Here is a 55107-nt window from a genome sequence, read left to right as displayed (position 1 = left end):
GATTTCACGATGCCCAGATCGCCGGCTTTGGTGGCGGCATAGTTCACCTGCGCGAACTGCCCCTTCTGGCCGTTGATCGAGGAGATCACGATAACGCGGCCGAACTTTCGCTCGCGCATGCCAGGCCAGAGCGGGTGAACGGTGTTGAACACGCCGGTCAGGTTGGTGTCGATCACCTCCTGCCACTGCTGCGGCGTCATCTTGTGGAACGGCGCGTCGCGGGTGATGCCGGCATTTGCGACCACGATGTCGATCGGGCCCAGATCCTCTTCGACCTTGGCGATGCCGGCGGCGCTGTCTTCGTAGCTGCCTACATTCCACTTATAGGTCTTGATGCCGGTTTCGTCGGTGAATTTTGCCGCGGCTTCGTCATTGCCGGCGTAAGTGGCGGCGACATTGCAGCCCTGCGCCTTCAGCGCTTGGGAAATTGCTGCGCCGATGCCGCGGGAACCGCCGGTGACGAGTGCAGTACGTGCCATTCAAGAATCCTCCAGTATTAGTCTCTTGGTAATCTTGCTACAGTTTTCATTTTGCGGGCGCAACAATATTGCGTGACGATCTTGCTGCGATGCCGCGAAAAAATTGTCGCACCCATAGTATATACTTGTTTTGTAAAAGAAAAAGGACGCCGCAGGGGCGCCCTTCACTTTTTGCGGTTTTGTGCCGGTTACGGACGTTCAACGCACAAGGCAACGCCCATGCCGCCGCCGATGCACAGGGTCGCCAGGCCTTTTTTGGCACCGCGGCGTTTCATTTCGAACAGCAGCGTGTTCAGCACCCGGCAGCCCGAGGCGCCGATCGGGTGGCCGATGGCAATTGCGCCGCCGTTCACGTTCACAATCGACGGGTCCCAGCCCATGTCTTTGTTCACGGCACAGGCTTGGGCAGCAAAGGCTTCGTTGGCTTCAACCAGGTCCAGGTCATTCACCGACCAGCCGGCCTTTTCCAGTGCCTTGCGCGAGGCATAGATCGGGCCGACGCCCATGATCGACGGATCCAGGCCTGCAGTGGCATAAGACGCGATGCGGGCCAGTGGCTCGATGCCGCGCTTTTCGGCTTCATCCGCGCTCATCAGCAGGGTGGCGGCGGCGCCGTCGTTCAAGCCTGAGGCATTGGCAGCCGTGACAGACCCGTCCTTGGTAAAGGCCGGGCGCAGTTTTTGCATCGCTTCCATGGTGGCGCCGTGACGGATGTATTCGTCCTGGTCAACCACGATGTCGCCCTTGCGGTGCTTGACAGTGAAGGCGGCGATTTCATCTGCGAACTTGCCGGCTTTCTGTGCCGCTTCCGCCTTGTTCTGCGAAGCAACAGCGAACTCGTCCTGCATCTCGCGGGAAATCTGCCACTGCTCGGCCACATTCTCGGCGGTCTGGCCCATGTGGTAGCCGTTGAAGGCGTCCCACAGACCATCGCGGATCATGGTGTCGATGTACTTCATGTCACCCATCTTCTGGCCCGCCCGCAGATGCGCAGCATGGGGGGAGAGGGTCATGTTTTCTTGGCCGCCGGCGGCCACAATAGAGGCGTCGCCCAGCATGATGTGCTGCGCACCCAGTGCAACCGCGCGCAGACCCGAGCCGCAAACCTGGTTGAGGCCCCAGGCGGCGCTCTCCTGCGGCAGGCCTGCATTGATATGGGCCTGACGGGCCGGGTTCTGGCCCTGGGCGGCGGTCAGGACCTGGCCGAGAATAGTTTCCGACACTTCGGATTTGTCCACACCGGCCCGCTCCACCACGGCCTCCAGAACGGCTGCGCCCAGATCGTGGGCAGGGGTGCTGGCGAACGAGCCGCCAAAGGAGCCGACGGCGGTGCGCGCGGCGGATGCGATTACAACATTGGTCATTGATTTGGGTCCTCTGCCATCAATTCAGGTCTTCCGGGGGACCTCTGCGTGCCAGATGCGAAATCGAGCGCGCAAGAATCTTTCCCGTATCCTTCGGGTGCCGACATAATCTATTGCTGCACGTGCAGCAATTGACAGGGTGTCTCAGGGGGGGCAGCAGAGTCAACCGTCAGAAACGCCTTGCAGCAGAGGATTCCCGTCAGGCGGCGGAGATCCTTCCGCAAAGCAGCGAAACGTCACCCAAATGGCATCACCATCCTGATTTTGAGAATGCAGAAATTGCAGGGCTGTCAGGACAGGGACAATCAGGCCTGGGGCAATCAAGCCAGAGGCAATGATGTGAATGCGATCGGGACAGCGCGCTAAGACGCTGCCAACCAAGGCTGCGGGTTCGCGGCGCCGCCGCCTGGCTGGGCAGACAGGCGTCCTGTCCCTGACTGCACCCTAATAGATCCGTGCCCTGCAAAGGGGGCGTCCTGTGATCCTTTTGGCCAGTCTGATTTCCGCGATCATCTGCGGCATCGGTTCCGCTGGCGCGCTCAACTTGCCTCCCGGCGCTGCTTCATGTCCTCAATCCAGGGCGGCGAGACGGAAGGGGCGCCAAACAGGTAGCCTTGCAGGCAATCAACGCCATTTTCGACCAGGAATTCCGCATCCTCCTGGCTTTCCACCGATTCCGCGACAGTGAACATGTCGAATTGCTTGGCGATGCCGACCAGCGCGCGTACAACGGACTGGTTGTCATGACTGGCGTGAATACCGCGCACGAATTGACCGTCGACCTTGACCGCGTCGAAGAAGAACTGGCGGAAATGTCCGATCGCGGTGGTGCTGGCGCCGAAATTGTCGAGCGCAAAGGCGATCCCGTGCTGCTGCATCCGCCCCATGAAGTCTGTGACCAGTTCCGGCGCCGCCATGGCTGAGGCTTCGCTGATTTCCAGAACCAGCCGTTCCCCCAGCGTCGCGTCGCGTTTCAGGAACCGGTCCAGCACTTTGGACCAGCGCTGATAGCCGATGGAGCGGGCCGACATGTTCACAGACAAGCGGATCTGCGGGTATTTATCCAGCGCCCGCAATCCATGCTGCAGGGCCAGGCAGTCCATCTCGCGGCCGATTTCCTTGTCCTCGACCACATGCATGAATTCGCGGGCGGGAATCACCCGGCCGGCCGGATCCAGCACCCGGATGTAACCCTCGTAGAACGCCACCCCATGCGGCGCCATAGCCTGCATTATGGGCTGATAGGCCAGCACGGTCTGATTGTGGCGCACCGCATCTGCAACCATGTCCAGCGTAGAGCGGTCGCGGCCGGTTACCGCCGCGTTCAGCGGGTTTTCAGAGCCTTCAGGTAAATCTGCATTGTCGAGGGGTATGTTCATGTGCTGCTGGGACCCTGTTCCGGCAAAGTTGTGACACAGTATGATGCTCCCGGCAGTTTCACGCAAAAGGGTTGAAGCGGAATTAAAGTTCGAATTTGAATGATGTGCTGGTTGAGGGTGATTGTGCCTTAGTTGCCGAAGCCGGGAGTGCCCGCGTCCTCGGGGTGGCGTGCGAGGTGGTCTGCCTTGATCCCGGCTGAGGTGCTGCGGCTGCCATCGTGGCTGTAGCCCGGCGGTGCAAGAGCATAAAGCAACCGCTGTTTCCAGGTCAGGCCGGGCTGGGCCATGTCCTTGAAAATGCCCGCCCATTCATGAAAGGCCACCCGCAGCGGATTGAAGCTGGCGATGTTGTGCACCAGGCCGAAATCGGGGCGGTCGTGATCCTGCTCGGGAACAAATGTGCCGAACATCCTGTCCCAGATGATGAACACACCGGCATAGTTGCAATCCAGATAGCGCGCATTGCGGCCGTGATGCGCGCGGTGGTGGCTGGGGGTGTTCATCACCGCCTCGAACCAGCGTGGCAGCCGGTTGATGGCCTCGGTGTGGATCCAGAACTGATAGATCAGGTTCAGCCCGCCGCAAAACAGCACCAGCGCCGGGTGGAACCCCAGCAGCACCATCGGCGCCTTCACCACCATCATAAAGGTAAAGGTGCCGGTCCAGGTCTGCCGCAGCGCGGTGGTCAGGTTGTAATGCTGGCTGGAATGGTGGTTCACATGGCTGGCCCAGACCCAGCGCACCCGGTGGCCCAAGCGGTGCACCCAGTAATAGCGCAGATCGTCCAGCACAAAACACACCAGCACGGCCCAGAGAGAAGTGCCCATGTCCAGCGGCGTGATCTGCCACAGCAGCATCAGGAACCCCCAGGCGACAAAGCCCAGCAGCAGCCCTTCGGCAACGCTGCCCGCCCCCATGATCAGCGAGGTGACGGTATCGCGCGTCTCATACCGCCCGCCGCGTTTCTTCAGGGCGATCCACAGCAGTTCGGCCAGAATGGCGGCGATGAAGAACGGCACCGCCAGCTGGGTCACGTCAGGGTAGGATATCTGTCCGCTCATACGGCCTCCGCTGCGGTTGCGATCTGCGCCAGCCATTCCCGGCGCTCATCTTCTGACAGGGAAAGGGAAAGGCCGGGGGCCGCGAAGTCGTTGAACTCAAAGCGCAGCCCGGTCCCGGTCCCGCGGACTTGAGCTGCGGTCAGGTGGCGGCCAACGGTGTCAGCGCCAAAGGCCCAAAGGAGCCCGGTGCCAGCCTTGGTTATTACCAGCGCGGCTTGCCCGCTGGAGGCAGGCGTCACCTGTGTGATGGTATCCGCGGGAAACTGGCGGAGCCAAGCGGCGCGGCTGTTTTCGACCGTCAACACGGCCTGCTGGGACCGTCCGGTCAGGTGCAGCAGCACCGCAATGGCGGATATCCCGCCCGCAACCAGGGCCAGCAGCAGTTCAAGCGGCATTGTCTCCTCCCGCAGGGCAGACTGGCGGGCGGGCAGGCACCTGTCAAAGGTGGCGTGGGGTCAAGCGGATCCTGTTCCGCCGGCAGGAAAGGGCGGGCAATCCGCGCACCGGCGCTTCTGGATTATACAGTGGCAGCCGCGCGCTGCGGCTTTGCCAGAACCTGCATCTGCACCACTTGTTCAACAAAAGGCACCAGCCCTTCGGAGCCGGAAGACCGGTCCTTCAGATGGATGCAAACATCCGGGCGCAGCGCCGCAATGATGCCGATGAGGTCGCCGCGGATCTGGTCGTCCAGGCCCGCGCCCATGATTACGCATTCGATACGCGGCTCGGTTTCCAGCTGGCGCACCACCTCGGGCTGGTCATGCGCGCCCAGCCAGTGGATCGGCAGATGGTCCAGCTCCTCTGCGACATTGCCGATCACATGCGGCAGCTTGCCAATCAGTAACACAACAGGTTTCATTTCACTCTCCACCCAATCGTCGGGCGTCTCAGCGGGACGTCCATCGCATTACAAGTAGTACGAAATCTGCAGGGATCACGCGGAGAGGCATTGCGGCACTGGAGCGAGGGCTGCAGGGCATTGGAAACAGCAGCAAGAGCTTTGTGGTGGACTTCCCATGCAGCCGGATATTTGGTGTCCGAAATTCAAATCAGAGGTGAAGGATGGATTGTTGAAAGTATCTTTTTCCGGTTCCACGCGGGCGCCAAAAGTTGCCTGCGCATTATCTCTTGCAGCCTCGGCTGCTTGCGCTCCATTGCCGGAACCCGCCCCGCTGGAGCCTGCACCGTTTGTAAATGCTGACAGGCCTGCACCTAGAGGAACGCCAACGCAGCATATGATCTTTCGGGCTTCAGAGATGACCGACGGCCCGCATAAGCCTGTTGCGGCAATGTGCACCATTAAGGGAGAGGGGTTCCGGGCCCGTTTTCAGACGCCTGCAACCTTGGCAATTCCCACTGACAGAGAAGGCCTCACCAGCTGCAAATTCGGCGAAGAAGTCGCTGAGTGGATCGGCTTTCCAACCAAAGAAGCAAGCTGGGCTTTAATTTTGTTTCGGGGCGCTGCAGAAGCTGAAGGGAAGAAAGATAAGAGAAAGACCCAAGTTGTTTTCGGAGACCAATCCGCAAACTTCGTGATATTTCCGGAGTCCAACTAGGTTCCCTCAATAGAGCAAAACCTCGTCAGGGCCACGTGAAGCGGAACTACAATCTCGAAGACAGGTATCTGGGCCTGCGCCCCCGCAAGTGCAGTGACGTGCCTGCCCCCCCACTGCACTTGCGGGGGCGCAGGCAATGGTTTCGTTAGCCCTGAGGCTCCGCACCGATCATCGCCTTGACGATCTCCTTGGCGCTTTCTGAATTCCACTCGGCGTCGCCCAAGAGCCGGGCCACCTCCTTGCCGTCACGGTCCAAGAGCACCGTGATCGGCAGGCCGATCACCGCCATTTCACGCGCTAGCGCCTGTTTTGGGTCCTGGTGGCGGGGCAGGTTGCTGATGCCGTTCTCATCAAAGAACTTCTGGATGCCGGCAGGCGAATTGCGCCCGGTGGCAATGGTCAGCACCTCGAAATCTTCGCCGCCGAACTCCTCCTGCAGCTCAGAAAGCTGCGGCATTTCCTTGCGGCAAGGGGCACACCATGTGGCCCAGAAGTTCAAGAGAACAACTTTGCCCTTATAGTCTTCCAGGCTGGCGGCGCCCGCGCCGTCGGCCAGCTCAAACGCGGTTGCGGACACATCCCGCGGCTCGGAATGCACCACCAGCCGTTTCAGCGAGCCGTCGCGCAGACCCTCCAACTGCGCCTGATCCGCCGCAACAGCGGCATTTGCACCCAAGGTCAGGGCCATATAAAGGGAAAGCTGACGAAACAGACGCATATTATCTCCGGGGTTCCACACCATGACAGATCAATCCTCGAACCAGATGTGGGGCGGCCGCTTTGCCGCAGGTCCCGACGCGATCATGGAGGCGATCAATGCCTCGATCGGGTTCGACAAGCGGATGGCAGCACAAGACATCGCAGGCTCAAGAGCCCATGCGGCAATGTTGGCCGCAGCAGGCGTTATTACGGATAATGATGCTGAGGCCATTCGGGAAGGGCTGCTCACCGTTTTGTCAGAGATCGAGGGCGGAACATTCCAGTTTTCCACCGCACTGGAAGACATCCACATGAATGTGGAGGCGCGCCTGAAAGAGATTATCGGCGAGCCGGCAGGCCGTCTGCATACGGGCCGCAGCCGTAATGACCAGGTGGCGACCGATTTTAAACTCTGGGTGCGGGATCAGCTGGATGCGGCTGAATCGGGTCTCTTGGCGCTGATCCGCGCGCTTCTGTCACAGGCTGAGGCGGGGGCGGATTGGGTGATGCCGGGCTTTACCCACCTGCAGACCGCGCAACCAGTGACCTGGGGCCATCACATGATGGCCTATGTGGAGATGTTCGGCCGTGATCTGTCCCGGGTCCGCGATGCGCGGGCGCGGATGAACGAATCGCCGCTGGGCGCGGCGGCGCTAGCGGGCACCTCCTTCCCGATCGACCGCGAAATGACGGCAAGCGCGCTGGGCTTTGACCGCCCGGCGGCAAACTCGCTGGATGCGGTCAGCGATAGAGACTTCGCGCTGGAATTCCTGTCCGTGGCGTCGATCAGCGCCGTGCACCTGTCCCGTTTTGCCGAAGAGCTGGTGATTTGGTCTTCCGCCCAGTTCCGCTTTGTGACCCTCAGCGACCGCTTCTCCACCGGCTCGTCGATCATGCCGCAGAAGAAGAACCCGGATGCGGCAGAGCTGATCCGCGCCAAGGTGGGCCGGATCTTTGGCGCCAACACTGCGCTGATGATGGTGATGAAGGGTCTGCCGCTGGCCTATTCCAAGGACATGCAGGAAGACAAGGAACAGGTCTTTGACGCCGCCGACAACTGGATGCTGGCGCTGGCGGCGATGGAAGGCATGGTCAAGGACATGACAGGCAACCGCGAGAGCCTGGCCGCCGCGGCCGGTTCCGGCTTCTCCACCGCCACCGACCTGGCCGACTGGATGGTGCGGGTGCTGAAGGTGCCGTTCCGCGATGCGCATCATGTGACCGGCACGCTTGTGGCCATGGCCGAAAGCCGCGGCTGCGATCTGCCGGACCTCACGCTTGCAGACATGCAGGGCGTTCATGCGGAGATCACCGAGGATATCTTCACTGTGCTTGGCGTTGAGAATTCGGTAAACTCGCGCATGTCTTATGGCGGCACCGCGCCCGCGCAAGTGCGCGCGCAGGTCGCCCGCTGGACGGAGATCCTGGCGGGCTGAGACCGCAGGGGCTGGGCAGCAGCAAGGAGGCTGAACATGCGTAATTTGGTTTTTGCTTTGTTCGGGCTGGCGGTTCTCACCGCCTGCGGCGTGGACGGCGAGCCGGTGCAGCCGACGCTGAACGCCGGTGTCGGCGTCGGTGACAGCGGCGTCCATGTGGGCGGCGCTGTCGGGCTGCACAAGGGACCGGTCAGCGTCTTTCTGGGGTTCTAGAACCCTGCGCCCTTGACGCGCCACTGTTGAAACACCACCTCGGAACCGCCTCCGCAGATTGCCGGGGCGGTTTTTCTTTGAGGATATCGCAATGAAAGCTGCCGTTGTTTTTCTGGCTCTCTTTGGCCTTGCGGCCTGCGAAACCGGCGCGCCGGCGGCCAATCCGCCGCAAAAACACGAACCTGCCGAAACCGGTGTTTCGGTGTCTGGCTATGGCCGGGTCGGGGTGTCCCATACTTTTTAGAAATGCAGTATCTGCCGTCCGGGCTTGCGCCCCGTCCGGTTGCTGTCTGCTGCTGTCGGTTCCGTTATCTGATGCGCTGAACTTCAGCGGTTAGGAGTGGCGGCGGCGCCAAGAGGCGGGACGGGAGGTTCCTCCCGCACGCTGTACGTTGTCTCTGCGTGCCCTAGCCAAAGGGCCTTGTTCCATAATGCCGGGGATGTCAGGCCCGGCGGTGATCGCGATCAAGCAGGATCATGGCAGAGCGGGTTTATATGCGGTGAGGCAAGCGCGCGCCGGATGCGCAACACCTTGGCGTTGCATCCCGGTGGTGCGGTTGTGCAGTGAGTATTTTGAAAAAGATGAAGAGGCGGGCCTGCGCTTCATCTTTTTCAAAATACTCAAATCCTCCGCCGGCTTGTCCTGTGACGCTGGCCGGGTCACGGCGCGACTGGCAGGGAAGTGCTTCTGGTACCTCAGCTTTGCGGCTCTTGACCGGCCAATGGCGCAAGACGGCCCCGCCGCGCGCCAGCGCGGCGCCACGCCCAATCGGAAGCGGCGCATCTTTGATGCGTCTGCGGCGGGCGGGAGGGCTGCTTTGTTTCTGGCAATGGGCATGGGGGGAATCATTTGATCCATCTGCCCCTTTTGCCCTAAACGCGCAGGCATGGATCATTTTCTCTACCGCGACGGCGCGCTTTTCGCCGAAAACATTCCCATCTCCGAGATCGCCGCGGCGGTGGGCACCCCGTTCTATGTCTATTCCACTGCCACTCTGCTGCGCCATTTCAAGCTGTTCGACGAAGCGCTTGAGGGCACTGAGCATCTTGTCTGTTTTGCGATGAAGGCGGCCTCCAACCAGGCCATTCTCAAGACATTGGCACTGGCCGGGGCTGGCATGGATGTGGTCAGCCAGGGCGAATACCTGCGGGCCAAGGCAGCGGGCGTGCCGGGGGACCGGATCGTGTTTTCCGGGGTCGGCAAGACGGCAGAGGAAATCCGCACCGCGCTCACCGGCGGCATCCGCCAGTTCAATGTGGAATCCGAGCCGGAAATGGCAGTGATCAGCGCCGTGGCGCAGGAGCTGGGCTCTGTGGCCCCCATCACCATCCGGGTCAATCCGGATGTGGACGCCAAGACCCACGCCAAGATCGCCACCGGCAAATCCGAGAACAAATTCGGTATCCCGATTGCCCGCGCGCGTGAGGTCTATGCCCGCGCCGCGGCCCTGCCGGGGCTGGACGTGGTGGGGATCGACGTCCATATCGGCTCGCAGTTGACCGACCTGGAACCGTTCCGGCTGGCCTACCAAAAGGTGGCGGAGCTGACCGAGGCCCTGCGCGGCGAAGGCCACGATATCCGCCGTCTGGATCTTGGAGGCGGTCTGGGCATTCCTTACGAGCGTTCCAACACCGCGCCGCCCTTGCCGGTGGAATACGGCAAGATGGTCAAGGAGACGCTGGGTCATCTGGGCTGCGAAATCGAGATTGAGCCGGGGCGGCTGATTGCCGGCAATGCAGGCCAGCTGGTCTCCAAGGTGATCTATGTGAAATCGGGCGAGGGCCGTGATTTCCTCATCCTGGATGCGGCGATGAATGATTTGATCCGCCCGGCGATGTATGAGGCGCATCACGATATCGTGCCAGTGCAGGAGCCTGCGCCAGGTGTTGAGAGCCAGCCCTATGACATCGTCGGCCCGGTCTGCGAAACCGGCGACACCTTTGCCAAGCAGCGCGATCTGGCGCCGCTGGCGGCGGGGGATCTGGTCTCCTTCCGCAGCGCCGGTGCCTATGGCGCGGTTATGGCCAGCGAGTATAACTCGCGGCCTTTGATCCCCGAAGTGCTTGTGCATGGGGATCAATTTGCGGTTATTCGCCGGCGGCCGGACTATGAAGAGATGATAAACCGAGATACCATTCCGGAGTGGCTCTGACGCGATCCGGCGCGGGCCATCAGATCGTGAGGCCCGTATGTCCTTGTTCCGCCGAGATGACCGGCAGGCCGATCCGGTCCTGAAGCGCCTGCGCTGGCCTGTGCTGCTGACGCAGGCCGGACTCGTGGCCGAACGCGCGATGCGGGCCTTCTGGCCGCTGGCCTCGGTGCTGATGACGGCGCTGGCGGCGCTGATGCTGGGCCTGCATCTGCTGGTGCCGGAAACTGCGGTTTGGGCCGGTGCAATCGTTATCGTTTTGACTGCCGCAGCTGCCGCAGGCTGGGGTGCCTGGGGGTTCCGCTGGCCCTCTCAGGACGAGGCTTTGGCGCGTCTGGACGAAACCCTGCCGGGGCGGCCGGTTTCAGCGATGCTGGACACACAGGCCGTCGGGGCAGAGGACGCCGCCTCGATCGCCCTTTGGAACGCGCATCAGCGCCGGATGGCTGAGGCCGCGGCACAGGCGCGGGCGCCTGCACCGGATCTGAACGTTGCCGCAGCGGATCCTTACGCGCTGCGATACGCAGCGGGACTGTTTCTGGTGGTGGCGCTGCTGTTCGGGTCGATCTGGCAAGCAGTTTCGATCAAGGAGCTGGGAGCGGATGGCACAGCCGCCCTCAACGGTCCGGCCTGGGAAGGCTGGGCTGAGCCGCCCGCCTATACCCGCCTGCCGGTTCTGTATCTGAACGATCAGGCCGGGGGCATCTTGAAACTGCCGGAAGGCAGCCGCGTCACCCTGCGGTTCTACGGCGAGGCGGGGGCGCTCAACCTGTCGCAGAGCGTCACAGGACAAAGCGCAGAACAGCCGCCGGACTTGGACGGTGCGATCGAATTCGACGTTACCCGCAGCGGTTCCGTCTCAATCGATGGCTCCGGCGGACGCAGCTGGCAGGTGAAGGTGATCCCGGACCATGCACCCAAAGTGGCGGTTGCCGGCCAGCCGGAGCTGGAGAACGACGGCTATACGACGCTGGCCTTTGCGGCCCGCGATGACTATGGCGTCGCCGCGGGTCAGGTCCGGATTGCACTGGACCTGGCTGCAGTAGAGCGCCGTCACGGGCTGGCCGCAGACCCCGACCCGCGTGAGGCGCTGGTGCTGGACCTGCCGCTGCCGCTGTCCGGTTCGCGCAAGGAGTTCACCGAGAAACTGATTGAGGATTTTGCCCGGCACCCTTGGGCCAATCTGCCGGTGGTGTTCACGTTCTCGGCGGTGGATGAGGCCGGGCAGTCTGCGGCGGCTGCCGGCTTTGGCGCCGAACTTGTCACCCGCCGTTTCTTTGACCCGCTGGCGGCTGCTGTGATCGAACAGCGCCGGGATTTGTTGTGGGCGCGCACCAATGCGCCGCGGGTGGCGCAGATCCTGCGCACCCTGTCGCACCGCCCCGAAGGCCTGTTCCGCGACTATGGCGATTACCTGCGGCTGCGCACCATCCTGCGGCGATTGGAAAGCTATACTGTGCAGGGCAGCCTTGCGGAGCCGCAGCAAGCGGAAATCACTGCGGCGCTTTGGGATCTTGCGATCCAACTGGAAGAGGGCGACGTGGGCGACGCGCTGGAGCGGATGCAGCGGGCGCAGGAGCGGCTGAGCCAGGCCATGCGCGACGGCGCCAGCGATCAGGAAATCGCCCAATTGATGCAGGAACTGCGCGAGGCGACCCAGGACTATATGCGCCAACTGAGCCGGCAGACGGAGGCGAATGGCGAGGTGATGGAGCCGGGCGAGATGCCCGAGGATATGATGACCCTCAGCCAGGATGACCTGCAGGCGATGATGGACCGTATTCAAGAGCTGATGGAGCAAGGCCGTATGGCCGAAGCTGAGCAGGCGCTGCGCGAGTTTCAGGAAATGATGGAAAATATGCAGATGACCCGATCCCAGCAGGGGCAAGGCAGCAACGAGGGCCGGGAGGCGATGGAGGGGTTGGGGGAAACCCTGCGGGAACAGCAAGGGCTGTCGGATCAGGCATTCCGTGACCTGCAGGAACAGTTCAATCCCGGCGCCCGCAGCGGAGAGAGCCAGGGCAACGAAGGCCGCGACGGCGGCCTGGGCCGCGGCCAGAGCCATCAGGGCGGCGACAGCGGCCAGGACGGGCAGGGCAGTGATGGTGCCAACAGCCGCAATCCCGAAGGTTCCGGCCCTGATGGCCGCGAGCAGCCGGGCGCGGGCGGTTCGCTTGCAGATCGCCAGCAGGCCCTGCGCCGGCAATTGCAGCGCCAGCAGGAAGGGTTGCCCTATCTGGACGGCGAGGCCGGCGATGCCGCCCGCGAAGCGCTGGACCGGGCCGGCCGGGCGATGGAGGGCGCAGAAGATGCGCTGCGCGGCGGTGATATGGCCGAAGCAATTGATCAGCAGTCAGAGGCCATGGAAGCGCTGCGCGAAGGCATGCGCAACCTGGGCGAAGCGCTGGCGCAGCGCGAAGACGGCCAGCGCAATGGCCAGGGGCAGCCTTCGGCCACGGCGCAGGGCGAGCGTCTGGACCCGCTGGGCCGCAGCAACGGATCGGTAGATGATGGCGGCAAAGTGGGAGACGGCAATGCCTACCGCCGCGCCTGGAATCTGCTGGAGGACATCCGCCGCCGGGCAGGCGAACGTGAACGCAGCGAGCGGGAGCGCAATTACCTGCAACGGCTGCTGGACAGGTTCTGAAACCCGGCCGCCTGCGGCAACCGGATGTCTGAAACTTCAGGGCAATGGATGCAGCCGGGGTGGCGTTACTGGGCGCTGGTCAGAGATCTGACCTGGCCATCCAGCCAAAACCGCGCCTGATCCACCCAACCGACATAGCTGCTGAGCGCCGGATCCGCCTGCGGCAGTTTTTCCGAGATCAGCGGCGCGTTGTCATAAACCATGACCAGCACCAGCGCCGCAATCACCGACAGTGAAAACCCGCGGGCAAAGCTGCTTTTGCGCTGCACCGGCGGCTCTTCCGAGGCGGCCCGCGGTGCAGGAGCTGCACTGCCTGCAGAGCGCAAAGTCGAATTGATTTCCTCGATATCCGGCAGCAATTCCTTGCGCGAACCGGTTTCAGCAGCGGCCAGCTGGCGCGGGTCCTCGCCGCGGATACGGGCCATCCTGTCGCGGGCCTGGCGGCTGCGGCGGGCGGCCTCGTCCTCGGGTGTCGCGGCGTCCTCCAGCCCCAGATCAGGTTGTGTTTCCAGGCTGTGTCCCTCTGCCGCCCGCAATGAGGCTTCGCGCTCGGCTTCTTCGCGCAGGATATCGGACAAGGCAGGATCCAGGGCACGGGTCCGCTGCGGCGCTGCTGCCGGCTCCTCGTCAGCGTCCCCGGTTTCGTCAGCGCCTGGCTGGCTGTCCGGATCTTCGTCCTCGCTGCTCTCCTGCGGTCCGGCTGCGGGTTCCGGCAGGTCTTGTGGCGCCGGGGCAGGGACCGGGAGGGCGTCCGGAGTTTCGGCAGGGACGTCCTCCGGCAGGTCCGGCTCAGGGATGTCTTCTGCCGCTGGCGAAGGTGCCGCTTCGATTTCGGGCACGCCGGGCGTGTCGTCTTCGGCTGCACGTGCTGCAACAGCCCCCGCAGCTGCCTGAAACCAGGTCTGGCCGCAATTGGAACACTGCACATCCCGGCCTTCGTCTGGGATCACATCCTCGGGAACTTCGTACTGGGCTGCACAATTCGGGCAGGTCAGGCGCATCATGCTCTCCTCGGCACCATCCCGCCGGCCAGCAGGCGGCAGGTTGTTTTTCAAGGGATTATATGCGGCCCGGCGGTCCGGTGAAAGAGTCAATTGCCGTAGCTGCCCCAGCCCGGTGGCGGCGGGGGTTTCCCGGCAACAGAGCCCCATTGAAACTGCCGTCCCCATGAGGCAAAACAGCCGGGCGCCAACAGCCAAAAAAGGCGCGTTCAGGGGGCGGCAGTGATCGAGCTGGAGAATGTGGGCTATAATTACGGCGGCGGCGAGTTGCTGGATGCGGTGTCAGTGCAACTGGCGCCAGGCTCTTTTCATTTCCTGACCGGCCCGTCCGGCGCCGGCAAGACAACGCTTTTGAAGCTCTGCTATGGCGCGCTGATGCCGACCTCAGGCCGGGTGCGGGCCTTTAATATGGATGTGAAGGGTCTGGACCGTGACCAGATGGCCCACCTGCGCCGCCGCGTTGGGGTTGTGCACCAGGATTGCCGGTTCCTGGACCATTTGCCGGTGATCGAGAACATCGCCCTGCCGCTGCTGGTCTCCGGGCGGGAGCTGACGCATGAGGAACCCAACCTGCGCGAGCTGCTGAATTGGGTCGGCCTGTCCGAGCGCGCCCATGCACTGCCGCCGGAATTGTCGGGCGGCGAACGGCAGCGGGCGGCGCTGGCCCGCTCGGTCATCCTGTCGCCGGATGTGATTATCGCGGATGAGCCGACGGGCAACGTGGACTGGGAAATGTCGCAACGGCTGCTGCAGCTGCTGCTGGAGCTGAACCGGATGGGCAAGACCATTCTGGTGGCGACCCATGATCTGTCGCTGATCCGGGCCGCCAAGAACCAGGTGCAGGCTCGGGTGCTGCGCATCTCCAACCGGCAATTGCAGCTTGCGGGGGCGGACCTATGACCGAGGGCAAACTGCGCAAACTGATCCTGGGCGATACCCAGGCCAACCGGGTGGTGCCGCCCAGCGGTTTTACCGCCCATCTGACATTGTTTGTCTCCGGCGCGATGGCCTTTCTTGCGGTTTTTGCGCTGGCGCTGTCGATGGCCTCCGGGCGACTGGCAGACCAATGGGCTTCGGAACTGGCGCGGGCGGCAACCCTGCGCATCAACGCCCCGGCAGAGCAGCGCGCGGCACAGACCGAGGCGGCACTGGAAATCCTGCGCCAGACACCGGGTGTGGCGACCGCCCGCGCGCTGTCGGGCGAGGAACAGGCAGCCCTGCTGGCGCCGTGGTTCGGTTCCAGCCTGCCGGTCGGCAGCCTGCCGCTGCCGCAGCTGATCGAAGTTACAGGCGACGATCCCGGCTATGACGCCGCAGGGTTGCGGTTACGGCTGCAGGCCGAAGTGCCGGGTGCAGTTCTGGATGACCACACCCGCTGGCGCGCGCCGCTGGTTGACGCGGCCCAGGCGCTGCGCAGGCTGGCCTGGGTGTCCATCCTGCTGATCGGCGGCGCCACCGCGGCGATGATCACCCTGGCCGCCAACGCTGCCCTTGCCGCCAACGCGCAGGTGATCGAGGTGCTGCGGCTGGTCGGGGCGCTGGACAGCTACATCGCCCAGGCCTTTATCCGCCGCTTTACACTGCGCGCCTTGAGCGGCGCTGCAGCGGGAGTGACCCTTGGCATGATAGGCGTCTGGCTGATGCCGGAAGCCACGGATGAGGGCGGCTTCCTGACCGGTCTCGGCTTTCAGGGCTGGGGCTGGCTGGTGCCGCTGGTGATCCCGGTACTGGGCGCGCTGGTGGCCTTTGCCGCCACCACCCGTGCCGCCACCAAACGTTTGGGAGCACTGTCGTGAAAAACCCGGTTCAATGGCTGCGTTCAGCTGCCTTTCTGCTGCAGATGTATCTGGCAATGCTGGTGCTTGGATTGCTGTTTGCCCCCTGGGCAGCGGTCTCTCCCAAAGGCGCGCGCACGGCCTGTAAGTTATATGCGCGCTGGGTCCTGTGGACCGCGCGCTGGATGGTTGGCATTAAGACCGAAGCCCGTGGCCAGGTGCCCTCTGATGAGGTGATTGTCGCCGCCAAGCATCAAAGTTTCCTGGACATCCTGATCATTTTCAACGCGGTGCCCTCGGCCCGTTTCATCATGAAACGGGAACTGATGTGGACCCCGGTGATCGGGGTTTATGCCAAACGACTGGGCTGCGTGCCGGTCAACCGCGGCCGGCGCGGCGCGGCCATTGCCAAGATGGTCAAGGATGTCGCCGCGCAAAGCCGCGAGCCGGGCCAGCTGATCATCTATTCCCAAGGCACCCGCGTGGCCCCCGGCGCCCGCAAGCCCTACAAGATCGGCACCGCGGTGCTGTACGAGGGCCTCAGCCAGCCCTGTGTCCCGGCCGCCACCAATGCCGGCGTGTTCTGGCCGCGCACCGGAATCTACCGCAAGCCGGGCCTTGCGGTGGTGGAGTTCCTAGAACCGATGCAGCCGGGGATCAGCCGCGACGACTTTATGGCGCAGCTGGAGATGCGGGTAGAAAGCCGGTCGGATGATCTGATGCGGGAAGCCGGGTTTGACCCGGGCGAGGCTGAACAACGGGCCTGACCCGCCGAAGCGGCCGCGCTCTCCGGCGCCAAGAAAATTCGAATTTTCTTGGCAAAATTCTTTGAAGAATTTTTGCCCGGTGGGTGCCGGGCCGGCTGCTTCAGCGGAGAACTTCGCCTATCAAGACCTGCGGCTGGACGTCCGTGAAATTCGGAATGTCGTCCAGAGCCGGTCCTGCTGCCTGCATCGCGGTGTCCATGGCCGCCTGATCGGCAAAGGTCATCGTGGCGATGGCAAAAAACGGCGCGGGGACATCCGGCCCGCCCGCCAGCCCCTTGGTCACCACAATGGACTGCAGATGCGGCCCGATGTGCTGATCCACGACCTTCATGTGGGTGTCTGCGTAATAGGCATAGTCGAATTTTTTGCCGTCACTGACGGGGTAGATGACTTGCAATGAAACGGCCATGGCGGTGCCTCCTGCGGGGTGGAATCGAGGCGCAGTAAAGAGCGGACTGCCAGCCGTGCCAAACGCAAAAAGGGCAGCTGCGGCGAGCTGCCCCTTGTTACGTTCGGTGAATTGCCAGGCTCAGCTGTGGATCGGCCCGTCGCCGCAGGCCAGTGCGGCCTCGCGCACCGCCTCGGAATAGGTCGGATGCGCATGGCAGGTCAGCGCCACGTCTTCGGCGGAGGCGCCGAATTCCATCGCCACGCACAGTTCGTGGATCATGTCGCCCGCAGCCGGGCCGATGATGGCGGCACCCAGGATGCGGTCGGTTTCCTTATCAGCGATGATTTTGACAAAACCACCCTCTGCCTGGCCGACCGCCTTGGCCCGCGCATTGCCCATGAACATGAACTTGCCGACTTTGATTTTGTGCCCTGCGGTCTTCAGCGCGTCCTCGGTCGCACCGACGGTGGCGACCTCCGGCGTGGTGTAGACGACGCCCGGAACAACACCATAGTTCACATGGCCATGCTTGCCGGCAATCACACTGGCCACCGCCATGCCCTCATCCTCGGCCTTATGGGCCAGCATCGGGCCTTCTATCACATCGCCGATGGCATAGACGCCGGGGATGTTGGTGCGCCAGCGGCTGTCAGTGGCGATCTGGCCGCGCTCGGTCATCTTGATGCCCAGCGTGTCCAGCCCCAGCCCTTCGGCATAAGGTTTGCGCCCGGTTGCAACCAGCACCACGTCTGCGTCCAGTGTCACCTCGCCGCCGCCCTTCTTGGGCTGGTATTTGACCTTGGCCTTGGTCTTGGTGGTCTCCACCCCCTGCACCGCGGCACCCAGAATGATGTTGAGACCCTGCTTTTCCAGGATCCGCTTGAAACTGCGCTGCACGTCCTTGTCCATGCCGGGGCAGACCGCGTCCATGTATTCGACTACGGTCACCTCGGAGCCGAGGCGGGCGTAGACCGAGCCCAGTTCCAACCCGATCACGCCGGCGCCGATCACCGTCAGTTTCTTCGGGATCTTCGGCAGCTCCAGCGCGCCGGTGGAGGAGACCACGATCTTCTCGTCGATCTCGACACCCGGAATGGAGGCGGGCACCGAGCCGGAGGCGATCACGATGTTCTTGGCCTCATGCACATCGTCGCCGACCTGCACCTTGCCCGCCGCGGGGATCGAGGCCCAGCCCTTGATCCAGTCGATCTTGTTCTTCTTGAACAGGAATTCAATGCCGCCGGTGTTCTGGCCGATCACCTCATCCTTGTAGGCCTTCATCTGGTCCCAGTCGACCGACGGTGATTTACCCTTGAGGCCCATGTGGGCAAAGTTGTGCTCTGCCTCATGCAGCAAATGGGTTGAATGCAGCAATGCCTTGGAGGGGATGCAGCCCACATTGAGGCAGGTGCCGCCAAGGGTCTCGCGCCCCTCGACAACAGCTGTCTTCAGTCCCAGCTGGGCGCAGCGGATGGCGCAGACATAGCCGCCGGGGCCGGCGCCGATTACGATGACGTCATATTGGGACATGGGTCGGTTTTCCTCTGTTCTCCCCGGTTCCGTTTGGCGGAACACGCGCTAGGGGATAGTGGTCTCAGGTTCAAACGGGGGTCAACATCTTGATCGAGATATTGGTGACCCCGTCGCGTTCCAGGTGCATGGCGAGCTCTTCGGAAGTGAAGAAGGCACGCGCCTTCTCCAGATCGGTGATGGCGAACAGCGCCACGGCGTGGTTGTTGCGGTCCGGATCGCTCCAGACGTTCAGATCGGTGATGCCCGCGGCCTGCCGGTTGCGCTTGTCCTGCCGGAACACGGTGAGCCAGGCGTCGAAATCGGCCACGTCGGCCTGCCAGAGTACATGGGTTGCCATTGGTGTTACTCCTTTGTCTGTTCTGCAGGCAGGATGCACCGGAAAGGCTGTGGAGCGCTTTGATTCCACTCAATTAAAGCGCGGCGGGTGGCAAAGTTTTCCGAATTGGGGCGCTGCCCCCGGCCCTGACGGGCCTCCCCCGGAGTATTTTCGCAAAGGTGAATATTCATGCGAGGAGCACCCCCGCGAGCATCGCGGCAAGGCCGCTGGTGGCAATCAGCCAGACGCCCGTGCGCAGGTAGGGCACGCCGCTGAGGTAGGCGGGGAGGTAGAGGGCGCGGCCCCCTAAGTAGGTGTAAAGGCCGCCGGCGATCAGCGCGCTGTGCAGGCTGGCCAGTTCCGCCACCAGCGCCAGGCAGATGAAGACCGGGGCGGTTTCCAGGAAATTTGTGAAGGCGCGGCGCGCCCGGCCCGCCAGGGCGCTGCGGCTGACAGCGGTGTCGCGCGGGCCTGCAGTCCAGGCGTTGCCAACGGAGAGCTTTAGCAGGAAGCTGTCGCAGCTCACGTGGATCAGACCGAGGATTGAGAGGCAAACAAGGCCCCAGAGCGGGAGGGTCATGGTTGCGCTGCCTTTGAACGGCCCTTGAACACCGGAAGGGAAACACTGGAGGTTCTGCTACCGGGCATCAACTTCATCGCCTCTGCCCTGTGTGCTGTTTGATCCAAACGGCAAAAGGATAAACCCAGCCCGCAAATGCGATCGCTAGGAAAGCTTTATGGCTGGGTTTCTTGAAGCCTTCGAAACCGGAAGCCAGCCATATGGGCAGCACTATGGCCGTAACCAGCAACCAGGCTCGGAACCAGAACGCAGCCGGTTGCAGCTTCTTGAATGAGACAAGTCGGCGCTTCAAAGCGAAGAGCTTTGGAAATTCCTGTTCCGGATTTGGTTCAGGCTGATAGCTCATTTAAATCTCTGGCACGAAATTATTTATGGTCTCTTTGACCCCAGGCCGGTTTCCGGCCTGGGGCGATGTTGCCGGGTTTACAGATCCATCAGCAGGCGCCGCGGATCCTCGAGGGCTTCCTTGACGCGGACCAAGAAGGTCACGGCGCCTTTGCCGTCGACGATGCGGTGGTCATAGGACAGCGCCAGATACATCATCGGGCGGATTTCCACCTTGCCATTGATCGCCATCGGGCGGTCCTGGATCTTGTGCATGCCGAGGATGCCGGACTGCGGCGGGTTCAGGATCGGCGAGGACATCAGAGAGCCGTAAACGCCGCCATTGGAGATGGTGAAGGTGCCGCCCTGCATCTCGGCCATCGACAGTTTGCCGTCGCGGGCGCGGGCGCCTTTTTCGGCAATCGCCTTCTCGATCGCTGCAAAGGACATCGCATCGGCGTCGCGGATCACCGGCACAACCAGGCCCGTCGGAGTGCCTGCGGCAACGCCCATGTGCACGAAGTTCTTATAGACGATGTCGGTGCCGTCGATCTCGGCATTGACTTCCGGCACTTCCTTCAGCGCGTGGCAGCAGGCCTTGGTGAAGAAGGACATGAAGCCCAGTTTCACACCGTGCTTCTTCTGGAACAGGTCTTTGTACTCGTTGCGCAGGGCCATCACCTCGGTCATGTCGACCTCGTTGTAAGTGGTGAGCATGGCGGCGGTGTTCTGGCTGTCCTTCAGGCGCTTGGCGATGGTCTGGCGCAGGCGGGTCATCTTCACCCGTTCCTCGCGCGCCGCGTCATCGGCCGTTACAGGCCCGCGCAACTGGGCCGGTGCCGGTGCGGCTGGAGCGGCAGGCGGTGCGGCCTTGGCCGCAGCCACAGCTGCGGCAACGTCTTCCTTCATGATGCGTCCGTCACGGCCACTGCCGGTGACTTGCGATGCATTGAGGCCTGCCTCGGCCATTGCCTTTTCAGCGGAGGGGGCGTTTGCCACGTCCTTGGCTGTTTCTGCCGCGGTTTCTGCCGGAGCCTTTTCACTTGCTGGAGCTGCAGCCGCGCCGGATGCAGAGCCGGAGATCACGCCGAGCTTGGCCGAAGCGGCGACGGTTTCGCCTTCGCCTGCGGTGATTTCCGCCAGCACGCCGGCAGCGGGGGAGGGCACCTCAACCGAGACCTTGTCGGTTTCCAGCTCGCACAGCATTTCGTCCTGGGCGACGCTGTCGCCGACCTTCTTGAACCAGGTGGAGACGGTGGCCTCGGAAACCGACTCACCCAGGGCGGGCACGGTGATGTCGGTGCTGGCAGCCTCGTCCGGCGTCTCTGCGGTTGCCGGGGCATTGGCCTTGGGCTTGATGGTCTCGGGGCCGGCGCTGCCGGACTCGGCGATATTGGCGAGCAGCGCGTCAACGCCGACGGTGTCGCCTTCGGCGGCGACGATATCGGCCAGCTGGCCCGATGCGGGCGAGGGCACCTCGACCGTCACCTTGTCGGTTTCCAGCTCGCAGAGCATTTCATCGGCATTGACGGCGTCGCCGGGTTTCTTGAACCAGGTGGCCACGGTGGCCTCGGTCACGGATTCGCCCAGGGTGGGTACGCGGACTTCGGTTGTCATGTCTCTTTATCCTCAGATGCTCAGCGCTTCGTTGACGAGGGCTGCTTGTTGGGCTTTGTGCTGGCTGGCCAGGCCGGTTGCAGGAGAGGCCGAGGTGGCGCGGCCGGCATAGACGGGCCGGGTATGCTTGGCCTTGATACGGGTCAGCACCCATTCGATGTTGGGCTCGATGAAGCTCCAGGCGCCCTGGTTTTTGGGCTCTTCCTGGCACCAGACCATTTCCGCCTGCTTGAAGCGTTCCAGCTCCTTCACCATCGAGATCGCCGGGAACGGATAGAACTGTTCGACCCGCATCAGGTAGACGTCATCAATGCCGCGGGCGTCGCGCTCTTCCAGCAGGTCGTAATAGACCTTGCCCGAGCACATGACGACGCGCTTGATCTTGTCGTCCGGTACCAGCTGCGTGTCCGAATTGCCGTGCTGGGCGTCATCCCACAGCACCCGGTGGAAGCTAGAGCCGGTGGTGAATTCCTCTGCCTTGGAGACCGCCAGCTTGTGGCGCAGCAGCGATTTCGGGGTCATCATGATCAGCGGCTTGCGGAAGGTGCGGTGCAGCTGGCGGCGCAGGATGTGGAAATAGTTCGCAGGCGTGGTGCAGTTGGCCACGATCCAGTTATCCTGGCCGCACATCTGCAGGAAGCGTTCAAGCCGGGCTGAGGAGTGCTCCGGGCCCTGGCCCTCGAACCCGTGCGGCAGCAGGCACACAAGGCCGGACATCCGCAGCCATTTCGACTCGCCTGAGGAGATGAACTGGTCGAACATGATCTGGGCGCCATTGGCGAAATCGCCGAACTGGGCTTCCCACAGGGTCAGCGCGTTGGGTTCAGCCAGCGAGTAGCCGTACTCAAACCCCAGCACCGCATATTCCGACAGCGCCGAGTCGATCACGTCGTAATGCGACTGACCCGCGCGGATGTTGTTGAGCGGATAGTAGCGCTCCTCGGTCTCCTGATTGACGATGCCGGAATGGCGCTGCGAGAAGGTGCCGCGGGTGGCATCCTGGCCTGCGAGGCGCACTGGATAACCTTCCAGCAGGAGCGAGCCAAAGGCCATCGCCTCGCCCGTTGCCCAGTCAAAGCCCTGGCCGGTTTCAAACATCTTGCCGCGGGCATCCAGGAAGCGTCCAACGGTGCGGTGCATCGGGAAACCATCGGGCACCCGGCTGAGCGAGGCGCCGATTTCGGACAGGGTTTCCGGAGCGATCGCAGTGCGGCCGCGCTGGTAGTCGGCGTCTTTCTTGTCCAGATGCGACCAGCGCCCGTCCAGCCAGTCGGCCTTGTTGGGTTTGTAATTTTTGCCGGTCTCGAATTCTTCGTTGAGATGCGCCTGGAAGGCAGCCTTCATGTCCTCGATCTCGCCCTCGGGGATCAGACCATCCTTGACCAGCCGGTCGGTGTAGAGCGTCAGCGTGGTCTTGTGGCCCTTGATCTTCTTGTACATCAACGGGTTGGTGAACATCGGCTCGTCGCCTTCGTTGTGACCGAAGCGGCGGTAGCAGAAGATGTCGAGCACCACGTCCTTGTGGAACTTCTGGCGAAACTCGGTGGCGACGCGGGCAGCATGCACCACGGCCTCGGGGTCGTCGCCATTGACGTGGAAAATCGGCGCCTCGACCACCAGCGCGTTGTCGGTGGGGTAGGGCGAGGAGCGCGAGAAATGCGGTGCCGTGGTGAAACCGATCTGGTTGTTCACCACGATATGCATGGTGCCGCCGGCCTTGTGGCCGCGCAGGCCCGACAGCGCAAAGCACTCCGCCACCACGCCCTGTCCGGCAAAGGCCGCGTCGCCGTGCAGCAGGATCGGCAGCACCTGGCTGCGGTCGGTGTCACCCAGTTGGTCCTGTTTGGCGCGGACCTTGCCCAGAACCACCGGGTTCACCGCCTCAAGATGCGAGGGGTTGGCGGTTAGCGAAAGATGCACGTTGTTGCCATCGAACGAACGGTCGGACGAGGCGCCAAGGTGGTATTTCACGTCGCCGGAGCCATCCACGTCCTCGGGCTTGAAACTGCCGCCCTGGAACTCGTTGAAGATCGCCCGGTAGGGTTTTTGCATCACATTGGCCAGCACCGACAGCCGGCCGCGGTGCGGCATGCCGATCACGATGTCGCGCACCCCCAGCGCGCCGCCGCGCTTGATGATCTGCTCCATCGCTGGAATGAGGCTCTCGCCGCCATCCAGGCCGAACCGCTTGGTGCCGGTGTATTTGACGTGCAGGAATTTCTCGAAGCCTTCGGCCTCGACCATCTTGTTGAGGATCGCCTTGCGGCCCTCGCGGGTGAAACGGATTTCCTTGTCGTAGCCCTCGATCCGCTCCTTCAGCCAGGCGGATTGCTCGGGGTTGGAAATATGCATGTACTGCAGCGCAAAGGTGCCGCAATAGGTGCGCTTCACGATGTCGACGATCTGGCGCATGGTCGCGACCTGCAGACCCAGCACGTTGTCGATGAAAATCGGCCGGTCCATGTCACCGTCGGTGAAGCCATAGGATTTCGGGTCCAGTTCCGGGTGGGCAGAGGCGGCACGCATGCCCAGCGGATCCAGGTCCGCTGCCAGATGGCCGCGGATCCGGTAGGCGCGGATCAGCATCAGCGCCCGGATCGAGTCCAGCACGGCGCGCTGGACCTGATCGTCGGTGACCTCGACGCCCTTGGCGGAGGCCTTGTCCCTGATCTTCTTGCCCGCGCCCTTGGTCTCGGCCGGGGCAGGCCATTCGCCGGTCAGCGCGCCGGTGAGATCGTCATCCAGCGCCGGCGGCCAGTCGTTGCGCGCCCAGGACGGGCCCTTGGCCTCCGCCTTCACGTCCAGTTCGGCATCGCCCATCTGGCGGAAGAACTCGGCCCAGGCAGCATCCACCGCGTTCGGGTCATTGGCGTATTGGGCATAAAGCTGCTCCAGATACTCCGCATTGTGCCCCTGCATGAAAGAGGAGGCGCGGAAGAGGTCGTTTGGGCTTTGTTCGGTCATTGGGGTGCCTCTTGCAGGTTGGGACCGTATTTGTTGGGACCGGGTTGGGAGGGCAGTATTAACTGCCCTACGAGTGGGCCGATCCAAAGGAACGACACCAGAAGAACAATAGGAAAGATCAGCCAGTAGAGAGCAACCAAGAGGTAGGCAATCAGGATAGGAATACCCCCCAGGAGTGTGTCAAAGCTAAGCCCCCAAAACATCATTGAAACAAAGAAATACGCGATTGGCGTAAACGGGAGTAAAACGCTATGTCCAGGCTCGCCTGTGTCTTGCAGCCGCCGTGTGGCCGAGGCGAGCAACGGAACAAAGACTGCGAAGGTTAGCATCAGCACGCCAATAGAAGGGTAGTCCACGTTAAGGAATCTCTTCGAAAACGGGTAGGCGGAAACAGGCAACAGAAGGCCAAAAGGTGCGAAAAGCCAAAAGTTCGAACGGGTTGTGCGCCCGCGGAAATTCAGTCTGCCGACAAGCTCCTGGAATATGGTTCTTGGGATGCTCATGGGCTTAGGGGAAACCGCATCGGAGAAAGGGGGAATGCCTGCCCCTAGAAAGGGCAGGCCCGGCGAGCCGTAGATTACTCCGGCTTGCGTCCATATTACTTGCCGATCGCTTTCAGAACCGCTTCGCCGAGGCCCGCCGGGCTTTCGGCAACCACGATTCCTGCGGATTTCATCGCTTCGATCTTGTCTTCGGCGCCGCCTTTGCCGCCGGCGACAATTGCGCCCGCGTGGCCCATGCGGCGGCCTGGAGGGGCGGTGCGGCCGGCAATGAAGCCTGCAACCGGCTTCTTGCGGCCTTTCTTGGCTTCATCGGCCAGGAACTGGGCGGCTTCTTCCTCGGCGGAGCCGCCGATTTCACCGATCATGATGATGCTCTCGGTCTCGTCGTCGGCCAGGAACCATTCCAGCACGTCGATATGCTCGGTGCCCTTGATCGGGTCGCCGCCGATGCCGACGCAGGTGGATTGGCCGAGGCCCACATCGGTGGTCTGCTTCACGGCCTCATAGGTCAGGGTGCCGGAGCGGGACACGACGCCGACCGAGCCGCGGCGGTGGATATGGCCGGGCATGATGCCGATCTTGCAGGCATCGGGCGTGATCACGCCAGGGCAATTCGGGCCGATCAGGATCGAGGAGGAGTTCTCCAGCGCCCGCTTCACCCGCATCATGTCGAGCACCGGGATGCCTTCGGTGATCGCGACGATCACTTCCATCTCGGCGTCGATCGCCTCGAGGATCGAGTCGGCGGCAAACGGCGGCGGTACGTAGATCACTGAGGCATTGGCTTCGGTCACATGCTTGGCTTCATGCACGGAGTTGAAGACCGGCAGGCCCAGATGCTCCATGCCGCCTTTTCCAGGGGTGACGCCGCCGACCATCTTGGTGCCATAGGCGATGGCCTGTTCGGAGTGGAAAGTGCCCTGCGAGCCGGTGAAGCCCTGACAGATAACTTTGGTGTTTTCGTCGATGAGGACTGCCATGATGTCGGTTCCTTCAAGCGGTATGTGTCTGTTGGTTCTGCGGGGTGGCCAGGGAGCGGCCGTCGAAGCGGATTTTTTCGAGGGTGGCCCGCCCCAGGACCACACTGGGAAATACTCTGAAGCCGCCGCGGAATTCATAGATCCCGCGCCGGAGTTTCTGGCGGATCAGCGGCCAGCCCTTGGGGCGGTGGCGCGCCGGGCCGATGGCATGTTCGCCGGGGGCCTCGTTGCCCTGTTCGGCCAATGCGGGCTGGACCTGATATACCTTGATGCCGCGCGCAGGCTTTGAGGCGTCAAAGTTGAACAGGAGGTTGTCCAGGGTGATTTCGAACGGACGGCTGTCCAAGAGATGCTGCGCCGCCCGGCGGGAGATCGCATAGGCCGCACCGCCCGCGTGGCGCGACAGCATCTGGCGCACCTCGCGGCCCAGATGGGTGAAGCCATCCTTGCCAAGAGCGACCTGCAGTTTTTTGGCCCGCCAGCGTTCAAACTTGACGATGCCGGCGTCTTGCGGCCACCAGGACAGGTCCTGCAGCCAGGCGCCGGTGTCGGGCGACAGAAAGACGTCATCCTCCAGGATCAGCGCCACATCGGCATCTGATCCCAGCAACGCCTCCCAGGCCTTGGCATGGCTGAGGGTGCAGGCCATGTCCTTGGTCTGGAAATAGCCCCAGTTGCCCTCGGAGGCGCATTGCTTGAGCATCTCCTCGCGGAAGACCTCAGTGCTGTCCACCGCGTCAATCCGCGTGGCCGTGAGCCCGGCCTGATCCAGCTCCCGCTGCATCAGCTCCGCCCGGCCCGTGGCCTGCTGCAAGCCTATGAGGTAGACGGCGGCTTTCATTGGTTGCTGTCCTGTCTCAAGGCGAATTCACCCGGTATTTCGGGGAGGCGCTGACAAGAGCGCTGTTTGTTTTCGCCAGTGTGGGCTGCCATTGAGTTGGCTCCTGCAAGTTTTAGTTTGCGGGGGAAGTCGGTTTCGACCTCCCCCAATCCCCTACAACGGCTGGGAATCGTCCACGCTTCGCAGAGTTATTGTTTTTGAAGTCAAGCCATGCTCGGTGCGGTGCGTTACCTTTTGGTCAACCCACAGCACGTCGTTGCCTCTTACAAAATACTCTTCGGCGCGGCCTCTGCGGTCTTTCCGTGTTTGCTTCTTAAAACCGAGCTTTGACAGGCTTGAGAACAAAACATTAGGCAGAGAAACAGGCGCGGCATGAGGCCCTTCAAAGTTGCCGACTTTGCAATAGGATCCCCCATTGCTCAGTAGCAGCAAACCTGAGGCCGGCGAGCCGATTTCCCAACGCCTGAAGTTGCCAAGGCCCTTAAACCCAGCAGCTTTCAAACCATTGAACTTTGCCGGGTTATCCTTGCCAAGTGCAACGCATGCTTCAATGACTCTGGGCATCTCAGATCTGAAGGCAGCGGCTTTTTGAGTCGAAGCTGCAGGTTGCGGCGCCTTCGATACCTGATCAGTCGACACATTGCAGGCCGCCAACAACACCGCAAGAGTGCCGGTTGCAATGACCTTTTTCATAGGTCCGCTCAACCCTTCACCGCTTTCACGATCTTCTCGGCGCCGTCTTTCAGGTTGTCGGCGGCGATCACGTCGAGGCCGGAAGTGTTGATTATCTCCTTGCCTTTCTCGACGTTGGTGCCCTCCAGGCGGACCACCAGCGGCACCTTCAAGCCGACTTCCTTGACCGCGGCAACCACGCCCTCGGCGATGACGTCGCAGCGCATGATGCCGCCGAAGATGTTCACGAGAATACCTTTGACCTGCGGGTCGGAGGTGATGATCTTGAAGGCCTCGGTCACCTTCTCCTTGGTGGCGCCGCCGCCCACGTCAAGGAAGTTGGCAGGCTCAGCACCATAGAGCTTGATGATGTCCATGGTGGCCATCGCCAGCCCCGCACCGTTCACCATGCAGCCGATCTCACCATCCAGCGCGATATAGTTCAGGTCGTATTTGGAGGCTTCCAGCTCTTTCGGGTCTTCCTCGGTGGTGTCGCGCAGCTCTGCCACGTCGGCGTGGCGGTAGACCGCGTTGCCGTCAAAGCCGACCTTGGCGTCCAGCACCTTGAGCGCGCCGTCGTCACCCACGATCAGCGGGTTGATCTCCAGCATCTCCATGTCTTTGTCGACAAAGGCCTGATAAAGCTGGCCCATCAGTTTGACGCATTGCTTGACCTGCGCACCTTCCAGGCCGAGCGAGAAGGCAATGCGGCGGCCATGGTAGGGCTGGTAGCCGGTGGCAGGGTCGACGCTGAACGACAGGATCTTTTCCGGGGTGGCTGCGGCCACTTCCTCGATGTCCATGCCGCCTTCGGTCGAGCAGACAAAGGAGATGCGCGAGGTCTGGCGGTCCACCAGCAGTGCGAGGTACAGCTCGGTCTGGATGCCGGAGCCGGCCTCGATGTAGATGCGGTTCACCTGCTTGCCCGCGGGGCCGGTCTGATGGGTGACCAGGGTGCGGCCCAGCATCTTCTTGGCTTCCTCGGCCGCTTCCTCCACCGATTTGGTCAGGCGCACACCGCCTTTTTCGCCAGCGTCTGCTTCCTTGAAGGAACCCTTGCCGCGGCCGCCTGCGTGGATCTGTGCCTTGACCACCCACAGCGGGCCGTCCAGTTCACCGGCGGCGGTTTTGGCGTCCTCGGCTTTCAGCACCACCTTGCCGTCTGACACCGGGGCACCGTAGCTGCGAAGGAGGGCTTTTGCCTGATATTCGTGGATGTTCATCTGAAACTGTCCCGTCTGGCTGCAATTGTCTGGCTTCAATAGGCCGTCTTAAAGCCAAGTGTTAAAGGCTTTTTTGACAGGGAATGGGGAAATGGTGAAGATTTTCGAGATTTGTGATCACGGTTTTTGAGGGTGTGATCACAAATTATCGGAAGCTTAACGGCAGTGATTCGACGGTAACAGCCATCCATTGCTACCGCCGCTTCATATATCAAAAGCGTCAATCGCCGCACCGGGAGCGCCGCAGCAAAAGAAAAGGGGCCCGCCAAAAGCGGACCCCCTGATCTGTTCAAGGCTTTTTGGCTCAGGCCAGCGAGCTGTCGATACCTTTGCAGGCCTCGACCAGGCCTTTCACAGCATTGACCGAGTTGTCGAACATGACTTGCTCTTCCTCGTTCAACTGGATGTTCACAACCTTCTCGATGCCGCCGGCGCCGATCACGGTGGGGACACCCACATACATGCCCTTCACGCCGATCTCGCCGTCGCAATAAGCAGCACAGGGCAGCACGCGCTTCTGATCTTTCAGGTAGGCTTCGGCCATTTCGATGGCGCTGGTTGCCGGTGCATAAAAGGCGGAGCCGGTTTTCAGCAGGCCGACGATTTCGGCGCCGCCGTCACGGGTACGCTGCAGGATGGCGTCCAGGCGCTCCTGGGTGGTCCAGCCCATTTTGACCAGGTCGGGCAACGGGATGCCGGCCACCGTGGAATAGCGCACGGAGGGCACCATTGTGTCGCCATGGCCGCCCAGCACGAATGCGGTGACGTCTTTCATGGAGACGTTGAATTCTTCGGCCAGGAAGTGACGGAAGCGGGCAGAGTCCAGCACGCCGGCCATGCCGCAGACCTTGGCGTGGGGCAGGCCTGAGAATTCGCGCAGGGCCCAGACCATCGCGTCCAGCGGGTTGGTGATGCAGATCACAAATGCGTCCGGCGCGTGGTCGCGGATGCCTTCGCCGACGGACTTCATCACCTTCAGGTTGATGCCCAGCAGATCGTCGCGGCTCATGCCCGGCTTGCGCGGCACGCCGGCAGTCACGATGCAGACGTCGGCGCCTGCAATGTCCTCATAGGACTGTGTGCCTTTGAGGCTGGCGTCAAAGCCTTCGGAAGGACCGGATTGTGCGATGTCCAGCGCCTTGCCTTCGGGGGTGCCTTCGGCGATGTCAAAGAGCACGACGTCGCCGAGTTCCTTGAGGGCTGCGAGATGTGCGAGGGTGCCGCCGATCTGACCTGCGCCGATGAGGGCGATTTTGGGTCGTGCCATTGGGAATGTCTCCGGTCCGGTTGAAATTTCCTGATGCCTACGGCGTAACGGCCCGCCGTGCAAGGGTTCCGCGCTGCGGCAAAGGGTTCGGTATACTTGTGTATGCTGCGCTGGTATCGCTAAAGGGCGTGTAATTCAGGGCTTTCGAGGGCGGGCAATGATGGCATTTGACGCTATGTTTTTCGTTTTTGCCATCCCGGCAGTCGTTTTTGCGGGCGTGTCCAAGAGCGGTTTCGGGTCCGGCGCGGCCTTTGCTTCGGCGTCGATTCTGGCGCTGGTGATTGAGCCGGGCGCGGCCTTGGCGCTGATGCTGCCGCTGTTGATGCTGATCGATCTGGCCAATCTGAAACCCTATTGGGGCCGCTGGAATCTGCGCGCCTCGCTGTTGCTGATCGCGGGCGGGCTGCCGGGTGTCGGGCTGGGCGCCTGGCTGTACTCGGCGGTGAATGACGATGCGATGCGGGTTCTGATCGGTGCGGTCTCAATCGGGTTTGTGCTGTGGCAGCTGCGCGGGTGGCTTGGGTTTGGCAGCCTGTCTGCCGCACAGCTTTCTGACCGCACCGGACTGCTTGCCGGGGTGGCTGTCGGGTTTACCAGTTTTGTCAGCCATGCGGGCGGGCCGCCGGCCGCGGTTTATCTCCTCAGCCTGAAGTTGCGCAAGACCGAATATCAGGCCAGCACCGTGCTGATCTTCTGGGCGGTCAATATCGCCAAGGCGGTTCCCTATGCCTGGCTGGGGATGTTCACTTGGGAGACGCTGAAGCTTGATCTGCTGCTGGCGCCCTTTGCGCTGCTCGGCGCCTGGCTGGGGGTGCGGCTGCATCACAGCCTCCCGGAGCGCGGGTTCTTTGCGCTGACCTATGTGCTGCTGAGTGTGACCGGAGCCAAGCTGATCTGGGACGGGCTGACCTGAATACTGCTCGCCAGTGTTTTCATTGCGGCCAGCCCGCGCGGCGTCCCCGGCCGCTTAACCTGCTGCCTGGAAACCTGCTTCAATAACTGCTGCTCAGGCGTCGCTGTCGGTGTCCGGCAGTGCTTCTGCGAGCACTTCATACGACTGGCCCGAGGCCACCAGGCAGGTCATGCCGTTGGGTGTGGTCACTGTGATGGTCCAGCTGCCGGTGTTTTCGGAGGCAAAGGTCTCCATCACCATGCCTTTCTGGCCCACGCCGATGCTTTGACGGCTTTCGCCGTATTTTTCTGCCAGCCGTTTGATCACTGTGTCGCGCGGGGCGCAGTTGCGGCTTTGCGCGGCGGCAGGTGCAGCAGCCAGGGTCAGCACGGCGAGGGCCGCGGGCAGTGCGAAAAGTGTCATTTTCATCTCGTTTTACCCTTTCCGGAACGGCCGGACAGAGCGGGGCGCCTGACGGCAGCCCCCGGTATCCCTGTGCGGGCCGGTGTGTAACGCAATTCGAAATGCAGGCCCCATGCCTGCGGGCAACAGGTGCGGCCTGGGGTGGCGGCAGGGGTCCTGTGCCTTGGTATCCATCAGTTTGGCGATCAGATGCTGATAAGTGGTTAACCCAGAGGGCGCTGAAAAATCACTAATTCTGTCAATATCTTGCTGCGTTCGCGGGGAAGGTTACGCTGCGCTGCGGCGGAATTGTACTTGAAAGTATACAATCGAATCTGTACCGCTTTACGCAACAAAATAACTTTTGGAGAGCCTTAATGGACCCGCGTGCGCGCCCTTACCGTTCGGTTTTGTATATTCCCGGCTCCAACGCACGCGCGCTGGAGAAGGCCAAAACCCTGCCGGTGGATGCGGTGATCTTTGATCTGGAAGACGCGGTATCGGTGGACGAAAAGCCCAATGCCCGCGAGACCTTGGCCCAGGCGTTGGAGGCGGGCGGCTTTGGTGCACGGATAAAGATTGTGCGGATCAACGGGCTGGATACGGTCTGGGGCCGCGAGGACGCGATTGCGGCGGCAAAAATGGACTGCGACGCGATTCTTCTGCCCAAGGTGAACGGGCCTGAAGACCTGGATGCGCTGGCGGAAATCACCGGCGGTATCCCGTTGTGGGCGATGATGGAAACCCCGCGCGGCATGCTGAATGCTGCCGCGATTGCCGCCCATCCCAAGCTGCAGGGCATGGTGATGGGCACCAATGACCTGGCCAAGGAACTGCAGACCCGTTTCCGCCCGGACCGGATGCCGATGATGGCCGGGCTGGGCCTGTGCCTGCTGGCTGCCAAAGCCGAGGGGCTGGTGATCGTCGATGGTGTTTACAACGCGTTCAAGGATGTTGAGGGGCTATCGGCGGAATGCGCGCAAGGCCGCGACATGGGCTTTGACGGCAAGACCCTGATCCACCCGGCGCAGGTGGAGACAGCCAATACAGCCTTTGCCCCGACCGAGCGCGAGGCCGAGACTGCCCGCCGCCAGATTGCCGCTTTTGAGGAGGCGCAGGCCGCAGGCCAGGGTGTGGCCGTGGTCGATGGCAGGATAGTCGAGAACCTGCATGTTGTAACCGCGCGTGAGATCCTGGCAAAAGCGGATGCAATCGCCGCGCTTTCGGCCTAGCTGTTGACCCGGTTAACAGCATTGGGAGACTGATATGGCGCTATTAATTCTAGGCATCCTGTTGTGGTGGGGCGGCCACTTGTTCAAACGGCTGGCGCCGGAGCAGCGCGCCGCCATGGGCAATGGCGGCCGCGGCGTGGTGGCGCTGGTGCTGGTTGCTGGCGTTGTGCTGATGGTGCTGGGTTACCGCTCTGCCGATGTCTATGACCTTGCCGCGCCGCCGCCGTTTCTGCGTCACATCAACAACCTGTTGGTTCTGATTGCCATCTATCTGATGAGCCCGGCGCCGAAGAAAGGCGCGCTGCTGAATGGTATGCGCCACCCGATGCTTGCGGGGTTCAAGCTGTGGGCCGTGGCGCATCTGCTGGTGAACTGGGATGCGGCTTCCTTTGTGCTGTTCGGCGGGCTGCTGGCCTGGGCGGTGGCTGAGGTCATCGTGATCAACCGGTCGGAGCCCGAGTGGCAGCCGGGCCCCAAAGGGACCCTGGCCAAGGACGGGATGTTCCTTGCTGCCTCGATTGTCCTGATGGGGGTGATCGGCTACGTCCACGGCATGGTCGGCCCGTCGCCGTTCGGCGGCTAGGCCCATAGCAGGATAGGACACCATGAAACTCTACCGATTCTTGTCCGAGGACGACACCTCTGCCTTCTGCCACAAGGTGACCGATGCGCTGAACAAGGGATGGGAGCTGCACGGAAGCCCGACCCAGGCCTTTGATCCGGTGAAAGGGATCATGCGCTGCGGCCAGGCAGTGGTGAAGGAGGCGGACGGAACCTACACGCCTGAGACCAAACTGGGAGAACACTGATGGCCAAGACCAATCCGGCCAAGACAAATCCGGGAAGATTTTTCGAAGACTACACAGTCGGCGAAGTGATCCGCCACGCGGTGCCGCGCACGGTGTCGGGCGGCGAGCGGGCGCTGTACCATGCGCTCTATCCGGCGCGCCATGCGCTCTATTCTTCGGATGAGTTTGCCCGGGCCTCTGGTCTGCCATCGGCGCCGCTGGATGATCTGGCGGCCTTCCATGTGGTGTTCGGCAAGACGGTGCCGGACATCTCCCTCAATGCGTTGGCGAACCTCGGCTATGCCGAGGGGCGCTGGCTGCTGCCGGTCTATCCCGGCGACACGCTGCGCTCGGAATCCGAGGTGATCGGCCTGAAGCAGAACTCCAACGGCAAGTCCGGCGTGGTTTATGTGCGGACCCGCGGGCTGAACCAGCGCGATGACTGCGTGATGGAATACGTGCGCTGGGTAATGGTGCGCAAAGGCGATCTGGATGCCCCGGCACCTGAGACGGTTATTCCGGAATTGAACAAGGTGATCCCCGCAGGCCAGCTGGTGATCCCGGCGGGGCTGGACTTCAGCAATTACGATTTCACTCTGGCAGGCGAGCCGCATCGCTGGGGCGATTACGAGGTGGGCGAGACCATCGACCACGTGGATGGTGTCACCATCGAGGAAGCCGAGCACATGATGGCGACCCGCCTGTGGCAGAACACCGCCAAGGTGCATTTTGACAGTACAGCGCGCCCGGATGGCACCCGGCTGATATACGGGGGCCATGTGATTTCGATGGCGCGGACGCTGTCCTTCAACGGGCTGGCCAATGCGCAGATGATCGTGGGGCTGAATGGCGGGGCGCATGCCAACCCCTGCCTGTCGGGGCTGACGGTGCGGGCCTGGTCCGAGGTGCTGGACAAGGCGGACACAAGCGCACCGGGTGTCGGGGCGATCCGGCTGCGGCTGGTGGCCACCAAGGGCGGCACGCCGTTTGAGCTGAAGGGCGAGGACGGCAAGTATTTGCCGGATGTGCTGCTCGATCTCGACTACTGGGCCTTGATGCCGAAATAACAGGGGAGGGGGCGCCGCCCCCTCGCAGGCGCGGCCTGCTCACCCCTGGAGTATTTCAGACCAGAAAGAAGCGGCAGGAGCGGGCGGTGCTGGCAGAAATGTGATGACCTTTTCCAGGATTGCCGCTTAAGCTGGCGGCATGCGGGTTTTGCAGCTTCTGGTTTTTTCCATGGTTTTCCTCTGGCCGCTGCGGGCAGCGGCCTGCGATCTGGCATTGGTGCTGGCGGTGGATGTCTCCGGCTCTGTCGATGCCGAGGAATACCGCATTCAGATGGACGGGCTGGCGGCGGGGTTGCGCGACGGTGTCGTTTCTGAGGCGCTGGTCAAGGCGCGGGCGCAGGTGCTGTTGATTCAATGGTCCGGCGAGTCACGGCAGGAGGTGACGCTGCCTTGGGGGCCGGTGCGCAGTTTTGCCGATGTCGAGGCATTGGCCCGGCGGATCGAACAGGCGCCGCGGCCCTGGCGCAATTACTCCACTGCGGTGGGGGAGGCGCTGCTCCTGGCGCTGGATCAATTCTCTGCAGTGCCGGATTGCAAGCGCAGGGTGATCGACATTTCCGGTGACGGGTTTTCCAATGAAGGCGTTGAGCCGCGCGAGGCGCACGGGGCGCTGTCCGCCCTTGGGGTGACCGTGAACGCCATCGCCATCGAGCAGAGCGAGCCGGATCTGACAGCCTATTTTTTTGAAAACGTGATCCGCGGTGAGGGCGCTTTTGTGGTCACTGCCGCGAGTTTTGACGACTACCCTGCGCGGATCCGCAAGAAGCTGGTGCGGGAGGTTGCAAGACAGACCGCTGCGCTGCCGCCCGAAGCAGACAGGGGGGTGCTGGCTTTGCAGTGATTTGCAGATTGCCTTGTGATTCTGCAAAAATTTTCCAATTTGTAAATTTGTGATCACTAATTATTTGCTGTGATCACAAGTCGTGGCCTTTTAGCGCCAACAGAGCAATTTCCCGTGTTTTTTAACACTTCCTTCGGGTGACACGCCGTAAAAATCGGCTAAAACGTCGTCAGCCAACCTGAAAAGGAGCCAACATGGCCGATGTCAATCGGGGCAACCGCCCGCTTTCGCCGCATTTGCAGGTCTACCGGCCGCAGCTGACCTCCCTGACGTCGATCCTGACCCGGATCACCGGCAACGCACTGATAGTCTCGGCGCTGCTGATCGCCTGGTGGTTCCTGGCCGCCGCAACCTCATCTGAATACTTCGCCATTGCCAATGGTGTGCTGACCAGCTGGTTCGGCGATCTGGTGATGGTGCTGTCGGCGCTGGGCCTTTGGTATCACACGCTTGCAGGTATCCGGCACCTGATCTGGGACAACGGCTATATGCTGGATCTGGACCAGGCTGAGAAACTGGGCTGGTTTGTGATCACAGGATCAGTGATCCTGACCGTTCTGACCATCATTATCGTCTAAGCTAAAGGACACACGCGATGCGATTTCTGACTGACCGCAAGCGCGCCGTTGGCATGGGCGCTGCAAAATCCGGAACCAGCCATCATTGGGCGATGCAGGTGAGCTCTGTTGCTCTCTTGATCCTGGTGCCGCTGTTTGTCTTCACCTTCGGCTCGGCGCTGGGCGGATCTTACGAGGAGATCACCGCCTATTATTCGCGTCCGTTCCCGGCACTTGTGGCGGCGCTGACCATCTGGGTCGGCATGATGCACTTTAAATCCGGCGCCCAGATCATGATCGAGGATTACGTGCATGGCGTCAAAGGCCGCCTGACGATCATCCTGGTCAACTGCCTGTCTTATGCCGTCGCCGCGACCAGCGCCTATGCGCTGATCCGCCTGGCCCTGTAACTCCCCGAGGTTTCCATCAATGGCTGCTTACGAATACGAAACACATGAATATGACGTGGTCGTGGTTGGCGCCGGCGGGGCTGGCCTCCGCGCGACGCTGGGTATGGCCGAGCAGGGGCTGCGCACCGCCTGTGTGACCAAGGTGTTCCCGACCCGCTCCCACACCGTGGCGGCGCAGGGCGGCATTGCCGCCAGCTTGGGCAACATGGGGCCCGACAGCTGGCAGTGGCATATGTATGACACCGTCAAAGGCTCTGACTGGCTGGGCGACACCGACGCGATGGAATATCTGGCGCGTGAGGCGCCCAAGGCAGTTTACGAGCTGGAACACTACGGCGTGCCCTTCTCGCGGACCGAAGAGGGCAAGATCTACCAGCGTCCTTTCGGCGGCCACACCACCGAGTTCGGCGAAGGCCCCGCGGTGCAGCGCACCTGTGCCGCGGCTGACCGGACCGGCCACGCGATCCTGCACACGCTTTATGGCCAGTCGCTGAAAAACAACGCTGAGTTCTACATCGAGTATTTCGCCATCGACCTGATCATGTCCGAGGACGGGCAGTGCCAGGGCGTTGTGTGCTGGAAGCTGGATGACGGCACCATGCATGTTTTCAACGCCAAAATGGTGGTGCTGGCGACCGGCGGTTATGGCCGCGCCTATTTCTCCGCCACCTCGGCGCATACCTGCACGGGCGACGGCGGCGGCATGGTGGCCCGCGCCGGCCTGGCGCTGCAGGACATGGAATTTGTTCAATTCCATCCGACCGGCATCTACGGCTCCGGCTGCCTGATCACCGAAGGCGCGCGGGGCGAGGGCGGCTACCTCACCAACTCCGAAGGCGAACGCTTCATGGAGCGCTATGCGCCCCAGTACAAAGACCTGGCACCGCGCGATTATGTTTCCCGGTCTATGACGATGGAAATCCGCGAAGGCCGCGGGGTCGGCGCCGAGGGCGACCATATCCACCTGAACCTCAGCCACCTGCCAGCCGAGGCGCTGGCGGAACGTCTGCCGGGCATCTCCGAGTCGGCCAAGATCTTTGCCGGTGTGGACGTCACCAAAGAGCCGATCCCGGTTCTGCCCACCGTGCATTACAATATGGGCGGCATCCCGACCAACTATTGGGGCGAGGTGCTGAACCCATCCGCCGAAGACCCAACCGGCGTTGTGCCGGGCCTGATGGCAGTGGGCGAGGCAGGCTGCGCCTCGGTGCATGGCGCCAACCGTCTGGGGTCCAACTCGCTGATCGACCTCGTGGTCTTTGGCCGTGCCTCTGCCATCCGCGCAGGCAAAGTTGTGGATGCGGATGCGGCGAACCCGGTGCTGAACAAGGCCTCCGTCGACAAGGCATTTGACCGCTTTGACACCCTGCGCAATGCCAAGGGCGGCGTCCCGACCGCGGATCTGCGGCTGGAGATGCAGAAATGCATGCAGGCCGACGCCGCCGTGTTCCGCACAGCGGAGACCATGGCCGAAGGTGTCGAGAAGATGACGAAGATCGCCGCCAAGATGGACGATCTGCAGGTGACCGACCGGTCGCTGGTCTGGAACTCCGACCTGATGGAAACGCTTGAGCTGACCAACCTGATGCCAAGCGCGCTGGCCACCATTGTTGGCGCCGAGGCCCGCAAGGAAAGCCGAGGCGCGCACGCGCATGAGGATTTCTCGACCCGGGACGATGAAAGCTGGCGGGTTCACACGGTATCGCGCGTGGAAGGCACCAAGGTGGAACTCAGCTACCGCCCGGTGATCACCGACCCGCTCTCTACCGAAGCCGAAGGCGGCATCAGCCTCAAGAAAATCGCGCCCAAGGCGCGGACGTTCTGATGCGGGGCATTCTGCTTGCCGGAGCATGTGCCGCTTTGGCTGCCTGTGCATCACCCGGCTCAGACATGATTCTCTCACTGAGTGAGAGCGTGCAGAAGGAGTCGCTGCGCGGCTGCCATGCCGATCTGGGGATACAGGGGCCGTTTGCGCCGCAAAAACTGGTGCTGAAGGATGGCCGTGTCTCGGTATTTGCCGCCAATGAAAACGGGGTCTCGCTGAGTGAGGCGCGCAACATGAACAAATGTTCAAGAGAGCGGCTCATGGCGAAATACAGTGCCGGAAGCGATGTTTTTGCACATAGTGCTGAGGCGCAACGCGCAAACATATTTGCTTGCAAAAATGAACGCGGAGTGGCCGGACAGTTCGAAGTGCAGGTCTTCTCCTATGGAAGCCGAGCCACCGAAGTAACAATTGTTCCGGGAGGCGCGGTTACCAAGGAAGACGCCCGCGCGATCAATGCTTGTGCGCGGGCAAAACTGCGCGGGGTTTCGACAGCGGCTCCCGGCCAGACCTACCAGGCAAGCGGCATTGAGCAGGCTGTTCCCAAGGCTGCAGCTACGGCAGGGCCGCTATTGCAGTGCCCCAAAGACGCCCCCGTACTCTACGGCGGCTCAACTTATTGTGTCGGGAGCTGAAAGTGTGTCGCGCTTCTGACTCCCTGCCACCCCGCAAGTCAGCACGAGGTGGTCTTGTGACACAGGCAACGGCCCGAGGTTCGTCAGCGCGCGCGCGGCGGATTGGCCTCAATGAATGTATTGCCGCAGGCAGCTCCTGCTTGCTGGACATGTGAAGGAGTTGATACCATGGTTCAATTCAGCCTCCCGAAGAACTCGCGTATGACCACGGGCAAGACCTGGCCCAAGCCGGACGGCGCCAGCAATGTGCGCAAGTTCAAGATCTATCGCTGGAACCCGGACGACGGCCAGAATCCGCGGGTCGATACCTACTTCCTGGATATGGACAGCTGCGGCCCGATGGTGCTGGACGCGCTGATCAAGATCAAGAACGAGATCGACCCGACGCTGACCTTCCGCCGCTCCTGCCGCGAGGGCATCTGCGGCTCCTGCGCGATGAACATCGACGGCATCAACACGCTGGCCTGTATCTATGGCATGGATGAGATCAAGGGTGATGTGGCAATCTACCCGCTGCCGCATATGCCGGTGGTCAAAGATCTGATTCCCGATCTGACGCATTTTTATGCCCAGCATGCCTCTATCATGCCGTGGTTGGAGACCAAAACCAACCGCCCGGCGAAAGAGTGGAAGCAGTCGATTGAGGACCGCAAGAAGCTGGATGGGCTTTATGAATGCGTGATGTGCGCCAGCTGCTCGACCTCTTGCCCGAGCTATTGGTGGAACGGCGACCGTTACCTTGGCCCGGCAGCCCTGCTGCACGCCTACCGCTGGATCATCGACAGCCGGGATGAGGCGACGCCCGAGCGTCTGGACCAGCTGGAAGATCCGTTCAAGCTTTACCGCTGCCACACCATCATGAATTGCGCCAAGACCTGCCCCAAGGGTCTGAACCCGGCCAAGGCGATTTCACACATCAAGCAAATGATGGTCGAGCGCAGCGTCTGATCCGCGAGGATCCTGATCCGCAAGGATCCGCCGCCTGAGGGGGCATAAATTGCACCGCCCCCGGTTTCCTGCGAAACCGGGGGTATTGTTTTTCCCCAGGCAGGCGCATCCATGAAACCCATCCTTCCAGTCCTTGCGGCTCTGACTGTTCTTTCGGGCTGCCTGTCGGCGGCGGACAATGACCGCTTGGGCGCACAGCTTGCTGCCACCGACGCGCGTATCCCCGGCTGTATCGGCGCGGCAGGCATTACCGGGCAATACCGGGTGCGGACCGAGTTTCTGGGCCATGGGGCGGGGGCGACTGTTTTACGGACCGTGCAGCCCGGACCCAATGTGACAGACGGGCAGGCGGCGCAGGCAACCTCCTGCATCAACGCCTGAACCAAGCGGGTTGAGCTTCGGCGGTTCCGGCCCTAGGATTCAGCCGTGCAACCACATGTTTTTGCCATCCTTTTAGCTGGACTTGCCGGTCTTGCGATGCCGTTGGGCGGCTTCCTTGCCTGGTGCGAGCATATTCGCAACCCGATGCTCCGGGACGAGGTGCTTCACACCATCGGGGCCTTTGGCGGCGGGGCGCTGGCCTCGGCAGTGGCGCTGGTGCTGGTGCCGGAAGCGGTCGAGGTTCTGCCGCCCGCCTGGGCGGTTGGCCTGTTTGCCGCAGGCGGAGCGGTGTTTTATGCGGTCGATACGCTATTGCAGCGTCACGGGGGCAGCGGTGCATTGCTTCTGGCGATGCTGCTGGACTACCTGCCGGAGGCGATGGCGCTTGGCGCAATGCTGGTTGCCGATGCCGCCACTGCCAAGCTTCTGGCGCTGATGATCTTCCTGCAGAACCTGCCCGAAGGTTTTGCCGCCTTCCGCGAGGTCTGGCGCGGCAGCAGCCCGGCCTGGCACGTGCTGCTGGCTTTTCTGGGTCTGGCCGCACTTGGGCCGGTCTGTGCGCTGGTTGGGCTGGTATGGCTGGCAGACGCCCGTGCTGCGCTGGGGGCGATCATGATCTTTGCCGCTGGCGGAATCCTCTATCTTCTGTTCCAGGATATTGCGCCCAAGGCCCACTCCAGTCGCAGCAACGTGCCGGCACTGGGTGCGGTTGCCGGTTTTGCGCTGGGGCTGGCCGGAGAGCTTCTGACCCGCTGAGACTTGCCTGCCGGGTTTGCAATGCGGTGCCTGCATGGCGCCCTTGCACAATCATCTGCTGCAGCGGGTTTGGCCTGGGCCTATCCTCCTGCTCGAGGGAGGATATTGCCAGATTATGGAGGCAACCAGATGACCCCCGTGAAACCGCAAAAGAAGCAGGCTGCACAAGACGCGCTGGACGCGCTGGAGCAAGCTTTTGCCTATTACTCTCCGGACCCGCTGCCGGCGGTTGAGCAGCCCGGCCCCGGCGAATGGGTAATCGAATACTATCAGGCGGCTTGAGGTCCATAGCAGTTGAGCCTGCTGCCGCCGCCGCATAGACAAGGATCATGCCCCTATTGCTGCTGCTTCTCCTCGCCGGGGTGTTCGGCTATTTCTTGTGGCGCCGCAGCGCCACAGGCCTGACCCGCAATTGCCGCTGGCGCCAGCAGCGCGCCAAAGGGCAATGGTTCTGCAGCTATTGCGGTGCGGTTGCACCGGGCGGGGAAGCCCCGCGCTTCTGCCGCAATCCGCAGCGCAAACCCTAGGGGAACTCTCCCGCGCCCGCAGGCGCACGGGCTGCGCCGGAGCGCCTTCCGTGCGGCCTTGGGCCCGGCACCGCGCCAAGGCGCGCTGCCGGGCCCAACTGCGGCGGGGCTTTGCAAGGCCCCTGAAGCAGGCGGGAGCGCACCTGTCTGCCGGTACTCTGCTGGCAGGGCAAAGAAAACACTTGAACGACTCAGGCACATGCCCGATATGGACGCCCAAGACGCCAACGCACGCGCCTCTGGCGAAAGGGGTTACGCCCCTACGGTTACGTAGCGACGGTAACGTCTCTGACAGAACTGAGCGGTCATATATGGCCGGGTCTTTTGGAGATGACCATGAACGCAAACGTAGCCGGGCTGACTGCCCGTAATTGCGAAACTGTATCCCGCACTTTGAGCTTCATCGCTTCAAGCCGGTTCGAGCGGCCGACACTGGTGGTGGACGCCGAAGCGGTTGCCGCGAAGTACCAGGCGCTGGCCCGCGGGCTGGGCCGCGCCCGCATTCATTATGCGGTCAAGGCCAATCCGGCAGCGGGCATACTTGAGCGGCTGGTGCAGGAAGGATCCAATTTCGACGCGGCCAGCCGGGCGGAGATCGAAATGTGCCTGGCGGCAGGCGCTGCGGCCAGCCGGATCAGTTTTGGCAATACCATCAAACGGCCTGCCGATATCGCCTTTGCCCACAGCATCGGCATCACCCATTTCGCCGCCGATGCGCGTGAGGAGCTGGACAAGCTGGCCGCGCATGCGCCGGGAGCCAAGATCTGCCTACGGCTGATCGTCGAGGCCAGCGAGGCCGACTGGCCGCTCAGCCGCAAATTCGGCTGCACGCCGGAAAAGGCGCTGAAGCTGATGGATTATGCTGCCGCCCGCGGTTTGCAGGTCGATGGCCTGTCGTTCCACGTCGGCTCGCAAACCCGCGAGCCGCAGATGTGGGAGGGCACCCTGGAGCAAGTCGCGCAGGTCTGGCGCCGGGCGCATGAGGCGGGTCATAAGCTGAACCTGTTGAACATAGGCGGCGGTTTTCCGGCCTCTTATGGCTCGGACATGATGCCAGCCGAAGATTACGCCCGCGCAGTGATGGCACAGGTTGGAGCGCATTTTGGCGATGTGCCGGAGATTATGGCCGAACCGGGCCGCGGATTGGTGGCCGAGGCGGGCGCTATTGCCGCCGAGGTACTGCTGGCCTCGCGCAAGCACGACGACGATTTGCACCGCTGGGTCTATCTCGACATCGGCATGTTCTCGGGTTTGGCCGAGACCATGGGTGAGGCGATCCGATACCGGATCACCACGGACCGCGACCACGAGACCACCGGCCCTTGTATTCTGGCCGGTCCGTCTTGCGACAGCGCGGATGTGCTGTACGAGCGCAAGCCCTACCAGCTGCCGCTGGGGCTGAGGGGCGGCGACCGCGTGGTGATCCATTCCTGCGGCGCATATACCTCGACCTATGCGTCGGTCGGCTTCAATGGCTTCCCGCCGCTGGATGTTGTGGTGATCTGACGGTTGTGATCCGGCCGGCCGATCCCGCCGCTGCTGCGGGGCTTGCAAGCCTGCGGCGATGCGGTCTTGATGGGGCAAACAGACAGGAAGGTTTGCCCCATGACCGACATACCCGCAGCCCCCGCCGATGCGGAGGCCCGCCGCGCCGTCAAGCCAGTGGTCTGCTATCCCAACGAGACCCTGCCTGCACCCGATCTGCTGCTGTATCAGCAAACCCGGTTGGGCGCAGTGAAAACCGGCGAGGTGCTGGCGCAGCCCCGCGAAGCCGCCTGTTTTGAGGTGCCGGCCGGGCATTTCTTCCGGATAAGCTCAGTGGAGGGGCCGCAGGTCGGCGACCTCAACCTGTGGAACAAGAACGATCTCAGCGAGCGGTTCTATTCCGGCAAGACCCGCGCCTTGCATGGCACCCATATCACCACGGGCGAACGGATGTGGACCAGTTTCCCGCATCTGCGCCCCATGGCCACGATTACCTCGGATACCCTGGGCTGGTACGGGATCGACGACTTCGGCGGCTCGGTGCATGATGTGATCGGCACCCGCTGCGACCCTTATACCGGCAACCTTCTGGCAGGCAGCCAGTATCACCACTGCTGCCATTCGAACCTGACGCGCGCACTGGCGGAACACCTCGGCCTTTCCCTGGCGGAGGCGGAACCGCATGTGCATGACGTGCTCAACGTCTTCATGTGCACCGGCTTTACCCGTGATACTGGCCAGTATTTCATGAAGGCCAGCCCGGTGCGGCCCGGAGATTATTTGGAGTTCTTCGCCGAGATTGATCTTTTGGGGGCCCTCAGTGCCTGTCCCGGCGGCGATTGCTCGGCTGAGCATTCCAGTGATACCGCCGCCTGCCATCCGCTGCTGATCGAGATCTTTGCACCCGCCGCAGGCGTGCTGAAGGGCTGGCAAAGCCCGCCCCGCAATGGCTATGACCGCAGCCATGGCCAGTAGCGGTTGGAAAAGGAAAGCATCGATTTCGCCGGAGGTGCCAATATTGGCGCGACATCTGGAAAAACAGGGGCCGGCAGGAATGCAGTGGCGTCAAATGCGCTCAGCCTTAAGGACGCCTTGAGGCAATGCGGGCAGAGAGTGCATTCAAAGTGCCTCTTGGCCGTATTGAAAAATCCAGGCTGATAAAAAAGGGCAGTGGAAAACCGCTGCCCTTACTTTTTAAAGAATTAACGCGACGTCAGGAAAATGCGGCTTCCAACGCAATTTCCACCATGTCGCCAAAGCTGCGCTCCCGCTGATCGGACGGCAAGGCTTCGCCGGTGCCCAGATGGTCAGACACTGTCAGCACTGCCAGAGCCCGGCAGCCATGCCGGGCTGCAAGCGTGTAAAGCTCAGCGGCTTCCATCTCCACGCCGAGAATGCCATGGCGCACCATCTGTTCGTTCAGATCGGGGCGCTCGTCATAGAACACGTCCGAAGAGTAAATGCCGCCGATATGTATGGCGGCATCGCGTTTCGCCGCGGCTTGCGCTGCCGCCTGCAGCAGGCCCCAATCGGCGCAGGGGGCAAAGTTAAGCTCCCGGAAAATGCCGCTGGAAGGGCTGTTCACAGTGCTGGCAGTCATCGCCAGGATCACGTCGCGGACCTTGACCCTGTCCTGCATGCCGCCGCAGGATCCGATGCGGATCAGCGTCTTGGCGCCAAAATCGCGGATCAGTTCATTGGTGTAGATCGACAGCGAGGGCATGCCCATGCCACTGCCTTGAATGGTCACCGGATGCCCGTTCCAGCTGCCGGTGAACCCCAGCATCCCGCGCACTTCGTTAACCAGTTTGGCGTCTTTCAAAAATGTCTCTGCGGCCCACTTCGCCCGGTAGGGGTCGCCAGGCATCAAAACAGTTTCCGCAATGTCGCCTTTTGCGGCACCAATATGAATGGTCATGGTATTGCTCCGCCGCCAGGATCAGATTTCCAGGTCGGAAATATCCATACCTGCGGTCAACGCAGCATGCACCCAATGCGGCTTGCGGCCGCGGCCGGTCCAAGTTTCGTCATGGTTGCTGGGGTTGCGGTATTTCGGGGCCGCTTTGTTTTTCTTTACGCCTTGGCGCGAAGCACTGGCGATTTCTTCCAGGGAGAAGCCGTATTTTGCAGCCGCTTCTTCAGCCGCTTTCAACGCTTCCTGGCGTTCGCGCAGTTCTGCTGCGCGCAGCGCTTCTTCCACATCGCTTTGCAGCTGAAGAAGTTCTTTTCTGGTCATTGCCGAAAGATCGAGGGTCATTCTGCACTCCACATTAAATGACATACCGGAAGCCCCGGTATGTCACTCTTTATGACGCACATGCCAGACGCGTTTCAGCATCTTTTTGGTAATTCGCGGAAAATTGCCCAAGAAAGATCAATTCACTGCAATTTCCGGTGGCTTTGCCAAGTTCACAATGTCGCTCATAATTGAATTGAGCTCAAAGTCTTTGGGGGTGTAAACGCGCGCCACGCCCATGGACTTCAGCCGTTCCGCGTCGTCATCGGGGATGATCCCGCCGACAATCACCGGGATATGGCCAAGGCCGGCCTCTTGCATGCGGCCCATCATTTCCTCGACCAGCGGCAGGTGGCTGCCGGACAGGATCGACAGGCCGACCACATGGGCGTCGTCCTTTTGCGCGGCTTCGACCAGTTCTGCCGGGGTCATGCGGATGCCGTCATAGGTGATGTCCATGCCGCAATCGCGGGCGCGGAAGGCGATCTGCTCAGCGCCGTTGGAATGGCCGTCCAGCCCCGGCTTGCCGACCACGAATTTGATCCGGCGTCCCAGCACGTCGCTGACTGCATTCACCGCATCGCGCAGGTCGTCCAGCCCTTCGGTCTTGTTCGAGACTGAGGCCGACACCCCGGTCGGGCCGCGGTAGGTGCCGTAGACCTTGCGCATCTCCTCGGCCCATTCGCCGGTGGTGACGCCCGCCTTGGCGGCAGCAATCGAGGGTTCCATGATATTGGCGCCGCTTTGCGCTGCAGCCCGCAGGGCGGCTAGTGCGGTCTCAACAGCCGCATTGTCCCGCTCTCCGCGCCAGGCGTTCAGGCGGTTGATCTGCTCCTGCTCGACCGCAGGATCGACAACCATGATGCCGCCATCCTCGGTCTGCAGGGGGGAAGGCTCACCCTCGGTCCATTTGTTGACGCCGACCACCACGGTCTCGTTCTTCTCAATCCGGTTCAGGCGCTCGGCGTTGGAATCAACCAGGCGCCCCTTCATGTATTCGATCGAGGCCACGGCGCCGCCCATCGATTCGAGGTTCGCAAGCTCGGCGCGCGCACCGTCCTTCAGTTCTTCAACCTTGGCGTCCACCGCCGGGTTGCCGTCAAACAGATCGCCGTATTCCAGCAGGTCGGTCTCATAGGCCAGGATCTGCTGCATCCGCATCGACCACTGCTGATCCCAGGGGCGGGGCAGGCCAAGCGCTTCGTTCCAGGCGGGCAGCTGCACCGCGCGGGCGCGGGCCTTTTTCGACAGCGTCACCGCCAGCATCTCGATCAGGATACGATAGACGTTGTTTTCCGGCTGCTGCTCGGTCAGCCCCAGCGAGTTCACCTGAACGCCGTAGCGGAAGCGGCGGAACTTGGGGTCGGCAACGCCGTAGCGTTTCTCACAGATTTCATCCCACAGATCGACAAAGGCGCGCATCTTGCACATCTCAGTGACAAAGCGGATGCCCGCATTCACAAAGAAGGAAATCCGCCCGACCATCGCCGGGAAGTCCTCCGGCGCGATGCGCGGCTTCAGCTCATCCAGCACCGCCTGGGCGGTCGCCAGGGCAAAGGCCAGCTCCTGCTCTGGCGTCGCCCCGGCCTCCTGCAGGTGGTAGGAGCAGACGTTCATCGGGTTCCACTTGGGCACGTTGGTGTAGCAGTACTCAGCCACATCCGCGATCATCTTCAGGCTGGGCTTTGGCGGGCAGACATAGGTGCCGCGGCTCAGATACTCTTTGATCAGGTCGTTTTGCACCGTGCCCTGCAGTTTCGAGACATCCGCGCCCTGTTCCTCGGCCACCGCAATATAGAGCGACAGCAGCCAGGGCGCCGTCGCATTGATGGTCATCGACGTGTTCATCTGTTCCAGCGGGATCTCGTCGAACAAGGTCCGCATGTCACCCAGATGGCCGACCGGCACCCCGACCTTGCCCACTTCGCCGCGCGCCAGCACGTGGTCGCTGTCATACCCAGTTTGTGTCGGCAGGTCGAAGGCCACTGACAGACCGGTCTGCCCCTTGGCCAGGTTGGCGCGGTACAGCGCGTTGGACGCCGATGCCGTGGAGTGGCCGGCATAGGTGCGGATCAGCCAGGGGCGGTCTTTTTGCATCTGCGGCATGTCGGGCCTCGCGAGTCAGTGTGTTGGTAATTTTATTTCGTCAGGCAGATGTAAACTGCAATTTTCAACCCGTGTCAATTCGCTGCGTCGCGGCATAGCCCTCAACAGTAAAAATTTCTCCAAAAGGTAGATTGCGTCAGCGTCGCCTCCCGCATAGGGTGTGCGGTATTTTAGTACAATTTTCATTGGGGGCATTATGGCTGAAACCAGAAGGCTGGCGGAATTTGACGGGTTGCGCGCCATTGCTGTGCTGTCTGTCGTTCTGTTCCACTACTTTCAGCGTTCTCCTGAATTCTACCCCTACGGAGACAGTCTTCTGCCCGTGGCGGGTTACGGCTACCTTGGTGTTCACCTGTTCTTTGTCATTTCCGGTTTTGTCATTTCGATCTCGCTCAGGTCCGGAACCGGCTTACAGGCGTTTCTGTTGAAACGCCTGTTGCGGCTGTGGCCGCCTCTGGCAGTGTGCGCGGTCCTCACTTTTGCGGCCATGCATCTGATAGACAGCGCATACAGCGGGTCTGTACGCACCGGCTTCAGCGGCTTTGCAGCATCGCTCAGTTTTGTTCCTCCGTCCGTCTGGCGAACCGGGTTTGGTTTCGACGGGCACATCGACGGCGTTTACTGGACTTTGACTTGCGAGGTTCTGTTTTACCTCTGGGCAGCAATTCTCTTTGCAGCCTGCGGGAGGCAAAAGTTCGCGGAACGTGCAGCTTTGGTTCTATTGGCGGGGCAGTCTTTGCTGATGGCGGTGGAAGTCTTCCTGCCCGGCCTTCTGCCTTCGCAGTTGAATGTGCTGTTTCTCTTTGGCTACGCGCATTTGTTTGCGGCCGGCATTCTCTTTGCCCGGGTTTACAGCCATGGTGCCTGCACCCGCACGCTTGCGCTGTTGGGGGCAAGTTTTGCGATGGCGCTGGGCATGGCTCAGAACGCAGGAGAGGCCGCAATTCTGACGCTTATCTACCTGATGGTTGCGGCCTGCGCCTGGCGGCTGCCTGCGGCGCGCCTGCTGGGATGGCGGCCTTTGTCCTGGATCGGGCTGGTTAGCTATTCGGTTTATCTGCTGCACAACAATATCGGCATCACGCTGTTGTCCCTGTTGCCGCCGGGGCTGCCGGATGCGGCATATTATGCCGGCGCTGCCGGGGTGCTGGGCGGAGTGCTGCTGCTGGCTTGGGGTATTTTCACCTGGGTCGAGACGCCGTCCCAGACCCTTGCCAGGCGATTGAGTGTGCGGCTCAGCCATCCACGGCTGCCGGAAAAATTGCAGCACGGGTAAGTGGCGGCAAGCCCCGCGCGCGTTTTGCAAATCTCTTGTAAAGCCTTGCGGCCTGCGCAACTGTCCTTTTATGACGCAAACCGTGGAACTTCCGCTGTGGTTATTCATGCTGATCGTGGGTTTTGCCGCGGTGACCTTTGCCTCGCATTTCCTGTTTCCCTCGGTGCGCTGGTTTTTCCGGCGGCGTCTGGAGCGCGCGGTGGCGCGGCTGAACCGGCGGCTTGAACGCCCGATTGAGCCGTTCAAGCTGGCCCGCCGCCATGACATGATCCAGCGGCTGATCCATGATCCGCAGCTGGCCCAGGCGGCAGCGGATCACGCGGCGGCGGAAGGCATTCCTGAAAACGTGGCCTACGAGCAGGTGCGCCGTTATGCCCGCGAGATCGTGCCCGGATTTTCCGCTTTTGCCTATTTCGGCCTCGCCATCCGCGCGGCGCGGCTGTTGTCCAATGCGGTTTACAGGGTGCGGCTGGGCCATCAGGACGAGGCAGCGTTGCGCGCCATCGACCCCAATGCCACGGTGGTCTTTGTGATGAACCACCGCTCGAATATGGACTATGTCCTGGTCACTTATCTGGCGGCGGAACGCACGGCGCTGTCTTATGCGGTGGGGGAGTGGGCGCGGGTCTGGCCGCTGTCACGTCTGATCCGGGCGATGGGCGCCTATTTCATCCGCCGCCGTTCGCGCAATGACCTCTACCGTAAGGTGCTGGCGGCCTATGTGCGGCTGGCAACCCGCGGCGGATCCACCCAGGCGATGTTCCCAGAAGGGGGGCTCAGCTTGGACGGTGCCATTGCTGCGCCCAAGCTGGGCCTGCTGAAGTACATCGTCGAAGGCTATGACCCGGAGGGGCGCGATGTGGTCTTTGTGCCGGTGGCGTTGAATTACGACCGGGTGCTGGAAGACAAAATCCTGACATCTGCTGCCAAGAATGGCGACCGCAGGTTCCGGGCCCGCATCGGCCTGGTGGCGCTGCGGCTGCTGCGGTTGTTGTGGCTGTGGATGACCGGGCGTTACCACCGTTCGGGCTATGCCGGAGTGAACTTTGGCCGGCCCCTCAGCCTGGCCGCGTTTGGTGCCGGGCTGGAAGGGGACATGACCAAGCCGCTGGGGCGGGAATTGATGGCACGGATCAGCGCCATTGTCCCGGTTCTGCCGGTGCCGCTGATTGCCGCCATCCTGCAGCAGTACGGCCCCCTCAGCCGCGCCGCCGTTGAGCATCGGATGGCGGAACTGATTGCGGCGATGCCGCTGGCCCATGTCCACATGCCGCGGGAAAACCTGGGCTATGCCGTGGACGCAGGGCTGAGGCAACTGCTGCGGCGCGGTCTTATCTGCGGCGACAACGGTCGGTTCAAGCCGGTTGCGGAGCGCCGCGATCTGCTGGCCTTCTATGCCAATTCGATCCGCCACCTGTTGCCCAAAAACGGTGTGCACCCGGAGGAAGGGGATGGTTTTTCTGCACCCGCTAAGGGCGATGCTGCATCTGCAGGGTCATAAAATTACCCAATCTTGCCAAAAGAGGTTGCAATATTACCTTCTGAATCCTATCCCTCAGGTAACCGCTGCGATTCTGCACCGCGGCAATTGATAGGATGCAAAGGAGGCCATCATGGCATTGGATACCCAGACTGACGTCATGTCGTACGAGGCGCCCGAGAAAGATCTCTATGAGATGGGCGAAATGCCCCCGATGGGATATGTGCCCAAAAAGATGTACGCATGGGCGATCCGCAAGGAGCGCCACGGCGAGCCGAACACTGCGATGGAGCAGGAAGTTGTCGATGTGCCCGAACTGGACAGCAACGAAGTGCTGGTTCTGGTGATGGCGGCGGGTGTCAACTACAACGGCGTCTGGGCCTCGCTTGGCACGCCGATCTCTCCCTTTGACGGCCACAAGGCGCCGTATCACATTGCCGGTTCCGATGCTGCAGGCATTGTCTGGGCCGTTGGCTCCAAAGTCACCCGCTGGAAAGTCGGCGATGAGGTGGTCATCCACTGCAATCAGGATGATGGCGACGACGAGGAATGCAACGGCGGCGATCCGATGTTCTCGACCAGCCAGCGGATCTGGGGCTACGAGACTCCGGACGGATCGTTTGCCCAGTTCACCAATGTGCAGGCCCAGCAGCTGATGCCGCGCCCCAAGCACCTGACCTGGGAAGAAAGCGCCTGCTACACGCTGACACTGGCCACCGCTTACCGGATGCTGTTCGGCCATGAGCCGCATGACCTGAAGCCGGGTCAGAACGTGCTGGTCTGGGGCGCGTCGGGCGGCCTGGGGTCCTATGCAATCCAGCTGATCAACACGGCCGGCGCCAACGCCATCGGCGTGATCTCGGATGAAAGCAAACGCGACTTTGTCATGGGACTGGGCGCCAAGGGCGTTCTGAACCGCAAGGACTTCAACTGCTGGGGGCAGATGCCTACAGTGAACACCCCCGAATACGCTGCCTGGTTCAAGGAAGCGCGCAAATTCGGTGCCGCGATCTGGGAGATCACCGGCAAGGGCAACAACGTCGATATGGTGTTCGAACATCCCGGCGAGAGCACTTTTCCGGTTTCGACGTTTGTCTGCAAAAAGGGCGGCATGGTCGTGATCTGCGCCGGCACCACCGGTTATAATCTGACCTTTGACGTGCGTTACATGTGGATGCATCAGAAACGTCTGCAGGGCTCGCATTTTGCCCATCTCAAGCAGGCTGCCTCTGCAAACAAACTGATGGTCGAGCGCCGCCTGGATCCCTGCATGTCCGAAGTCTTTACCTGGAACGATCTGCCGGAGGCGCATATGAAGATGCGGCGCAACGAGCATCTGCCCGGCAATATGTCGGTGCTGGTTCAGGCGCCGAAGACCGGCCTGCGCACCCTCCAGGATGTGCTCGACGCCAAAGGCTGAATTGCCGCCGTGTCCAAGTTGGACTGAAATATTCCCGCGAATCACACCTGTGCTTCGCGGGTTTTTTGTAGTTTTATCTTTTTCAGGAAGTTAACGGCTGCTCTCTCACTATTTCTGGGGAGGCGCGGCTTGGAGGTCGCGCAATTAAGTTGTTGGTGTTGCGCTCCCGGCGCAATACCCGCGCAATCAGCTGCCTGGCAGCAGTAAACTGCCCAAACCCCTGAGGTTGTCATTGACCGCACAGAGTCCCGCACTGCAAAAGAACAGAAGTTGTTTGCAACGAAGCCTGAGACAGCCTTGCTGGCTGTGAAAAGCCGAATTGGGCAGGCTCTGGACTAAACTGGTATACGGCAATGGCACATAAGGCAGAACTGGATCGCATTTTGGAGGCGCTTGACGCCACCAAAACCATTGATGGGCTGCAATCGATAGTTGACCAGGTGTGCGGTGTGTTCGGGGTCGATCATGCCATGTATCACTGGGTCGACAGTTCCGGCGATCATTACCATTTCGGCACTTATCCGCAGACCTGGGTCGAACGCTACCAGGAAATGGCCTATGTGCGGGTCGATCCGGTGGTGGCCGGCTGCTACCAGCGGTTCCACCCGGTTGACTGGAAGCGGCTGGACTGGTCGCCGAAACCGGCCCGCGAATTTCTGAAAGACGCATTGGAGCATGGAGTCGGCAATCAAGGCTACTCAATTCCGATCCGCGGGCCGAACGGGCAATTTGCGGTGTTTACCGTCAGCCACAATTGCGACGATGAAGCTTGGGAGAAACTCACCGAGCGCTGCAGCCGGGACATGATCCTGATGGCGCATTACTTTAATCGCAAAGCGCTGGAGTTTGAGCCCAACCGCAGTCCGGAGCAGGCTCAGCCGCTGTCGCCGCGTGAAGTGGACGCGCTGACATTGCTGGCGATCGGTTACAGCCGTGCACAAGTGGCAAAGACCCTGTCAATCTCGGAACACACGCTGCGTGTCTATATTGAAAGCGCCCGGTTCAAGCTTGGTGCGATCAATACGACGCATGCCATAGCCCGGGCCATGACACTCGGATTTATTGTAGTTTAACGTCAGAGTGTGAAGGCTTCGGCAAATACACTCTGAAATTGTAATTCGCAGGCGTAATCTGTCCCCACTGTTCTACCAGAAGGGGACTATTCAATGCTTCGTTATATCTACGGTCATGATCTTCACATCCACGCAGATCTTGCGCGCTCGATGTTCCGCGACCGGGCGGATCAATTCCAGGCCCGGCTGGGCTGGGAGGTGCAAGTGGACTGCAACGGTGAGGAGCGCGATCAGTATGACCAGCTGGATCCGCTCTATGTGATCTGGGAAATGCCGGATGGCAGCCATGGCGGCTCGATGCGGTTTCTTCCGACCACTGGCCCGGTGATGGTCAATGACGTCTTTCTTGACCTGGCCGGTGGGGTGCCGATCTGCAGCCCGCTGATCTGGGAATGCACCCGCTTTTGCCTGTCACCCGACGCGGGCGCCAATGCGGCGGGCGCACTGACTCTGGGCGGGGTCGAGATCATGCGCAATTTTTCCGTGCAGCATTTCGCCGGGGTCTTTGACCGGCGCATGGTGCGGATCTACCGCAGCCTCGGCTTCAGCCCGGATATCATCGGGACCCAAGGCGAAGGCCGTGAACGGATCTGCCTCGGCCTGTGGGAATACACACCAGAGGTCTATCCGAACGTCGCCTCCAAGGCCGGAATTGCCCCCGAATTGTCGCAGCTCTGGTTCGATCGTTCCTTTGGCAGTGCCAGTGCGGCAGCGCCCATGGCTCTCACCGGTTGATTGAGGCGGAATCCGGGGCCGGATCCTCTGGCGGACCCGGTCCCGCGGCTGTAGGGTCGCGCAATGACAGCTCTGCCCGTACAGTTTTCCGACGACCAGGCCACCGCTTTTGACAGCGTGACCGAACTCCTGCGAAAGGCAGGGGTGGATCTTGATGACGGGTTGCTGCACCCGCCCCGCGGCGACGCCGGGGTGATGGCGGTGATCGGCAAGGCGGGATCGGGCAAGACGCTGTTGCTGGCCGAGCTGTACAAGGCGCTGGAGCAGGCAGGGGTCGAAGTCGTCTCCGGCGATTATGAAAGCCGCAAGAAGAGCGACGACCGCCGCACCCTGGCGATCCTGGCGCCAACCAACAAGGCCGCCAGCGTGCTGCGCCTGCGCGGAGTACCGGCCACCACCATTCATCGTATCCTTTACACACCGGTCTATGACCCGGAGTACGAACGCATCGCCGAGTGGCTGGCGGGGCAGGGGGACAAGCCCGAAATTGAAGGGCTGACCGAGGAAGCCCTGGCCCGCGCTGCTGCGTTCTACGAGAAAAACAAATCAATCCCCGGCGCTCTTGCTGCCGCGGGCCTGCGCGGCTCGGACTTCATCACCGGCTGGAAACGGCGTGAGGAGCCGCTGGACATCGGCTTTGTCGACGAAGCCTCGATGCTGGACGACCGCCAGTTCGAGGACCTGAAGGAGATCTTCCCCAATCTGGTGCTCTTTGGCGACCCGGCGCAGCTGGCCCCGGTCAATCAGTCGGGCTCAATGGTATTTGATACACTGCCGGAGCCGCAGCGCCTGGTTCTGAACCGCATCCACCGGCAGGAAGCCGGTAATCCGATCCTGGATCTCGCCCACGCGCTGGCCGACCCGCAGCTGGGGTTCGAGGATTTCGAACGCATGGTCGAAGACACCGCCCGGCGGGACAACCGTGTTGTCTGGGGCCAGCGGGTCGAGGTGGACCTGATGGCGCGCTCACCCGTGCTGGTCTGGCGCAACAACACCCGTATCCGGCTGATCAACGCCTTCCGCGCCGTTCACGGCGCGCCGGAGGATGAGCTGATCGCCGGAGAGCCATTGATCTGCGACGGTATCGAACTGCCGATGAAACACCGCAAGAAACGCTTGGACCTGGAGGCACGCGGGCTGATCAAGGGCGCTCAGGTGATCTTTCTCGGCGCCGGCCGCAAACCCGGGTTTTCCCGCCTGCATGTGATGGGGGCGGAAGACCCGCAAGTGTCTGCGGCCTCTATCGTGAAAATCGAAAAACCGGATGAGGAAGAACCGTTCATCCCCTACGCCGCGCGCATGGGCGCCACCTTCCTGCATGGCGCGGCGGTGACCATCCACAAGGCGCAAGGCTCGCAATGGGACACCACTCAGGTGTTTGCCCCCGACATCTATGCCGCCGCCCGCATGGGCCGGGTCGAAGCAGGCCAGCCGTTGTGGAAGCGCCTGGCCTATGTGGCAATCACCCGGGCGCAGGAGCGGCTGATCTGGGTGGTGCGCAACCGTTTGGCCAAACCCTCCAGCCCCTTGCAGGTGGATGATCTGAAGGCTGTGCCGGCCGCGGCACTGACACTGGAAACGCAGGAGGAGACCCCGGCATGAGCAAATCCATCCTGATCACGGGCGCAAGCTCCGGCGTTGGCCGGGCCGTGGCAGAACTGCTCCTGGCTGAAGGCTGGCAGGTTGGTCTGGTTGCGCGGCGGGCGGACAAGCTCGAGGAGGCCGCGCAGGGCCGCACTGCCGCCCATGTGCTGCCCGCCGATGTGACCGATCCGGCAGCAGTGGATCATGCGGTGAACAGTTTTGCCATGGCGGCGGGGCGGCTGGATGTTCTGTTCAACAACGCAGGCATCTTCACCCCGCCCGGCACCATCGATGAAATCCCGTTGGAAGACTGGTTTGCCTCTGTCGATGTGAACCTCACAGGCATGTACCTGACCGCCCGGGCGGCCTTCCGCCAGATGCGGCAGCAATCACCGCAGGGCGGCCGGATCATCAACAACGGCTCCATTGCTGCCCATGTGCCGCGGCCCCATTCGGCGCCCTATGCGGCAACCAAGGCGGCCATCACCGGTCTCACTAAAAGCCTGTCGCTGGACGGCCGCCCCTTTGATATCGCCTGCGGCCAGATCGACATCGGCAACACCCGCACCCCGATGGTGGAGGACCTGAGCCAGCGTCACGCCGACGCCAACCCCGGCGCCGAGCCGATGCACACTTTTTCGGTGGAGGATGCAGCGAAATCAGTGCTGCATATGGCAAACTTGCCGCTGGAGGCAAATGTTCAGTTCATGACG

General features: G+C 62.0%; 59 protein-coding genes (1 of these 59 only partly in view). 34 read left to right on the top strand and 25 right to left on the bottom strand.

Features of this window, described 5'->3' with window-relative positions:
• The 6 genes from phbB to A2I95_RS12435 all read right to left on the bottom strand — a co-directional run.
• Positions 1-479, bottom strand: the 5' portion of a protein-coding gene (gene phbB, locus A2I95_RS12460; protein WP_291730077.1) for an acetoacetyl-CoA reductase. The gene continues 244 nt to the left of window position 1, outside the view; 479 of the gene's 723 nt are visible here — the first part of the coding sequence; it begins with the start codon at positions 477-479; its stop codon lies off the left edge, out of view.
• Between the two features lie 188 nt (positions 480-667).
• Positions 668-1843, bottom strand: coding sequence for an acetyl-CoA C-acetyltransferase (locus A2I95_RS12455; RefSeq protein WP_291730076.1), 1176 nt, complete (start codon positions 1841-1843; stop codon positions 668-670).
• 539 nt (positions 1844-2382) lie between these two features.
• Positions 2383-3222, bottom strand: a complete 840-nt coding sequence (locus A2I95_RS12450) for an EAL domain-containing protein (protein ID WP_291730075.1) — start codon at positions 3220-3222, stop codon at positions 2383-2385.
• Between the two features lie 128 nt (positions 3223-3350).
• Positions 3351-4283, bottom strand: coding sequence for a sterol desaturase family protein (locus A2I95_RS12445; protein ID WP_291730074.1), 933 nt, complete (start codon positions 4281-4283; stop codon positions 3351-3353).
• Positions 4280-4678 carry a hypothetical protein gene (locus A2I95_RS12440; protein WP_291730073.1) on the bottom strand — a complete coding sequence of 133 codons (399 nt, stop codon included), beginning with the start codon at positions 4676-4678 and terminating at the stop codon, positions 4280-4282. The genes A2I95_RS12445 and A2I95_RS12440 overlap by 4 nt, the downstream gene beginning before the upstream one ends.
• A 122-nt stretch (positions 4679-4800) precedes the next feature.
• The gene (locus tag A2I95_RS12435; RefSeq protein WP_291730072.1) at positions 4801-5142 is read right to left on the bottom strand and encodes a hypothetical protein; all 342 of its coding nucleotides are present in this window, start codon (positions 5140-5142) and stop codon (positions 4801-4803) included.
• Positions 5143-5299: 157 nt separating this feature from the next.
• Here A2I95_RS12435 and A2I95_RS12430 point away from each other — a divergent pair, with 157 nt between their 5' ends.
• A complete protein-coding gene (locus A2I95_RS12430) occupies positions 5300-5839 on the top strand; it encodes a hypothetical protein (protein ID WP_291730071.1) in 540 nt (179 codons plus the stop codon).
• A 145-nt stretch (positions 5840-5984) separates the two neighbouring features.
• On the opposite strand, the gene A2I95_RS12425 is transcribed toward A2I95_RS12430, so the two are convergent.
• A complete protein-coding gene (locus A2I95_RS12425) occupies positions 5985-6557 on the bottom strand; it encodes a TlpA disulfide reductase family protein (protein ID WP_291730070.1) in 573 nt (190 codons plus the stop codon).
• Positions 6558-6579: 22 nt separating this feature from the next.
• Between A2I95_RS12425 and argH the strand changes: the two genes are divergently transcribed.
• From argH to A2I95_RS12395, 6 genes are all read left to right on the top strand, one after another.
• Entirely contained in the window at positions 6580-7974 is a 1395-nt protein-coding gene (gene argH / locus A2I95_RS12420) for an argininosuccinate lyase (RefSeq protein WP_291730069.1), read from the top strand.
• Positions 7975-8010: 36 nt separating this feature from the next.
• A complete protein-coding gene (locus A2I95_RS12415) occupies positions 8011-8187 on the top strand; it encodes a hypothetical protein (RefSeq protein ID WP_291730068.1) in 177 nt (58 codons plus the stop codon).
• A gap of 91 nt (positions 8188-8278) precedes the next feature.
• Complete coding sequence (locus tag A2I95_RS12410; RefSeq protein ID WP_291730067.1) at positions 8279-8431, top strand: hypothetical protein; 153 nt, start codon at positions 8279-8281, stop codon at positions 8429-8431.
• Between the two features lie 211 nt (positions 8432-8642).
• Positions 8643-9041, top strand: a complete 399-nt coding sequence (locus tag A2I95_RS12405) for a hypothetical protein (RefSeq protein ID WP_291730066.1) — start codon at positions 8643-8645, stop codon at positions 9039-9041.
• Between the two features lie 33 nt (positions 9042-9074).
• Complete coding sequence (gene lysA / locus A2I95_RS12400) at positions 9075-10340, top strand: diaminopimelate decarboxylase (RefSeq protein ID WP_291730065.1); 1266 nt, start codon at positions 9075-9077, stop codon at positions 10338-10340.
• Between the two features lie 37 nt (positions 10341-10377).
• Positions 10378-12984, top strand: a complete 2607-nt coding sequence (locus A2I95_RS12395; RefSeq protein WP_291730064.1) for a TIGR02302 family protein — start codon at positions 10378-10380, stop codon at positions 12982-12984.
• Positions 12985-13049: 65 nt separating this feature from the next.
• On the opposite strand, the gene A2I95_RS12390 is transcribed toward A2I95_RS12395, so the two are convergent.
• Positions 13050-13988 (bottom strand): zinc-ribbon domain-containing protein, encoded by a 939-nt coding sequence (locus A2I95_RS12390; RefSeq protein WP_367151436.1) that lies wholly within the window; start codon positions 13986-13988, stop codon positions 13050-13052.
• A 219-nt stretch (positions 13989-14207) separates the two neighbouring features.
• Here A2I95_RS12390 and A2I95_RS12385 point away from each other — a divergent pair, with 219 nt between their 5' ends.
• Genes A2I95_RS12385 through A2I95_RS12375 form a run of 3 tightly spaced genes read left to right on the top strand, consistent with a single transcriptional unit; the run spans position 14208 to position 16527 of the window.
• Positions 14208-14885 carry a cell division ATP-binding protein FtsE gene (locus tag A2I95_RS12385; RefSeq protein ID WP_291730063.1) on the top strand — a complete coding sequence of 226 codons (678 nt, stop codon included), beginning with the start codon at positions 14208-14210 and terminating at the stop codon, positions 14883-14885.
• Entirely contained in the window at positions 14882-15781 is a 900-nt protein-coding gene (locus A2I95_RS12380) for a cell division protein FtsX (protein WP_291730062.1), read from the top strand. The genes A2I95_RS12385 and A2I95_RS12380 overlap by 4 nt, the downstream gene beginning before the upstream one ends.
• A complete protein-coding gene (locus tag A2I95_RS12375; protein WP_291730061.1) occupies positions 15778-16527 on the top strand; it encodes a 1-acyl-sn-glycerol-3-phosphate acyltransferase in 750 nt (249 codons plus the stop codon). Before A2I95_RS12380 ends, A2I95_RS12375 begins: the two co-directional genes overlap by 4 nt.
• A gap of 100 nt (positions 16528-16627) precedes the next feature.
• Here A2I95_RS12375 and A2I95_RS12370 read toward each other — a convergent pair whose 3' ends face one another.
• The 13 genes from A2I95_RS12370 to mdh all read right to left on the bottom strand — a co-directional run bounded on the left by A2I95_RS12370 (position 16628) and on the right by mdh (position 29738).
• Positions 16628-16936 (bottom strand): EthD family reductase, encoded by a 309-nt coding sequence (locus A2I95_RS12370; RefSeq protein ID WP_291730060.1) that lies wholly within the window; start codon positions 16934-16936, stop codon positions 16628-16630.
• Positions 16937-17056: 120 nt separating this feature from the next.
• Entirely contained in the window at positions 17057-18448 is a 1392-nt protein-coding gene (gene lpdA / locus A2I95_RS12365) for a dihydrolipoyl dehydrogenase (protein ID WP_291730059.1), read from the bottom strand.
• A 70-nt stretch (positions 18449-18518) separates the two neighbouring features.
• Positions 18519-18788: a hypothetical protein gene (locus A2I95_RS12360; RefSeq protein ID WP_291730058.1), complete on the bottom strand. Its 270-nt coding sequence runs from the start codon at positions 18786-18788 to the stop codon at positions 18519-18521.
• 166 nt (positions 18789-18954) lie between these two features.
• On the bottom strand, positions 18955-19347 hold the full coding sequence (locus A2I95_RS12355; protein WP_291730057.1) for an MAPEG family protein: 393 nt from the start codon (positions 19345-19347) through the stop codon (positions 18955-18957).
• A gap of 73 nt (positions 19348-19420) precedes the next feature.
• Positions 19421-19693, bottom strand: a complete 273-nt coding sequence (locus tag A2I95_RS12350) for a hypothetical protein (RefSeq protein WP_291730056.1) — start codon at positions 19691-19693, stop codon at positions 19421-19423.
• Positions 19694-19770: 77 nt separating this feature from the next.
• The gene (odhB, locus tag A2I95_RS12345; protein ID WP_291730055.1) at positions 19771-21288 is read right to left on the bottom strand and encodes a 2-oxoglutarate dehydrogenase complex dihydrolipoyllysine-residue succinyltransferase; all 1518 of its coding nucleotides are present in this window, start codon (positions 21286-21288) and stop codon (positions 19771-19773) included.
• Positions 21289-21300: 12 nt separating this feature from the next.
• A complete protein-coding gene (locus A2I95_RS12340; protein WP_291730054.1) occupies positions 21301-24252 on the bottom strand; it encodes a 2-oxoglutarate dehydrogenase E1 component in 2952 nt (983 codons plus the stop codon).
• A complete protein-coding gene (locus A2I95_RS12335) occupies positions 24249-24755 on the bottom strand; it encodes a DUF805 domain-containing protein (protein WP_291730053.1) in 507 nt (168 codons plus the stop codon). The genes A2I95_RS12340 and A2I95_RS12335 overlap by 4 nt, the downstream gene beginning before the upstream one ends.
• Positions 24756-24850: 95 nt before the next feature.
• Positions 24851-25735: a succinate--CoA ligase subunit alpha gene (sucD, locus tag A2I95_RS12330; RefSeq protein WP_291730052.1), complete on the bottom strand. Its 885-nt coding sequence runs from the start codon at positions 25733-25735 to the stop codon at positions 24851-24853.
• Between the two features lie 13 nt (positions 25736-25748).
• Positions 25749-26576: a glycosyltransferase family 25 protein gene (locus tag A2I95_RS12325; RefSeq protein ID WP_291730051.1), complete on the bottom strand. Its 828-nt coding sequence runs from the start codon at positions 26574-26576 to the stop codon at positions 25749-25751.
• 153 nt (positions 26577-26729) lie between these two features.
• Entirely contained in the window at positions 26730-27269 is a 540-nt protein-coding gene (locus tag A2I95_RS12320; protein ID WP_291730050.1) for a hypothetical protein, read from the bottom strand.
• Positions 27270-27277: 8 nt separating this feature from the next.
• Entirely contained in the window at positions 27278-28471 is a 1194-nt protein-coding gene (sucC, locus tag A2I95_RS12315) for an ADP-forming succinate--CoA ligase subunit beta (protein WP_291730049.1), read from the bottom strand.
• Positions 28472-28775: 304 nt separating this feature from the next.
• Entirely contained in the window at positions 28776-29738 is a 963-nt protein-coding gene (gene mdh, locus A2I95_RS12310) for a malate dehydrogenase (protein ID WP_291730048.1), read from the bottom strand.
• A 157-nt stretch (positions 29739-29895) separates the two neighbouring features.
• On the opposite strand from mdh, the gene A2I95_RS12305 reads away from it, so the two are divergent.
• A complete protein-coding gene (locus A2I95_RS12305) occupies positions 29896-30651 on the top strand; it encodes a sulfite exporter TauE/SafE family protein (protein WP_291730047.1) in 756 nt (251 codons plus the stop codon).
• Positions 30652-30744: 93 nt separating this feature from the next.
• Here the strand turns inward: A2I95_RS12305 and A2I95_RS12300 are convergent, their stop codons facing one another.
• Positions 30745-31059 carry a hypothetical protein gene (locus tag A2I95_RS12300; RefSeq protein ID WP_291730046.1) on the bottom strand — a complete coding sequence of 105 codons (315 nt, stop codon included), beginning with the start codon at positions 31057-31059 and terminating at the stop codon, positions 30745-30747.
• Between the two features lie 350 nt (positions 31060-31409).
• On the opposite strand from A2I95_RS12300, the gene A2I95_RS12295 reads away from it, so the two are divergent.
• The 16 genes from A2I95_RS12295 (at position 31410) to A2I95_RS12220 (ending at position 43459) form a co-directional block, all read left to right on the top strand.
• Positions 31410-32264: a CoA ester lyase gene (locus A2I95_RS12295; protein WP_291730045.1), complete on the top strand. Its 855-nt coding sequence runs from the start codon at positions 31410-31412 to the stop codon at positions 32262-32264.
• Between the two features lie 34 nt (positions 32265-32298).
• Positions 32299-32847: an NnrU family protein gene (locus A2I95_RS12290; protein ID WP_291730044.1), complete on the top strand. Its 549-nt coding sequence runs from the start codon at positions 32299-32301 to the stop codon at positions 32845-32847.
• A gap of 22 nt (positions 32848-32869) precedes the next feature.
• Positions 32870-33073, top strand: coding sequence for a DUF1737 domain-containing protein (locus A2I95_RS12285; protein WP_027235108.1), 204 nt, complete (start codon positions 32870-32872; stop codon positions 33071-33073).
• Positions 33073-34119 (top strand): MaoC family dehydratase, encoded by a 1047-nt coding sequence (locus A2I95_RS12280; RefSeq protein ID WP_291730043.1) that lies wholly within the window; start codon positions 33073-33075, stop codon positions 34117-34119. Before A2I95_RS12285 ends, A2I95_RS12280 begins: the two co-directional genes overlap by 1 nt.
• A 139-nt stretch (positions 34120-34258) precedes the next feature.
• The gene (locus A2I95_RS12275) at positions 34259-34960 is read left to right on the top strand and encodes a DUF1194 domain-containing protein (RefSeq protein WP_291730042.1); all 702 of its coding nucleotides are present in this window, start codon (positions 34259-34261) and stop codon (positions 34958-34960) included.
• 194 nt (positions 34961-35154) lie between these two features.
• The gene (sdhC, locus tag A2I95_RS12270) at positions 35155-35538 is read left to right on the top strand and encodes a succinate dehydrogenase, cytochrome b556 subunit (protein WP_291730040.1); all 384 of its coding nucleotides are present in this window, start codon (positions 35155-35157) and stop codon (positions 35536-35538) included.
• Between the two features lie 17 nt (positions 35539-35555).
• Positions 35556-35927: a succinate dehydrogenase, hydrophobic membrane anchor protein gene (gene sdhD, locus A2I95_RS12265; RefSeq protein WP_259994659.1), complete on the top strand. Its 372-nt coding sequence runs from the start codon at positions 35556-35558 to the stop codon at positions 35925-35927.
• 19 nt (positions 35928-35946) lie between these two features.
• A complete protein-coding gene (gene sdhA / locus A2I95_RS12260; protein ID WP_291730038.1) occupies positions 35947-37752 on the top strand; it encodes a succinate dehydrogenase flavoprotein subunit in 1806 nt (601 codons plus the stop codon).
• Entirely contained in the window at positions 37752-38387 is a 636-nt protein-coding gene (locus tag A2I95_RS12255; RefSeq protein WP_291730037.1) for a hypothetical protein, read from the top strand. The genes sdhA and A2I95_RS12255 overlap by 1 nt, the downstream gene beginning before the upstream one ends.
• 168 nt (positions 38388-38555) lie before the next feature.
• On the top strand, positions 38556-39335 hold the full coding sequence (locus A2I95_RS12250; RefSeq protein ID WP_291730036.1) for a succinate dehydrogenase iron-sulfur subunit: 780 nt from the start codon (positions 38556-38558) through the stop codon (positions 39333-39335).
• A gap of 111 nt (positions 39336-39446) precedes the next feature.
• Positions 39447-39716, top strand: a complete 270-nt coding sequence (locus tag A2I95_RS12245; protein WP_291730035.1) for a hypothetical protein — start codon at positions 39447-39449, stop codon at positions 39714-39716.
• A gap of 45 nt (positions 39717-39761) precedes the next feature.
• The gene (locus A2I95_RS12240) at positions 39762-40472 is read left to right on the top strand and encodes a divalent cation transporter (protein WP_291730034.1); all 711 of its coding nucleotides are present in this window, start codon (positions 39762-39764) and stop codon (positions 40470-40472) included.
• 129 nt (positions 40473-40601) lie between these two features.
• The gene (locus A2I95_RS12235) at positions 40602-40754 is read left to right on the top strand and encodes a hypothetical protein (protein WP_291730033.1); all 153 of its coding nucleotides are present in this window, start codon (positions 40602-40604) and stop codon (positions 40752-40754) included.
• A gap of 47 nt (positions 40755-40801) precedes the next feature.
• Positions 40802-40999, top strand: a complete 198-nt coding sequence (locus tag A2I95_RS12230) for a hypothetical protein (protein ID WP_291730032.1) — start codon at positions 40802-40804, stop codon at positions 40997-40999.
• Positions 41000-41329: 330 nt separating this feature from the next.
• A complete protein-coding gene (locus A2I95_RS12225; RefSeq protein ID WP_291730031.1) occupies positions 41330-42505 on the top strand; it encodes a type III PLP-dependent enzyme in 1176 nt (391 codons plus the stop codon).
• 99 nt (positions 42506-42604) lie between these two features.
• Complete coding sequence (locus A2I95_RS12220) at positions 42605-43459, top strand: DUF1989 domain-containing protein (RefSeq protein WP_291730030.1); 855 nt, start codon at positions 42605-42607, stop codon at positions 43457-43459.
• Positions 43460-43697: 238 nt separating this feature from the next.
• Here the strand turns inward: A2I95_RS12220 and deoD are convergent, their stop codons facing one another.
• The 3 genes from deoD to A2I95_RS12205 form a co-directional block, all read right to left on the bottom strand.
• On the bottom strand, positions 43698-44402 hold the full coding sequence (deoD, locus tag A2I95_RS12215) for a purine-nucleoside phosphorylase (RefSeq protein ID WP_291730029.1): 705 nt from the start codon (positions 44400-44402) through the stop codon (positions 43698-43700).
• A 21-nt stretch (positions 44403-44423) separates the two neighbouring features.
• The gene (locus A2I95_RS12210; protein WP_027256387.1) at positions 44424-44741 is read right to left on the bottom strand and encodes an H-NS histone family protein; all 318 of its coding nucleotides are present in this window, start codon (positions 44739-44741) and stop codon (positions 44424-44426) included.
• Positions 44742-44858: 117 nt separating this feature from the next.
• On the bottom strand, positions 44859-46826 hold the full coding sequence (locus A2I95_RS12205) for a protein meaA (protein ID WP_291730028.1): 1968 nt from the start codon (positions 46824-46826) through the stop codon (positions 44859-44861).
• Positions 46827-47022: 196 nt separating this feature from the next.
• Between A2I95_RS12205 and A2I95_RS12200 the strand changes: the two genes are divergently transcribed.
• The 7 genes from A2I95_RS12200 to A2I95_RS12170 all read left to right on the top strand — a co-directional run.
• On the top strand, positions 47023-48102 hold the full coding sequence (locus A2I95_RS12200; RefSeq protein ID WP_291730027.1) for an acyltransferase: 1080 nt from the start codon (positions 47023-47025) through the stop codon (positions 48100-48102).
• 70 nt (positions 48103-48172) lie between these two features.
• Entirely contained in the window at positions 48173-49603 is a 1431-nt protein-coding gene (locus A2I95_RS12195) for a 1-acyl-sn-glycerol-3-phosphate acyltransferase (RefSeq protein ID WP_291730026.1), read from the top strand.
• Between the two features lie 112 nt (positions 49604-49715).
• Positions 49716-51002 (top strand): crotonyl-CoA carboxylase/reductase, encoded by a 1287-nt coding sequence (gene ccrA / locus A2I95_RS12190; protein ID WP_291730025.1) that lies wholly within the window; start codon positions 49716-49718, stop codon positions 51000-51002.
• Positions 51003-51355: 353 nt separating this feature from the next.
• Positions 51356-52075, top strand: a complete 720-nt coding sequence (locus A2I95_RS12185) for a LuxR family transcriptional regulator (RefSeq protein ID WP_291730024.1) — start codon at positions 51356-51358, stop codon at positions 52073-52075.
• 93 nt (positions 52076-52168) lie between these two features.
• A complete protein-coding gene (locus A2I95_RS12180; protein WP_291730023.1) occupies positions 52169-52810 on the top strand; it encodes an acyl-homoserine-lactone synthase in 642 nt (213 codons plus the stop codon).
• A gap of 63 nt (positions 52811-52873) precedes the next feature.
• Positions 52874-54412, top strand: a complete 1539-nt coding sequence (locus A2I95_RS12175) for an AAA family ATPase (protein ID WP_291730022.1) — start codon at positions 52874-52876, stop codon at positions 54410-54412.
• Positions 54409-55107, top strand: a 699-nt coding sequence (locus A2I95_RS12170; protein ID WP_291730021.1) for an SDR family oxidoreductase, incomplete at its 3' end; no start/stop codon positions are given. The genes A2I95_RS12175 and A2I95_RS12170, both read left to right, overlap by 4 nt.

The organism is Leisingera sp. F5 (assembly GCF_001593695.1).
This window is presented reverse-complemented; position numbering and strand designations above follow the sequence as displayed.

Bases quoted from the DNA above. Each gene is read 5' to 3' on its own strand.
- lysA (WP_291730065.1), top strand. From the start codon at position 9,075: ATGGATCATTTTCTCTACCGCGACGGCGCGCTTTTCGCCGAAAACATT.
- sdhC (WP_291730040.1), top strand. From the start codon at position 35,155: ATGGCCGATGTCAATCGGGGCAACCGCCCGCTTTCGCCGCATTTGCAG.
- A2I95_RS12380 (WP_291730062.1), top strand. From the start codon at position 14,882: ATGACCGAGGGCAAACTGCGCAAACTGATCCTGGGCGATACCCAGGCC.
- A2I95_RS12285 (WP_027235108.1), top strand. From the start codon at position 32,870: ATGAAACTCTACCGATTCTTGTCCGAGGACGACACCTCTGCCTTCTGC.
- A2I95_RS12410 (WP_291730067.1), top strand. From the start codon at position 8,279: ATGAAAGCTGCCGTTGTTTTTCTGGCTCTCTTTGGCCTTGCGGCCTGC.
- A2I95_RS12455 (WP_291730076.1), bottom strand. From the start codon at position 1,843: ATGACCAATGTTGTAATCGCATCCGCCGCGCGCACCGCCGTCGGCTCC.
- lpdA (WP_291730059.1), bottom strand. From the start codon at position 18,448: ATGTCCCAATATGACGTCATCGTAATCGGCGCCGGCCCCGGCGGCTAT.
- odhB (WP_291730055.1), bottom strand. From the start codon at position 21,288: ATGACAACCGAAGTCCGCGTACCCACCCTGGGCGAATCCGTGACCGAG.
- A2I95_RS12335 (WP_291730053.1), bottom strand. From the start codon at position 24,755: ATGAGCATCCCAAGAACCATATTCCAGGAGCTTGTCGGCAGACTGAAT.
- A2I95_RS12430 (WP_291730071.1), top strand. From the start codon at position 5,300: ATGCAGCCGGATATTTGGTGTCCGAAATTCAAATCAGAGGTGAAGGAT.
- sdhA (WP_291730038.1), top strand. From the start codon at position 35,947: ATGGCTGCTTACGAATACGAAACACATGAATATGACGTGGTCGTGGTT.
- A2I95_RS12355 (WP_291730057.1), bottom strand. From the start codon at position 19,347: ATGACCCTCCCGCTCTGGGGCCTTGTTTGCCTCTCAATCCTCGGTCTG.
- A2I95_RS12210 (WP_027256387.1), bottom strand. From the start codon at position 44,741: ATGACCCTCGATCTTTCGGCAATGACCAGAAAAGAACTTCTTCAGCTG.
- sdhD (WP_259994659.1), top strand. From the start codon at position 35,556: ATGCGATTTCTGACTGACCGCAAGCGCGCCGTTGGCATGGGCGCTGCA.
- A2I95_RS12415 (WP_291730068.1), top strand. From the start codon at position 8,011: ATGCGTAATTTGGTTTTTGCTTTGTTCGGGCTGGCGGTTCTCACCGCC.
- A2I95_RS12370 (WP_291730060.1), bottom strand. From the start codon at position 16,936: ATGGCCGTTTCATTGCAAGTCATCTACCCCGTCAGTGACGGCAAAAAA.
- sucC (WP_291730049.1), bottom strand. From the start codon at position 28,471: ATGAACATCCACGAATATCAGGCAAAAGCCCTCCTTCGCAGCTACGGT.
- A2I95_RS12320 (WP_291730050.1), bottom strand. From the start codon at position 27,269: ATGAAAAAGGTCATTGCAACCGGCACTCTTGCGGTGTTGTTGGCGGCC.
- sucD (WP_291730052.1), bottom strand. From the start codon at position 25,735: ATGGCAGTCCTCATCGACGAAAACACCAAAGTTATCTGTCAGGGCTTC.
- A2I95_RS12220 (WP_291730030.1), top strand. From the start codon at position 42,605: ATGACCGACATACCCGCAGCCCCCGCCGATGCGGAGGCCCGCCGCGCC.
- A2I95_RS12200 (WP_291730027.1), top strand. From the start codon at position 47,023: ATGGCTGAAACCAGAAGGCTGGCGGAATTTGACGGGTTGCGCGCCATT.
- A2I95_RS12195 (WP_291730026.1), top strand. From the start codon at position 48,173: ATGACGCAAACCGTGGAACTTCCGCTGTGGTTATTCATGCTGATCGTG.
- A2I95_RS12395 (WP_291730064.1), top strand. From the start codon at position 10,378: ATGTCCTTGTTCCGCCGAGATGACCGGCAGGCCGATCCGGTCCTGAAG.
- A2I95_RS12340 (WP_291730054.1), bottom strand. From the start codon at position 24,252: ATGACCGAACAAAGCCCAAACGACCTCTTCCGCGCCTCCTCTTTCATG.
- A2I95_RS12180 (WP_291730023.1), top strand. From the start codon at position 52,169: ATGCTTCGTTATATCTACGGTCATGATCTTCACATCCACGCAGATCTT.
- A2I95_RS12440 (WP_291730073.1), bottom strand. From the start codon at position 4,678: ATGCCGCTTGAACTGCTGCTGGCCCTGGTTGCGGGCGGGATATCCGCC.
- A2I95_RS12175 (WP_291730022.1), top strand. From the start codon at position 52,874: ATGACAGCTCTGCCCGTACAGTTTTCCGACGACCAGGCCACCGCTTTT.
- A2I95_RS12185 (WP_291730024.1), top strand. From the start codon at position 51,356: ATGGCACATAAGGCAGAACTGGATCGCATTTTGGAGGCGCTTGACGCC.
- A2I95_RS12300 (WP_291730046.1), bottom strand. From the start codon at position 31,059: ATGAAAATGACACTTTTCGCACTGCCCGCGGCCCTCGCCGTGCTGACC.
- A2I95_RS12325 (WP_291730051.1), bottom strand. From the start codon at position 26,576: ATGAAAGCCGCCGTCTACCTCATAGGCTTGCAGCAGGCCACGGGCCGG.
- A2I95_RS12295 (WP_291730045.1), top strand. From the start codon at position 31,410: ATGGACCCGCGTGCGCGCCCTTACCGTTCGGTTTTGTATATTCCCGGC.
- A2I95_RS12390 (WP_367151436.1), bottom strand. From the start codon at position 13,988: ATGATGCGCCTGACCTGCCCGAATTGTGCAGCCCAGTACGAAGTTCCC.
- A2I95_RS12280 (WP_291730043.1), top strand. From the start codon at position 33,073: ATGGCCAAGACCAATCCGGCCAAGACAAATCCGGGAAGATTTTTCGAA.
- A2I95_RS12435 (WP_291730072.1), bottom strand. From the start codon at position 5,142: ATGAAACCTGTTGTGTTACTGATTGGCAAGCTGCCGCATGTGATCGGC.
- A2I95_RS12250 (WP_291730036.1), top strand. From the start codon at position 38,556: ATGGTTCAATTCAGCCTCCCGAAGAACTCGCGTATGACCACGGGCAAG.
- A2I95_RS12360 (WP_291730058.1), bottom strand. From the start codon at position 18,788: ATGGCAACCCATGTACTCTGGCAGGCCGACGTGGCCGATTTCGACGCC.
- deoD (WP_291730029.1), bottom strand. From the start codon at position 44,402: ATGACCATTCATATTGGTGCCGCAAAAGGCGACATTGCGGAAACTGTT.
- A2I95_RS12255 (WP_291730037.1), top strand. From the start codon at position 37,752: ATGCGGGGCATTCTGCTTGCCGGAGCATGTGCCGCTTTGGCTGCCTGT.
- A2I95_RS12225 (WP_291730031.1), top strand. From the start codon at position 41,330: ATGACCATGAACGCAAACGTAGCCGGGCTGACTGCCCGTAATTGCGAA.
- argH (WP_291730069.1), top strand. From the start codon at position 6,580: ATGACAGATCAATCCTCGAACCAGATGTGGGGCGGCCGCTTTGCCGCA.
- A2I95_RS12205 (WP_291730028.1), bottom strand. From the start codon at position 46,826: ATGCCGCAGATGCAAAAAGACCGCCCCTGGCTGATCCGCACCTATGCC.
- A2I95_RS12425 (WP_291730070.1), bottom strand. From the start codon at position 6,557: ATGCGTCTGTTTCGTCAGCTTTCCCTTTATATGGCCCTGACCTTGGGT.
- A2I95_RS12305 (WP_291730047.1), top strand. From the start codon at position 29,896: ATGATGGCATTTGACGCTATGTTTTTCGTTTTTGCCATCCCGGCAGTC.
- A2I95_RS12275 (WP_291730042.1), top strand. From the start codon at position 34,259: ATGCGGGTTTTGCAGCTTCTGGTTTTTTCCATGGTTTTCCTCTGGCCG.
- A2I95_RS12450 (WP_291730075.1), bottom strand. From the start codon at position 3,222: ATGAACATACCCCTCGACAATGCAGATTTACCTGAAGGCTCTGAAAAC.
- A2I95_RS12290 (WP_291730044.1), top strand. From the start codon at position 32,299: ATGGCGCTATTAATTCTAGGCATCCTGTTGTGGTGGGGCGGCCACTTG.
- A2I95_RS12245 (WP_291730035.1), top strand. From the start codon at position 39,447: ATGAAACCCATCCTTCCAGTCCTTGCGGCTCTGACTGTTCTTTCGGGC.
- A2I95_RS12235 (WP_291730033.1), top strand. From the start codon at position 40,602: ATGACCCCCGTGAAACCGCAAAAGAAGCAGGCTGCACAAGACGCGCTG.
- ccrA (WP_291730025.1), top strand. From the start codon at position 49,716: ATGGCATTGGATACCCAGACTGACGTCATGTCGTACGAGGCGCCCGAG.
- A2I95_RS12445 (WP_291730074.1), bottom strand. From the start codon at position 4,283: ATGAGCGGACAGATATCCTACCCTGACGTGACCCAGCTGGCGGTGCCG.
- mdh (WP_291730048.1), bottom strand. From the start codon at position 29,738: ATGGCACGACCCAAAATCGCCCTCATCGGCGCAGGTCAGATCGGCGGC.
- A2I95_RS12350 (WP_291730056.1), bottom strand. From the start codon at position 19,693: ATGAGCTATCAGCCTGAACCAAATCCGGAACAGGAATTTCCAAAGCTC.
- A2I95_RS12230 (WP_291730032.1), top strand. From the start codon at position 40,802: ATGCCCCTATTGCTGCTGCTTCTCCTCGCCGGGGTGTTCGGCTATTTC.